Origin of the sequence: Streptomyces sp. NPDC005898 (genome assembly GCF_040629635.1) — a bacterium.
In the GTDB taxonomy this organism is placed as follows: Bacteria; Actinomycetota; Actinomycetes; order Streptomycetales; family Streptomycetaceae; genus Streptomyces.
Genome location: NZ_JBEXWC010000020.1, coordinates 55,657 through 110,804 on the forward strand (window position 1 = coordinate 55,657; position 55,148 = coordinate 110,804).

Below are 55,148 nucleotides of genomic sequence, written 5' to 3' on the forward strand. Positions count from 1 at the left end.
ACGGCCATGGGCCGCCTCGTGGGGTACGAGCAGCAGGTCTCGCGGTGCCGGCAGTCCCTCCAGCGCACGGCGGACGACTGCAGCGCCGAGATCGCCCGGCGCTACCGGGAGGGCGAGGCGCAGGTGGACGACCTGCTGGTGTGACGGGGGCGGGGGTGGGGCGGCGCCCAGTGGAAATCCCGGTGCGCCGGCGGTGCCGGGCCGCCTAGCGTGGGCGGATGAGCGATCTTGAGGGCGATGGTGCGGACGACGCGGCGGGTGGCGGCGAGGGTGACGCCGAGAGTGGCGGCCAGGGTGGCGGCGAGGGTGGCGTCGAAGTAAGGGCGGTCACCGAGGAGGAGCTGCCCCTCTGGCTGCGCGCGGCCAACGCGGGGTTCCTGCGGCCGCTGGCCACCGTCTCCGACGAGATGGTGGCGTACGCCCGCGCCCGCGGTGACCTGGACCGGTTGCGGGGCGCCTTCGACCGGGGCCGCTGCGTGGGCACGTACCGCTCGCTGCGGCAGGAGCTGACCGCGGTGGGCGGCGCCGCCGTCCCCGCCAACGCCGTCTCGGCGGTGACCGTCGCGCCCACCCACCGGCGGCGCGGCATCCTCACCCGCATGATGACCGCCGACCTCGCGGCGGCGAAGGCGCGCGGCGACGTGGTCGCCACGCTGATCGCCGCCGAGTACGGCATCTACGGCCGGTTCGGCTTCGGCCCCGCGACCTCGATGGCCGAGTGGACGGTCGACGTGACGCGCTCGGGGCTCGACCCGCGCCGGTCGGGGCCGCAAGAGGCCGGGGCCCGCATCGACCTCGTCGACGGCGACGAGGTGCGCAAGTTCGGCCCCGATCTGCACGAGCGGTTCAGGGCGGCGCAGCACGGCGCCATCACCCGCGACGAGCACTGGTGGCAGCGGAACACCGGGCAGCAGGCCATGCCCGAACAGCCCTGGCAGGAGCCGTTCTACGCCCTCTACCGCGACCCCTCGGGCCGCGTCGACGGGCTGGTCGCGTACCGCGCCACCGACGAGGAGTGGAGCGAGACCCTCCAGCCGCGCAACGTCCTGACGGTGCTCTCGCTGACCGCCGTCACGCCCGCCGCCGAGCGGGCCCTGTGGCACTACGTCTGCTCGGTCGACCGGGTCGTGACGGTGAAGTCCGGCTGGCGGGCCCCCGACGACCTGCTCCCGCAGCTGCTGCCCGACCCCCGTGCCGCCAGGGTGACCGGGCACTCGGACTGGCTCTGGGTGCGGATCCTGGACGTCGTACGGGCCCTGGAGGCGCGTACGTACGGCGGGGCGGGCTCGCTCGTCCTGGAGGTCACCGACGCGGCGGGGCTCGCGGGCGGGCGCTATCGGCTGGACGCGGCGGCCGACGGTGTCGCGGTGTGCGCGCCGACCGGCCAGGAGGCCGATCTGACGTTGGGCGTCGCGGAGTTGGGGCGGCTGTGGCTGGGGGACGAGTCGGCGGCGCGGCTGGTGGCGCTGGGGCTCGTGGCCGAGGAGCGGGCCGGGGCGGCCGCGGTGGCCGACACGCTGTTCCGCGCGGCCCGGCGGCCGTGGTGCCAGGACATCTTCTGAGGGCGGGGGCGGTCCGTGAAGGGTGAGCCCCGGCCCCCCGTAGCCGGGAGCCGGGGCTCGCTTTTCCGACGGCCGACCGGTCTCCCGGCTCCCCTCCGGATGGGTTCCCGGTCAGTCGGAACTCGCCGGGTGGCCAACCTCGACGCGGCCCGACCATGTCGCCGAAGTTGGCCACCAACTCCATCTGACTTATCTCCGCCAGGAGTCGACTCATAACCACCTTTCCGTCAACTCCCCAAAGATGGCCCGAAGTTGTACGGTTTGGTGGTGAGCACGGAACACGCGCCCGTCGACGGCGGCCGGGGACGGCGTTCCCACCGCGAGGTGGCCGACGCGCTGCGCGACCGGATCAGGTCCGGTGCGCTGCGGCCGGGCCAGCGCATGCCGACCCAGGCCGAGTTGGCCGACGAGTTCGGCGTGGAGCGCGGGGCCGTGCGCGAGGCGCTGCGCATCCTGCACCATGAGCACCTCCTGTCCGATGCGTCCAAGGGCAGCCCCGCGACGGTCGCCGAAGCGACGGAGCGCGCGCCCGCGTGCGTCGGGTCGGTGCGCCCCCAGCCCACGACGGTCGGCCTCGCGCCGCGCGTCGCGGCCGCCTTCGAGGCCCCGCGCGTGAAGATCGACGCGCTCTGCCTGACCTCCGTCTCGCTGACCATGGCGATCGGCGAACCGCTCCGGCGGATCCACGCCGGGGGGCACAAACCGGCCAAGGTCGACGTGCGGGTGCTGCTGCCGAGCCGGGACATCGTCCTGGCCTTCCCCACGCCGGTCGACGGCGGGGACGAGGGCGGCCGGGTCCACCGCCGCTGGCTCGACCAGCGCAACGCCCAGGGGCAGGTGCTGCGCCACAACCTCCTGGCGCTGCGCGCCTCGCACGGTCTCGACGTGTCGGTGCGCTTTCGCGCGCTGCCGTTCACGCCGCCCGTGAAGCTGTATCTGCTCAACGGCGCGGAGGTGCTCTTCGCGTACTACACGCTCAGCAAGCGGGACGAGGAGATCGGCCAGGAGTCCCTGGAGATGTACGACGCGCAGGGCACGCAGTCGATGCTCTTCCCGTTCCGGCGGGGCGACGGGCTGCGGGACACCACGTTCGTGGACCAGGCCCAGCTGTGGTTCGACGCCCTGTGGGACACGATCAGCCGGGACCTGGAGCTGGCGGCGTGCTGAGGCGCGGCCATCTTGCGCGGTTGGCCACCAACTCCGCCAAGATGGCGCGCAGTTGTATCGTCCGTGACGTCCGGTCGTGACTCAGGAGAATGTCGCAGTGAACGGCAACAGAAAGCTCTCGTCCCAGGACATCGCCGACACCCTGCGCGAGCGCATCCGGACGGGCACGCTCAAGGCGGGCGAAAGGCTGCCGACGCAGGCCGAGCTGGCGGGCGAGTTCGGTGTGGAGCGCGGAGCCGTGCGGCAGGCGATGAAGAAGCTCCAGAGCGAAGGCCTCCTGTCCCACGTCAGCAAGGGCAGCCCGCCCCGGGTCGCCGACGCGGGCCCGGCCCTCGGGCCCCAGGGCCCCCAGCCCTCCATGGTCGCGCTCGCCCCGCGCCTCGCGGCGGCCTTCGCGGAGCCGGACGTACGCGTCGACGTGGTGTCCTACACCGCGGAGACGCTGATGGTCGCCCTCGGGGAGCCGGTGCGCCTGATCCACGAGGGGCGCATCGCGCCGAAGTCCGTCACGGTGCGCATCCTGCTGCCGAGCAGCGACATCCAGCTGGCCTTCCCGGTGCCGATCGACCGGGACGCCGAGAACCGCGAGCGGCTCCACCGGCGCTGGCTGACCCAGCGCAACGCGCAGGGGCAGGTGCTGCGGCACAACCTGCGGGCGCTGCGGGCCTCGCACGGCATCGACGTGTCGGTGCAGTTCCGCGCGCTGCCGTTCACCACGCCGGTCAAGCTGTACCTGCTCAACGGGCGCGAGGCGCTGCTCGCGTACTACACCCTGGGCCCCCAGCAGCTGGAGCTGGGCGACAGCGACAGCGACGGCGGTGAGAACGTCGACCTCTACGACGTGCTGGGCATCAAGGCGCCCCTCTTCTCCTTCGGCAAGGACCCCGTTGCTGCGCGCGACACCCTGTTCGTGGAGGAGTCGCAGAGGTGGTTCGACGCACTCTGGGCAACCATCACCACTGACCTGACACTCTCTTAGGTGACCTCTGACTCGACGCGATCCGACGCGATATGGCCCGAGATGCTCGACGAGGGGACCGAAAGGCTCTACGAACTGATCGGTCCTGTTCGATTCGTTCTCTTCGACTTCGACGGGCCCATCTGCCGCCTCTTCGCCGGGCACTCCGCCGAGGACGTGGCGAAGGACCTGGTCCGGCGTCTCGCGGGTCTCGGCCTGCACGGCCTGCTCACCGACGACGAGCGGCGCCAGCCCGACCCGTACGTGGTGCTGCGCGCCGTCGACCGCCGCCGGCCCCGCAGCGACCTGGTCGAGGAGCTGGAGGAGCTGCTCACCCAGCAGGAGCTGAAAGCCGTGGCCTCCGCCTGGCCCACCCCGCACGTCGACCCGCTGATCCGCACCTGGACGGCGCTCGGCGCCCGGCTCGCCGTGACGACCAACAACTCCCCGCGCGCCGTGCACACCTATCTCACCTCCCGCGGCCTCCTGGAGTGCTTCGCCCCGCACATCCACGGCCGCACCCAGGACCTGCGGCTGCTCAAGCCCGACCCGCACTGCCTGCGGCGCGCCCTGAGCGCGCTGGGCGCCGACCCGAAGTCCGCCCTGATGATCGGCGACGCGCCCACGGACCTCGCGGCGGCCCGGCGGGCCGGCGTCGGATTCCTCGGCTACGCCCGCAACCCGCGCAAGGCCCGGCTGCTGCGCGACGCGGGCGGCGCCGCGCTGGTGTCCTCCCTGGAACCGGTCCTGCGCTGTCTGCGGGGCGGGCGCCGGTAGGCGCGGACGGCGGGCGGAGTGTGACAATCGGCGCGCCGGTGTCCACATCGTGGCAAGTCGCGGGAACGGTTCCGGTCTGCGGATACTCTCTGCGCTCATGCCGTCACCTCCGCCTCGCTCCCCCCACGAGGCGCCGAAACGCGGGCGCCGCGAGACGTGGATCCGACGTCTCGCCGACGCGCACAGGGACCACCCGGACCGCGAGGTCGTGGCCGGTCACCACAACGTCAACCACGTGGTGCCGCTGGGCTGGTCCCTCGCCCTGCTGCTGCGCACCATGCCCTTCCGGGCCCGGGTCAAGTGCCGGATGCCGCGCGAGACCGTCGAGGTGGTGCCCCGCATCTGGCCCAGCGAGGCAGAGCTGCTCACGGTGGTGAGCCGGCACCTGAGGGAAGTCCCGCGCTGCCTGCGCGACTTCGGGGACTGGTCGCTGCACTCCTACCGGGCCGGGCGCGCCCTGTCCGACATCCAGCCCGAGGGGCCCGTCGGGGAGGCGATGATGCGGTCCTTCGCCCAGTTCTTCGCCAGGGCCGCGGCCGTGCCCGAACGGGAGCTGCCGCCCCGGCCGGCCGGCTGGCCCGCCCCGGGGCGGAGCCAGGACTTCCTCGATTGGCTGATCGCCTTCACCGAGGAGCGCGTCCACCGCCCCCACCGCCCGCGCTTCGAGCAGCTGTTCACCGCCGTGGGGCTGCGCCCGGACGTCCTGGGCGCCTTCCGCGACGACCCGCGCCGCCCGCCCCTGACCCCGCGCCCCTTCTGCCTGCTCCACACCGACGTGCACCGCGCCAACGTGGTGGTCGGCCGCCGTCGGATGGCGGTCATCGACTGGGAGCTCGCGATGTACGGAGACCCGCTGCACGACCTCGCCACCCATCTCGTACGCATGGAGTACGAGAAGGACGAGCAGACCCGGATGACGGAGTTGTGGGCCGAGGAGATGGAGCGCGCGGGGCACCGGGACATGACCGCAGGCCTGACCGCCGACCTGCCCGTCTACCTGGACTTCGAGTACGCCCAGTCCGTCTTCCCGGACATCATGCGCGCCGCACTCGGCCTGACCGCCCCGCCGACCGGGCCGGACGACACGGACCACGCCCGCGCCGCCGCGCGGGTCTGCCGCGCGCTGCGACGCGCCGCCGAACCCCTGCGCCTGGCCGACGTACCGGACGAGCGACGGGTGGAAGGAGCCCTGCGGGAGTGGTACGAGGGCCCGCACGGCCGGGTCGTCGCCGAAGGGGAGCGGGGCGCCGGGGAAGGCGTCTGAACGGGGCCTCGCAGGGCGGCGGTCAGGCGTACCGGGGCAGGCCCGCCCGCAGGTGGGTGAACGCCTCGTCGGCCGCGGTCAGCGCGTCCGGCCGGACGGCGTCCGCCGTCTCGCCCTTGGTGATCCGGCGCCAGTTCTCCTCCGCCAGGACGCGCTGCACGGCCACGGTCTGCGCGGCGGCCAGGCGGGACTCCAGCGGGGTGCCGCCGTGCGCGGTGGCCAGCGCCCCGGCGAGCGCCGCCTCGGAGCGGGCCTGGTAGCCGTGGAGGCGGGCCACCAGGGACGGGGTCGAGTAGAGGAGCCGGTGGAAGGCGAGGACCGCGGGGACGTCGCAGAGGCCGGTGACGGGGTCGCGGCGGTCCAGGCCGGCGCGGAAGTTCCGGTGCAGCGCTTCCAGCGCGGCCCGCCCGGCCGGACGGGCGGCGACCACGCGGGCCGCCTCGTCCTCGTGGTCGGCGAAGCGGTGCAGGACCAGGTCCTCCTTGGACGCGAAGTACCGGAAGAGGGTCGGCTTGGAGACCTCCGCGGCCGCCGCCACCTCCGCGACCGACACCTTCTCGAAGCCCTTCTCCAGGAAGAGCGCGATCGCCGTGTCGGAGATGGTCCGGTGGCGCTGCCGCTTCTTGCGGGTGCGCAGGCCGTCGCCCGGTTCGGGGGCCGTCTCGTCTTCGCTCATGGGGCGAGTTTAGGGGGCTGCGTTACCTGGTTAAGAACGTTACTCGGTATCGAATTTAACTCGGTTACATTATCGTGGGCGCATGGATACGGCAGAACCCCTCGCCCTCGAACGCCGCTACCACGACGCCTGCCGTGCCGCCCTGACCGACATGGTCGAAGGCGCCGAGGACCACGTGGTCACCGGCGTCGACGTGTCCGCGTCCGGCGCCGACGCCGAAGTCCTCGGCTACCGCTTCCGCAGCCGCGCCAAGGCCCTGCGCGAGCTGCCCGAGGCACCCCTCTTCTTCGGCCGCCTCGACTTCGCCGCCACCGGCCCCCACGCCGGGGCGGCCGGCGACCACCGGGGCCAGCGCTACTACATCGGGCGGCTGCGCGTCACCGAGCACCCCAGCGCGCCGCCCCTCGTCGTGGACTGGCGCGCGCCCGTCTCCCGCGCCTTCTACCAGGCCGGCGCCCGCGACCCGCGGGGCGTCGCCGTCCGCCGCCGGTTCGGCTGGGCCCCCGGCAGCAAGGGCGACTCCGCCGACCTGACCGGCATGGAGGACGAGCACCTGACGGCGGCCGAGGCCCCGCAGAGCGGCAGCCGCATCGTCGCCGGGGAGATCGAGCGGCCCCGCGTCGGCCCCATGCGGGACATCGCCGCCACCATCCAGCCCGAGCAGGACGACCTCGTACGCGGCGACCTGGCCGCCTCCCTGTGCGTGCAGGGCGCGCCCGGCACCGGCAAGACCGCCGTCGGCCTGCACCGCGCCGCCTACCTCCTCTACACCCACCCCGAGCGGCTGCGGCGCGCCGGGCTGCTCATCCTCGGGCCCAACCGGACCTTCCTGCGGTACATCGCCGAGGTGCTGCCCTCCCTCGGCGAGACGGGCGTACGCCAGTCCACCGTCCTGGACGAGATCGGGCGGCACCCGGTGCGCGCCCGGGACGACGAGGCCGCCGCCGTCGTCAAGCACGACGCCCGCATGGCCGAGGTGCTGCGCCGCGCGCTGTACGCGCGGGTCCGGGCGCCCGCCGAGTCCCTCGCGGTGGCGGACGGGTCCTACCGCTGGCGGGTGCCGCTGGACGAGCTGGAGCACATCGTGGCGGGGGTGCGGGCCGAGGAGCCGTCGTACGCGGTGGGGCGGGAGCGGGTGCGCGAGCGGGCCGTGCGGGCCGTCCAGGAGCGGGCCGAGCGGCGGGCCGGGCCGCGCCAGGCCGCGTGGGTGCGCAAGATCGGCCGGTCGCCGGCGCTGAGCGCCTTCGTGGACCAGGTGTGGCCGAAGGCCGGGGCCGACGAGGTGCTCGCGGGGCTCCTGGGCGACCCGGACGCGCTCGCCGCCGCGTCGGACGGCGTCCTCGGGGACGAGGAGCGGCGCGCGATCCGGTGGGCCCGGCCCCCGCGCTCGTACAGGTCCGCGCGGTGGAGCGCCGCCGATCTGGTGCTGATGGACGAGATCCAGGGGCTCCTGGAGCGGCCCGAGGGGTACGGGCACATCGTCGTGGACGAGGCGCAGGACCTGTCGCCCATGGAGTGCCGGGCCATCGCGCGCCGCGCGGACTTCGGCTCGCTGACCGTGCTCGGCGATCTCGCCCAGGCCACCACGCCCTGGGCGGCCCGCGACTGGGCCGAACTCCTCGGGAACCTCGGCAGGCCGGACGCCGTCGTGACGCGGCTGACCACCGGGTTCCGCGTGCCCCGGGCGATCATCGGGCTCGCCAACCGGCTCCTGTCCCGCCTCGACGTGGACGTGCCGCCCGCCCGGTCGATGCGGGCCGACGGCGAGCTGCGCGTTCTTGCGGCGCATGACGTGCGGGCCGCCGCGGTGCGGGCCGTGCGGGACGCGCTCGGGCGGGAGGGCTCGGTCGGCGTCATCGCCGCCGACGCGCACACCGAGGCGCTGCGCGCCGCCCTGGAGGGCGCCGGCATCGGCACGGCGGACGCGGACGAGCCGGGGGCGCGCGTCACCGTGCTGCCCGCCTCGCTCGCCAAGGGCCTGGAGTACGACCATGTCGTCGCCGTCGAACCGGCCGCCATCGCCGAGGCCGAGCGGCGGGGCGCGCACCGGCTGTACGTCGTGCTGACCCGGGCCGTGTCACGGCTGGACGTCGTGCACAGCCGGCCGCTGCCGTGGGACGTGCCGGCGTAGCGGACGAGCCGGGGCCCGGGGGATCAGCGTTCCAGGACCGCCTCCATGACCGCCTTCGCGATCGGCGCGCCCAGCTTGCCGCCCGCGATCTCCGAGCGGGGGATGTTCATGTGGGAGGGGTCGACGAAGACCGCGACGGCGACCGGTGACTCGCCGTCGTCGTCCCCGGGCGTCTTCGCGTAGGAGACGAACCAGGCGTAGGGCCGCTCGTCGTTGACGTCCGCGCCGTGCTGGGCCGTGCCGGTCTTGCCGCCGACCGTGACGCCGTCGATCCGCGCCTTGTTCGCCGTGCCGTTCTCGACGGTGTTCTCCATCATCTCCTGGACCTTCTTCGCGGTGTCCTCGGAGACGGCCTGGCCCAGTTCATGCGGCTCGGCCTTCTCGACCGTCGTCAGGTCGGGGCCGCGCAACTCCTCGACCAGGTAGGGCTTCATGACCTTGCCGTCGTTGGCGAGGCCCGCGGTGACCATCGCCATCTGGAGCGGGGTGCTGGTCAGGCTGCCCTGCCCCATGCCGGTCAGCGCGGTCTGCGGCTTGTCGAGCCGCTCCGGGTAGCCGCTGGCGACCGCGCGCACGGGGATGAACTGCTCCTCGTTGAAGCCGAACCGCTCGGCGGTCTCCCGCATCCTGTCCTTGCCGACCTTCAGCGCGACGTCGAGGAAGACGTTGTTGCAGGACCACTGCATGCCCGTCTTCAACGACACCTTGTCGCAATGGGAGTCGGGCACGTCGTTGCCGATACGGGTGGAGCTGAGGGGCAGCTTGTACGGGGTTCTGGCGCCGGTCGGCTTGTCGATGTCCCTCACCACGCCGTGCTCCAGGGCGGCGGCCGCTGTAAGGATCTTGAAGGTGGAGCCCGGCGGGAAGGTCTCGCGCAGCGCGCGGTTGCTCAGCGGCTTGTCCGCGCGCCGCGCGAGCCGCGTGAAGGCGCGGCCCTCCTCCCGCGAGATGCCGGCGAACACCGAGGGGTCGTACGAGGGGGTGCTGGCCAGGGCGAGCACCTTGCCGGTGCGCGGGTCGAGCGCGACGACGGCGCCCTTGGCGTCCAGCGCCACCAGGCCTTCGTAGGCGGCCTTCTGCGCCTTGGGGTCGATGGTGGTGACGACGTCGCCGCCCTGCTGCTTCTTGCCGGTCAGCATGTCCAGGGTGCGCTTGATGAAGAGCCGGTCGTCGTCGCCGCTGAGGATGCCGTTGTGGACGCCCTCCAGGAAGGTGCCGCCCTGGGCCTGCGAGAAGTAGCCGGTCACCGGCGCGTACATCGGGCCCTGCTTGAAGGTCCGCTTGTACGCGAAGTCGGTGCCGGACGTCTTCTTCGAGCCGGTGATGGACTTCCCGCCGACGATGATGTCGCCGCGGGGGTGCGAGAAGGCCTCGATCTGCACGCGGCGGTTCTTCGCGTGGTGGGACAGCTCGTCGTTGCGCGCGTACTGCACCCAGGTCGCGCGGAGCAGCAGGGCGAGCGTGAGGATCCCGCAGAAGACGGCTATGTGCCGCAGCGGACGGTTCATGGTGGTGGCTCCCCCCGGTGCCTACGGATGAACGTTTCCGTGTCCATCCTGTCCGCTTCCGCCCGGGCGTGGGAGGTGAACCGCGGTATCTACCGGTGTGCGGCGCCGCGCAGCACCTCGATGACGCTCGCGTAGCTGTCGGAGCCGTGGCCCCGGGCGGAGGCGCGCTCCATGGTCGCCTTGAGCAGTTCGGGCAGAGAGGTGTCGAGGCCGCGCGCGTGGGCGGCGTGCACGAGGTGGCCGATGGCGGCGATCTGGACGTCGACCGTGGCGTCGTCCCCCGGGTAGCGGCCGGCGTCCACCTGGGGCGCGTACGTGGTGACGAAACCGGAGACGGCGCCGGTCAGCCAGCGCAGCGCGACCCGGGTGAAGTCCGTGGCCGTCGTGCCCTCCGAGGTGACCAGGGCGGTGCCGTGCAGCCAGCCGGTGAACGTCGCCCACATCAGGCCGAGCAGCGCCGCGTCGTACAGCGAGGCGAGGCCGGGCTCCGTGCCGAGGTGGAGGGGGTCGCCGAGGGCGGCCAGAGTGGGCCGGTGGGTCGCGAAGACCTCCGCGTCGCCGCTGTAGAGGAACATCATCTCGGGGTTCCCGACGCCGGGCGGGGTCGTCATGATGCCGCCGTCGAGGTACCCCGCGCCGTGCGAAGCGGCCCACGCCGCCATCTCCACGGCCTGCTCCGGCTCCCCCGAGGTGAGGTTGACCAGGGCCTTCCCGGCGAGCCCGCCCGCCTCGGCGACCGGGTCGAGGACGGTGCGCAGCGCGTCGTGGTCGAGTACGCAGGCCAGGACGAGGCCGCTCGCGGCGACGGCGTCCCCGGGGGTCGCCGCCGGGTGCGCGCCGCGGTCGGCCAGCGGCTTCGCCTTGTGCGGGGTGCGGTTCCAGACGGTGGTGGGGTGGCCCTGGTCCAGGAGGGCGCCGGCGAGGGCGGAGCCCATCAGGCCGAGGCCGAGGACGGTGACGGGGGTTTCGGCGGGCGCTGCCGCGGTGTGCTGTGCGTTCATGGGGATCACGCTCGCAGGGGCGGCGGGCGCGGGACAGTGACAGCGGTGACGGTGATCACCAAATTCCTGCCGGTGGTCCGGGGGGTGCCCCCGGGCCTCGTACGCTCGCGGGATGAGCGCTGGTTCCGTCGCGGTGGTCGTGGCCGAGGAGATCGGGGTCCCGTCCTGGGACCTGTACGAACTGAGCATCCCCTGCACGGTGTTCGGCAAGCCGCAGCCCGATCTGTCCGACCACTGGTACGACCTGCGGCTGTGCGGGCGAGCGGGAGGAGGCGGGGGGCGCGTTCGGCGTCGCGCTGCGCACCCCCTACGGCCTGGAGGGCCTCGTCGGGGCGGACACCGTCGTCGTCACCTCCGTGCCGGACGCGTGCCTGGAGGAGGGCAGGCCGCTCGCGCCGGGCCTGACCGAGGCCCTGCGCGCGGCGCACCGGGCGGGCGCCCGCATGGTGTCCCTGTGCACCGGCGCCTTCGCGCTCGCCGAGGCCGGCCTCCTGGACGGGCGCAGGGCCACCGCGCACTGGATGCACACCGCCCAACTGGCCGCCCGCTACCCGAAGGTGACGGTCGACGAATCCGTCCTCTACGTCGACGACGGCGACGTCCTGACCAGCGCGGGGCTGACCGCGGGCCTCGACCTGTGCCTGCACCTGGTGCGCCGTGACCTCGGCGCGCACGTCGCCAACCAGCTGGCGCGGCGCATGGTGGTGCCCGCCCACCGGCCGGGCGGCCAGGCGCAGTTCATCGACCTGTCCGTGCCCGCGACGGACGGCGCGGGCCTCGGACCGGTGCTGGAGTGGGCCCGCGCCCGCCTGGACCGGCCGCTGACCGTGGACGACCTGGCGCGCCGGGCGGCGATGAGCCCGCGCACCTTCTACCGCCGCCTCCAGGCAGCCACCGGCACGACCCCGCTCCAGTGGCTGCTCGGCCAGCGCCTCGCGCGGGCCCAGGAACTCCTGGAGACGACGGACCTGCCGGTGGAGAAGGTCGGCGAACTGAGCGGCCTCGGCACGGCGAACAACCTCCGGCACCACTTCCTCAAGCAGGTCGGGGTCTCGCCCGGTGACTACCGCCGCTCGTTCTTCAGCCGCCGCCCCGCGGCCTGACCGGGGTCGCCCGGTGCGCCGATCGCGTCCAGGGCCGCCACGACGTCGGAGGGCTCGGCCCGCACGGTGTAGTCGGTGTCGACGAACGCCCAGCGGATGACTCCGGCGCGGTCGATGACGTAGGTGGCGGGCAGGGGGAGCGTGCGGTGGTGGCCCGCGTTCACGCGGTGCAGTTCGAAGCCCAGCCGGTCGTAGAGTGCGCCCAGTTCGTCGGAGAGGTCGAAGGCGATCCCGAACTCCTTCGCGACGCGGGAGCCGATGTCGGACAGGACGGGGAAGCCGAGCTGCTCCTTCTCGGTCAGGGCGAGGCTCTCGTCCGGGATCTGCGGGGAGACGGCCACGAGGTGGGCGCCGCGGGCGGCGAAGTCGTCCCGGTGCCGCTGGAGGGCGCGCAGGGCGAGATTGCAGTAGGGGCACCAGGCGCCGCGGTAGAAGGTCAGGACGACGGGACCCTCGGCGAGGAGTGCGTCCAGGGAGACCTTGTCGCCGGTGGCGGAGTCGAGGGTGAAGCGGGGGGCGTGCTCGCCCGCGCCGAGGGCCTTCTCGGCGAGGCGGGTGGCGAGGAGCTGGGCCGCGCCGCGGTCCATGACCTCCAGGACGTCCTGGGGCAGTCTGCGGTGGCCGTTCACGTACAGGTCGCGGAGGTCGTCCTTGAGGCTCATGTGGGGCCTTTCGTGGGCGGGTTCCGCGTTCCGGTCCGCGTCGGACGCGGGGAACTTGGAACGGTCGTTTCAGGATGCTGAGAGGATGGGGTTGGCGTCAAGGGGTATCTTGGAATTGCCGGTCCAAGAATGGGTGGGACGGTGTTCGCGGTACGGCGGTACGGCGGGACAGCGGTACGGCGGTACGGCGTGATGGCAGTACGGCAGCGCGGGGAGCCCCAACTCATGTCCGACATCAAGCACTTCGACCCGGACGAGGCGCTCGACCGCGTCGTCCGGCTCTTCTGGCAGCACGGCGCCGCCACGACCTCCATCCAGGCCGTGGCGAGCGCGACGGGCCTCAACCGCTCCAGCCTGTACGCCACGTTCGGCGGCAAGCGCGAGCTGTATCTGGCCGCCCTGCGCCGCTATGTGCGGGACCACTCCCGACGCGGGTTCCGGTCCGTCGCCGAGGACGGCCGGGGGCTGCCCGCCGTGCGCGCGTTCTTCGACGCGCTGATCGAGCTGCGCTGCTCGGGCCCCTACGCGGGGTGGGGCTGCATGGTCGTCAACGCCCACGTGGGCGCGGAGCGCGCCGACCCCGAGGTGCGGGCCCTCCTGGAGGAGCACCACGAGCAGCTGCGGGACGCGATGCGGGTCGCGCTGGAAGCGGCGCGCGCGGAGGGCGAGTTGGCGCCCGCAGCCGATGTACCGGCGGCCGCCGAGCTCCTGGCGCTGCTCGCGTACGGCGTGAACCTGCGCTCCCGGGCGGGCGCGGAAGCGGCGGAACTGCGGGGGACGGTGGATACGGCGCTCGCGTCACTGGGGTGACGTGGGGCGAGGGCCCGATCTGCTGAGGGGGCGGTGCGAGGGCCTGCGTACGGGGGTGCGGGGCAAGGGCCTGGCGTACGGGGGCGGTGCGAGGGGCCGGCGTACGGGAGCGGGGCCACGGCCTGGGGTACGGGCGCGGGGCGGTCGGGTGTTCCGGCCGCCCCGCTGTCCTGGACGGGGTCTCGCCCGCGGGCCGGCCCGGTTCAGCGGCGCCCGCGTGGCGCGCCGGCCCCGACGTTCCAGCCCGAGTCCCGGACGGGACCTCCCGTGAAGCCCTGTCTCTCCCAAGCACCCTGACGCTCTGTCACCGAACCTCCTTGCCGTGCGTCGCGGAGTGGTCACCAGATTGGCCCCAGACGCGCTCTTCGCCAAGTACCCAAAAGGACGTGGTCATGCGCCGGGTCCGCGTACGGGCGCCGGAGGTGCCGCCGGGGTCGGGCGGGGGCGGACACCCGCAGACCCCGCCCGGGTCCGCGCTCACGGGGTATGGGCGCGGCGGTAGTCGCGGGGTGTGGTGCCGGTGAGCGCGCGGAAGTGGTGGCGCAGGGCGGCGGGCGAGGTGAACCCGGTCGCGGCGGCGACACCCTCGACGGGCGTGTCCGTCTCCCGCAGCAGCCGCATCGCCTCGTGCAACCGCGCACGCAGGACGTATTGGAGCGGGCTGAGCCCGGTGTGGGCGCGGAAACGGCGCGTCACGCTGGAGACGCTCGTCCCGGCGTGGGCGGCGATCTCGGGGAGCGTGAGCGGGAGGTGGAGGTGCGCCCCGATCCAGCGCAGGGTGGGGTCGAGTCCCGCGCTCTCGGCGACCTCCCGGTCGATGGCCTCCTGGACGCTGTCCGCGTCCCCGTGCAGCGGCGTGATCAGCTCCCGCGACGTCTGCCCGGCGACGTGGCGGCCGTGGTCGCGGGCCAGCAGGCGCAGACAGACGTCCAGGCCCCCGAAGACCCCGGCCGCCGTGCAGAACGGCCCGTCCTCGACGGCCGTGCCGGCGGGGTCGACGTCGATACGGGGATACCGGGCGGCCAGCTCCTCCACATGCCGCCAGCCGGTCGTGGCGCGCCGCCCGTCGAGCAGCCCGGTCGCGGCGAGCGTGAACGTGCCGGTGCCGACGGCGGCGAGGCGGCTGCCCCGCCCCGCCGCCGCACGCAGCGCGGCGACGACGTCCTCTGGAGGCCGCCCGGCCTGGCGGCCGCCCGGCCCCGGGACCAGGACGACGTCCGCGTCCGCCAGCCCTTCGAGGCCGTGCGGGGGCCGGACGGGGAGCGCTGGTCCCGGGCCGCCCGCCGCCCGGAACCCGGGGGCGGCGCAGAGCCGGACCTCGTAGGACAGGCCGGGGTGTTCGCGGCAGGCGGTGCCGAAGACCAGGCCTGGCGTGGTGAGGTGCTGCCCCGGGGCCCCGTCGAGGGCGAGGACGGCGATCACTGACATGTCCGGCATCCAACCACTCGCGCGGCCCGCCGGCCGGTCGTCTCGGGGGTCAGTGGCCCTGGCGGATCGTCTGCTCGATCCAGCTCTTGAAGGCGGGCACGTTCGAGTAGAGGCCCGGTCCGGTCCCGCAGCCCTCGCGGACGCCGCCCGGCCCGGAGGTGGCGCCGATCAGCTCCCAGCGGCCGTTCCTCGCGCGCTGGAGCTGCGGACCACCGGAGTCGCCGTTGCACGCCATGGCCTTCGGCTTCGGGCTGACGGTGCACAGCCGCGTCCGGCCCGCCCAGCCCGGGTCGCAGTCGCCGGGCGCGCCCCTGCGGGTGTCCAGCTGCTGGAGCCGGTCGGGGAACCTCGCGTCCTCCAGCGTCGGTGCCTCGACGACCGTGCCGAAGCCGAGGATGCGGGTGGGCGTGCCGACCGGCCCCGCCTTGTCGGCGATGCGGACGGGCTTCTGGGTGACGGGACGGTCCAGGCGTATCAGCGCGAGGTCGTTCTTGTTGTACGTCGTTCCGGTCATGTCCTGCACATAGCCGGGCGCGGTGACGATCTTGTCGATGTTCCGGACGGAACCCCCGGTCGTGCGGTGCCCGCTGCCGACCCGGACCTTGCCGGTCAGGGTGGCCAGCTCCGGATTGACGCAGTGCGCGGCCGTGAGGACCCAGCGGGCGTCGACCAGCGTCGCCCCGCACTGGGCGCCGTACTCCTCGACCGGCACGGTCGCCATGTAGGAGTAGTGCTGGGTGGCGTCCTCGCCGTTGACGATGGCGCTCGCGCTGCCGGTCATCGCCGTGGCGCCGAGGACCGCGGCCGCGCCGAGCGTCGCGGCGCCCCGGGCGAGCAGGCGGCGCGGCCCCCGCCGCGAGCGGGTTCCGGGGCCGGCGGGGGACAGGTCCGTACGGTGCATGAGCAGGCCTTTCGCAGAAGCAGAAGCAGAAGCAGAAGCAGAAGCAGAAGCAGAAACAGAAACAGAAGCAGAAGCAGAAGGGGAGGGAGCGGTGCGCGGACGGGGCGGCCGTGCGCCCGCGTCCCACCGCGCTGCGATCATCCGTCGCGGGTGGCGCACGCCAACAGCGGCCGCGATGTCACCCTCGGCTAAATTCCGGACATGTCACTGATCGCCGTCCTCGCCCTCGACGGGGTCCCGGGCCACCAGCTCACCGCCCCCGGGACGGCCTTCGCGACGGCGGCCAGGCACCACCACCCGGTCGCGTACGAGGTGCGGATCTGCGCGGCGCCGGGCTTTCGGGGCACGGGTGGCCCCGCGCCCTTCGGCCTCGACACGCCCTGGGGCACGGAGGGACTCGACGACGCCGACACGGTGGTGCTGCCGGGTCACGAGGGCTTCCGTGCCGCGCCGCCGCCCGGGGTCGCGGACGCGCTGCGGGCCGCGGCGGCGCGCGGGGCCCGCGTCTGCGCCGTCGGGACCGGCACGTTCACGCTCGCGGCCACCGGTCTCCTGGACGGCCGCCGGGCGGCCACCAGCCGGCGGCACACGCGGGAGCTGGCCCGGCTGTACCCCCGTGTCCACGTGGACCCCGAGGGATCGGCCGTGGCGGACGGCCCCTTCCACAGCGCGGCCGGGGTCCTCGGAGGCGTCGACCTCTGTCTGCACCTGATCACCCTGGACCACGGGCAGGCCGTGGCCATCGAGACGGAACGGCAACTGTTCCTGCGTCTGCACGCGGAACCGGAGGGCGCCGAGGGGGCCGACGGCGGGGGCGGTCCGGACGCGGGCCAGGGCGCCGCCGAGGCCGCGTACAACGCCGTCACCCCGCCGGGCAGCAGTCTCGAACCGGTCACGCGGTGGATGGAGGCGAACCTCCACCACCCGCTGACCCTCGACGTGATCGCGGAACGCGCGGGGCTCGGCGTGCGCAGCCTGACGCGCCGCTTCCGCGCCGATACGGGGCTCACTCCGCTCCAGTACCTGCTCCGTACGCGCATCCAGCGCGCCCAGCGGCTCCTGGAACGCACCGACGACCCGGTGGAACGCATCGCGGCTCGCACCGGCCTCGGCACCCCCGCCAACCTGCGCCACCACTTCCAGCGCTCCACCGGCACGAGCCCCACCACCTACCGCGCGGCGTTCCGCGCAGTGGTGTCCGGCATCACCTGGCCGGAACGGCCCCCGCGGCCGTGATGACGCCGGCGACGACGCGACTCATGCGGTCCGACCCATCGGACCCTCGGGACCCGCGCGGGGCGGTTCCGGTGCGCTGCCGTGTCATCCGCCCTTCGGCTGGTTGAAGCGGATCATGTTGCCGGCCGGGTCGCGGAAGGCGCAGTCGCGCACGCCGTACGGCTGGTCCATCGGCTCCTGGAGGACGTCACCGCCCGCCGCGCGGACGCGTTCGAAGGTGGCGTCGACGTCGTCGGTGCGGAAGATGACGCCGCGCAGATGGCCCTTCGCCATCAGCTCGGCCATGGCCTGCCGGTCGGCCGCGGTGGCGTTCGGGTCGGCGAGCGGCGGTTCGAGGACGATCTCGACGCCGGGCTGCGTGGGCGAGCCGACGGTCACCCAGCGCATGCCCTCGAACCCGACGTCGTTGCGCACCTCCAGGCCGAGTACGTCGCGGTAGAAGGCGAGCGCCTTGTCGTGGTCGTCGACGGCGATGAAGCACTGTGCGAGGTTGATTTCCATGCCCCTCACGCTAGGGAGCGGCGGGAGTTTTCGCTTCTCCGTTCCTGACCGGTCGGGTGTAGATCTTGGCGAGGCAGGCGGGCACGGCGGCGCCCGTCCCGTGGTCGCGGGCGCGGTAGGCGCTCGGGCTCTCCCCGACGATCTCCGTGAACCGCGAGCTGAACGACCCGAGCGACGTACAGCCGACGGCCATGCAGACCTCCGTCACCGACAGGTCCCCGCGCCGCAGCAGCGCCTTGGCGCGCTCGATCCGGCGGGTCATGAGATAGCTGTACGGCGTCTCGCCGTAGGCGGCCCGGAAACTGCGCGAGAAATGCCCCGCGGACATGAGGGCCTGCGCCGCGAGCGCCGGCACGTCGAGGGGCTGCGCGTAGTCACGGTCCATACGGTCCCGCGCCTGCCGCAGCCGCACCAGATCGGGGAGGGAGGTCACGGGGGGCACGTTACCGGGGTCCGCTCAGACCGTGAGCGGGACGGCGTGGACCTCGTCGGCCTTGTGGCCCGCCCGTTCGTGGACGCGTTGGACCGCTTCGGCAGAGGGGGCGTCGGAGAGGCAGTAGACCGTGCCGGTCTCCGGATCCGCCCAGGCCTTCTGGAAGTGGACGCCTTCTTCCTTCTCGATGGCGAGGTCGGCCTGGTGCGCCTGCTTCAGCTGGTCGGCCGTGATGCCCTTCATCCCGTGGTGGACGTCCATGAACTGCGACATGGCGTCGCACCTCCTTCCGGCGTACGCGCGTCACGTACGAACTCGGGCGTTCGGAACTGCTCCGCTTACTCCATCGTCCGCCTGCCGAGCTGTCCTGTCCCATCGGCCGTGGGACGAGGCGAGGGCCGCTCACCGCCCACTGCCACTCGAAGTGTGTGCCGCGCACTCCTCTCGCTGGAGTGCCACGACATCGGCGACCACGCAACTGACGTTGTCGGGGCCCCCGGAGCCGTTGGCGAGGGCGACGAGTTCGCGGACCGCCTGCTCGGGCTCGCTGATCCCGCACAGCACTCGGCGGATGTCCTCGATCGGCGCGACGGTGGAAAGGCCGTCGGAACAGAGCAGGTAGCGGTCACCCTGCCGGGCGTCGTGCAGGCGCATATCAGGGGTGCCATCGGCTCCGTGACCCAACGCGCGTATCAGCAGGGACCGCTCGGGGTGGGAGGCGGCTTCCTCCCGGCTGAGGCGTCCTTCATCGACCATCGACTGGACCATGGTGTGGTCGTGTGTGATCTGGAACAGCTCTCCGTCGCGCAGGAGGTAGACGCGGGAGTCGCCGATGTGGACGAGGGCCAACTGCGAGCCGGTCCAGAGCATCGCGGTGAGTGTGGTGCCGGCGTCCTCGGACGGCGAGGGGTGTCCGGCGACGCCGTTGACGGCCTGCTTGGCCTGTTCGACGGCGTCTTCCAGGCGGTTGAGCAGATCGCCTGCTGGAATGCCGTCGGCTTCGAGGCGCTTGAGCGTGTCGACGGCCGCGGCGCTCGCGGGCGCTCCACCGCTGCCGAAGCCGTCGGCGACGGCGAGCAGGCGGGATCCCGCGTAGGCGGTGTCCTGGTTGTTCTCGCGGACCAGGCCCGGGTCGGAGAGAGCGGCGTAGCGGAGTCCAAGGGGCTCGGTGGTCGGAGTCATGGCGGGGTCCTTCCGGGACAGATGGTCGACGAGGAAGGAAGCGAGGTCTCGCCGGGCGGCGGTGTCGGCCTCGACCTGGACCCAGAACGCGCGGACCTCCCGGGCTGCCGGGCCTGCCTCCAGCGTGCAGACGTGCTGGATGCGGGCCAGGGGCATGCCCAGGCGCCGGAGCCAGGCGACAAGCCGGGCCTGGTCCAGTTGTTCCGGGGCGTAGAGGCGGTAACCGGTCACCGGGTCGACGCGAGCGGGGACCAGCAGACCGAGTTCGTCGTAGAGACGCAGCGCCTTCGGTGACAGGCGGGACGCCTTCGCGAACGCCCCGATGGTCAGCAGCCCCATGCCCGCTCTCCTCCTCATGCCGGGCACGTCGCCCGGCCCCACCGATGTTGTGGCCTCCCCCAAGGTGAAGGTCAACCAGTGTCCCGCCCGACCGGTGGCTGCCGACCGTGGGGCCGTCGACGGTGGATCGAGAAGACCCTCAGTCAGGCCGAACCGGCGGCTCCGAAGGGCAGAAACCTCGGAGAGGTGCGCGCTCAGGGGCGAGAGAGGCCGGGGCGACCCCGGCCCCGGCGGAACTCGCCTGTGGACAGCGCAGGCACAGGACCGCCGCGAGTGTCCTGTCCCAGATAACTGTTGGCATGGTGCGGTCCTGACCTGCTGTGCTGACGGCTGAACGGCTCACCCGTCGGCGGCCGCCGCCATGGCATGCACGGAAGTCCACTGATCGACTCGGAGGCCTCATGAACCCGCAGATGGAACTCGTCGCGATAACGCTGGATTGCCCTGACCCGCTGGCTCTGGCGGCGTTCTACCAGCAGGCCACCGGCTGGGAGCCGCACCCGAAGTCGGACGCCGGGTTCGCCGGTCTCAACCGTGAGGACGGACTCTTCATCGGCTTCCAGCGGGTCGAGGACTACCGGGCTCCGAGTTGGCCCGACCAGATCGTCCCGCAGCAACTTCACCTCTGCTTCAAGGTCACGGAGAGCCTGGACGACGCCGAGACCCGCCTGCTGCAACTGGGCGCGGCCAAGCCGCCCCACCAGCCGCACGGAGACAAGGCCCGAGTCCTGACCGACCCCGCTGGGCATCCCTTCTGCATCGTCGTGAGCTGATGGCGGGGTGCCACATGGCTGACGAATGTTTCGGGCATCCACGGCTTGCCGCGATCTACGACCCGCTCGACCCCGCTCGCCGCGATCTCGACGCGTACGTCCGGATGACGGAGGAGTTCGGGGCACGCCAGGTGCTGGACATCGGCTGTGGGACGGGAGTGTTCGCGCTGCTGCTGGCTGGACGCGGGATCGAGGTCGTTGGGGTCGATCCCGCCCAAGCGTCCCTCGACGTGGCCCGGGCCAAGCGGGGCGGCGAACTGGTGCGTTGGATCTGTGGTGACGCGTCGACACTCCCGCCGCTGCGCGTCGACCTGGCGACCATGACCGCGAACGCCGCCCAGCAGATCCTTGATCCGCAGGCATGGCACGAGACCCTGCGCGGCGCGTACGAAGCACTGCGGCCTGGCGGCCGTCTGGTGTTCGAGACCCGGAATCCAGCCGGACGCGCCTGGGAAGAGTGGAATCGCGAAGCCTCGTATCGCGTGACAGAGATCCCTGATGTCGGCGCCGTCGAAAGCTGGGTCCAGGTGGTCGAGGTGAATGAACCGCTGGTGACGTTCCGCTGGACCTACGTGTTCGCTGCCGACGGGCAGGTACTGACCTCGGACTCCACCTTGCGCTTCCGCGAGCGGGAGGAGGTCGAGACGGAGCTGATCGCGCAGGGCCATGAGGTGGAGGGCGTGCGCGACGCGCCCGACAGACCGGGCAAGGAGTTCGTCTTCGTCGCGCGCCGTCCGTAGGCCGACACCGCGGAAGCCTCACCGCGCAGATCGACCGGGACTCTCTCACTTCAGCGAGCGGATCCAGCGCCAACCCGCACAGGCGCTTTGAACCGGCCAGCAGAGACCGGACCCCCCGGGCCGAGCCGGACGAGTGGTGTGGCGCACTTTTGCAAGCAGGTGCTTGCAAAAGTTAGCGGGGGTGGCGCACCATCGAGGCATGGCATCACTCAACGTCGGCAATCTCGGCGAGTATCTGCGCGAGCAGCGGCGCACGGCGCAGCTGTCGCTCAGGCAGCTCGCCGACGCCGCCGGGGTGTCCAATCCGTATCTGAGCCAGATCGAGCGCGGCCTGCGCAAGCCGAGCGCCGAGGTGTTGCAGCAGGTCGCCAAGGCCCTGCGGATCTCCGCCGAGACGCTGTATGTACGCGCCGGGATCCTCGACGAGAAGGAGCGGGACGAGCTGGAGACGCGCGCCGTCATCCTCGCCGACCCCTCCCTCAACGAACGCCAGAAGCAAGTACTGCTGCAGATCTACGAGTCGTTCCGCAAGGAGAACGGCTTCGAGAACGCGGCGTACGCGGATGAGGACCCCGGCGCCGAGGACGCCGCCGCCGACGGCAGTGATGCCGGCCCCAAGCCCACACCCCCCAGCTGAACCAGCCGACGCGACTCCGGGAGGACCATCGTCATGGCCATCACCGATGACCTGCGCAAGACCCTCACCAACACCACCCCCGCATACTTCGTCGCCGGGTCCGCGGACCTCGCCTTCCAGCAGGCGAAGAAGGTGCCGGGCATCGTCGAGCAGCTGATCGCCGAGGCGCCCTCCCGCTTCGAGGCGGTGCGCAACACCGACCCCAAGGCCGTGCAGGACAAGGCCGCCGCCCGCGCCAAGGAGGCGCAGGAGACCCTCCAGGCCAAGGTCACCGAAGTGCTCGGCTCCCTGGACACCGACCTGAAGAAGCTCGGCGAGACCGCCCAGGACCTCGCCCTGCGCGGCGTCGGCGTGGCCGCGGAGCTCGCGGTCAAGGCCCGCGAGAAGTACGACGAGGTCGCCGAGCACGGCGAGCAGACCGTCCGGACCTGGCGCGGCGAGGCCGCCGAGGAGATCCTCGATCTGGCCGAGACGGTCGAGCCGGACGCGCAGCCGGAGGCGACGGACCAGGTCACGGTGCCGGCCGACGCGCCGTCCGCGTCGCCGTCCGCGTCGCCGTCCGAGGTGAGCGCCTCGGAGCCGGCGAGCGCGCCGGCCGTGGCCGCCGTGCCGGAGAAGAAGCCCGCCGCCAAGAAGGCGCCGGCCCGCAAGACGACGGCGGCGAAGAAGATCACGCCGCCCGCGAAGTAGTCAGTCCCTGCCGAGCAGCAGGCCGAGCAGTAGTAGGCCGAGCAGTAGTACCGGCCGAGGAGCAGTACCGGACGGGGCGTGCACTCATCGGGTGTCCGCCCCGTTGACGGGGTAGCGGGTACGGTGGCCGCGTGATGACGAGCCGAGACTGGTGGTGGACGTTGTGCTGATGCAGGGGTTCGCGAACTTCATGTGGCTGCTGTCGCTGGCCCTGATCGTGTTCAGCGGATTCGCGCTCATCGACGCCGCCGTCCGGCGCGAGGACGCCTATCGGGCCGCGGACAAGAAGACCAAGCCGTTCTGGCTGATCATCCTCGGGCTCGCCTTCGTGGTGAACCTGATCTTCGACATCCTGTCGTTCCTGCCGATCATCGGCCTCGTCGCCACCATCGTCTACATGGTGGACGTGCGTCCCGCGATCCGGCAGATCACCGGCGGCGGCCGCCGCGGCGGCTCCAGCAGCGACGGGCCGTACGGGCCATACAACGGCGGCCGGTAGTCCCTCCGCCCCGGCGCAGGGCCTAGCGCAGGCCTAGCGCGTGCCGCCGGGGGCGCGGTCGAGGAGCAGGACCGCCACGTCGTCCGTCAGGTCGCCGCCGTTGAGGTCCCGGGCCTCGTTCACGGCGGCCTCCAGCAGTGCGTCGCCCTGGAGGCCCGAGGCGAGCTGGCGGCGGATCATCTTCACCATGCCCTCCTGGCCCAGGCGTTCCTTGCCCTGGCCGATCCGGCCCTCGATCAGGCCGTCCGTGTAGAGCATCAGGCTCCACTTCCCGCCCAGTTCCACCTGTCGGCGCGGCCAACGGGCGCGCGGCAGCAGGCCGAGGGCGGGGCCCCCGTCCTCGTACGGCAGGAGTTCCGCGAGGCGGCCCTCGCGGGCGATCAGCGGCGCGGGGTGGCCGGCGAGGCAGAGTCCGGCGCGGCGGCCGTCGGGGGCGATGTCGACGGTGCAGAGCGTCGCGAAGATCTCGTCGTCGGCGCGCTCGTGCTCCAGGACCTTCTGGAGGGTGGAGAGCAGCTCGTCGCCGCAGAGCCCCGCGAAGGTCAGCGCGCGCCAGGCGATCCGCAGCTCCACGCCGAGCGCGGCCTCGTCGGGGCCGTGGCCGCAGACGTCGCCGATCATGACGTGGACGGAGCCGTCGGGGGTGCGGACGGTGTCGTAGAAGTCGCCGCCGAGCAGCGCGCGGGAGCGGCCGGGGCGGTAGCGGGCGGCGAACCGCAGCGGTGAGCCGTCCAGGAGCGGTGTCGGCAGCAGGCCGCGCTCCAGGCGGGCGTTCTCCTGGGCGCGCAGCCGGGACTCGGTCAGCTGGCGCTGGGCGACGTCGGCGCGCTTGCGCTCCACCGCGTACCGGATCGCGCGGCCCAGCAGCCGCCCGTCCAGCTCGTCGCGGTAGAGGTAGTCCTGGGCGCCGACGCGTACGGCCTCGGCGCCCAGCTCGGAGTCGTCGTTGGCCGTGAGCGCGAGGACGGCGTGGCGGGGTGCGAGGCGCAGCACGTGCTTCAGGGCGGCCAGCTCGTCCTCACCCGCCTCGCCCGCCTCGGGGGTGCCGGTTCCGGTTCCGGGGCCTGTGCCGGGGCCGGGGACGGTCAGGGCGAGGTCCAGCAGGATGCAGTGCACGTCGTCGGTGAGCAGCCGCTCGGCCTCGGTGAGGTTGCGGGCGGTGCGGATGCGGATGGGCTTGCCCGCGGAGTCGAGGAGCCGGGGGACGCTGAGCGACCCCGGGTCGTCCTCGATCACGAGCAGGCTGAGGCTGCCGCCGTCCGCGGAGGTGTTGCGGACGGGCGCCGTGCGGTGCGGGGCGCCCGCCGAGTCGTACGGGGGCATCGGCGCGTCCCGCGCGGGCGTCGGCGCAGGGCGTGGGAGCGTCGCCGCGTCGTGCGGGGGCGCCGGATGGGCCTGACCGCCTTCCGCGGCCGGGATCGCTCTCTGCCGCGGTATGGGTGCGGACATCGCTGGTTCCTTCCCTCCCCCCGAGGGCATGGCGCCACGCAGGTCGACGCGGCACCGACGAGGGACCTTAGCGGTAGCCGCGCCTCCATTGGAATGCCGCGCGGCGAACAGCCACCGTCATATGCCGCATCCTGGAACGCAATTGGGCATGGCGCGTCCGCCCCGGGATGACGAACGTCACGCCGCCGGGGCCGGGCGGGGGGCCGCCGGGTGCGGTGCGTCACACGGGCCGACCCGGCCCGGGAAGCGGGGGCGCGCTCACCCCTCCGGGCGGACGACTCCGAGGATCTGCATGGAGCCGGCGCCCGCGATGGTCACGTCGCGGCCCGGGCGGGGGGCGTGCACGATGGTGCCGGCGCCCAGGTATATGCCGACGTGGCTCGCGTCCGCGTGGTAGATGATCAGGTCGCCGGGGCGCATGTTCTTGATGTCGACGTGCGGCAGCTGCTTCCACTGCTCCTGCGAGGTGCGGGGGATGCCGCGCCCGGCCGCCGCCCAGGCCTTCGACGTCAGCCCCGAGCAGTCGTACGAGTCAGGGCCCTCGGCGCCCCATACATACGGCTTGCCGATCTGCGCGGTGGCGAACTCGACGGCCTTCGCGCCCCGCGCCGTGGCCTTGCCCCTGATGTCCTTCAGGGCGCCCGAACCCACCCACGCCGACTGCTTCTTGCGGGCGGCGGCCTCCTCCAGCTCCCGCAGCCGCTCCCGCTCCTTCTTCTCCAGCCTCGACTCGAGCTTCTCGGCGTCCGCGATCTTCTTCTTGATCTTCTTCTTCGACGCGGCCTTCGCCTTGCGGTTGGCTTCCAGTTTCTTCCAGCGGGCGGTGGCGTCCTTGGCGTAGATCCGCAGGTCTTCCTGGGTCCTGGCCAGCTCCGTGAGCATGCCCTTGGTGGCCTTCTCGCCCTGGCGCAGACGGCCGGCCCCGTCCAGGAACTGCCTCGGGTCGTCGCTGAGCATCAACCGGGCCTCGCCCGGCATGCCGCCGCCGCGGTACTGCGCGCGGGCCGCGGCGCCCGCGCGGGCCTTCAGCTTCCGCAGCCTCTCCTGGCCCTCCGTGATGTCCTTGGCCAGCTTCACGATGCGCTCGGACTGCTCGTCGGCCTTCTCCTCCGCCGCGTTGTACGCGTCCGTGGCCACGCCCGCGTCGTGATAGAGCTTCTCGATGTCCTTGCGGACCTGTTCGAGCGCGCTGTCCGATCTGGGTGTCGGCCTCGCGGGGCTGGACGGGGGAGAGGGGCTGGCATACGCCGCTCCCGGTGCGGTCACCACCACAGCCGCGCACATCAGCGCCACGGTCGCCGCCGTCGAGTATCGCCTGCCGGTCACGCCCTGCCACCCCCATAGCTGATTTACCGTCAGTAACGTCTGGTCGCCTTCGGGATGGTGCCATGCCGACGCGCGATGCGACAGAGCCCGACAGCAAACTCCACTCCCCCACCTGCCCCATGTGACGAACCGTGAGTGACCTTCGTTCCCCGCAGGTCAGGGCCTCAGGGACAGTTCCGGGACCGACCTCCGGGTGGCGTCGGGGTGGCCCCCGAGTGACCTAGGGGTTCAGGTCCGGTGTCCCCCCGGACGGCCGCAGGTGGCCCGCCCAGGTCGGCCTCGCCCGTATCCGACCCTGGCGGGCCTCGCCCATATCCGGCCCCGGCGGGCCCCGTCCGGCCTCAGCGGACGCCGCCGGTCGGCGCCAGCGCCTCCCAACGCACCGTCACTTCCCCCTGCCGCCACCGCGAACCGCCGTCCACGACCGGCCAGTCGGCGCCCAGCTCGCGCACCGCCCTGATCCACCGCTGCCGCGCCCCGTAGGAGGCGTACGGCGCCGCGGCCGCCCAGGCCCGGTCGAAGTCCCGCAGGAACGCGTGCACCGGCTCACCCGGCACGTTCCGGTGGATCAGCGCCTTAGGCAGCCGCTCGGCGAGGTCGGAGGGGCGCTCCAGGGAGGCGAGGCGCGCCGCGAAGGTCACCGTGCGGGGTCCCTCCGGGCCGAGCGCGACCCAGACGTGCCGCCGGCCGATCTCGTCGCAGGTGCCCTCGACGAGCAGCCCGCCGGGGGAGAGCCGGGCGCGGAGCCGCTCCCAGACGGCGGCGACCTGCTCCTCGTCGTACTGCCGCAGGACGTTCGCGGCGCGGATCAGCGTGGGGGCGCCCGAGCCCGCCAGCGGCACCTCGAAGCCGCCGTGCCGGAAGGTCAGCCCCGCGCGTTCGTACGGCTTGGCCGCGGCGACCCGCGCGGGGTCGATCTCGACGCCGACCACGCGCGTGCGGGGGGCCACGGTACGCAGCCGGAGCAGCAGTTCGACGGCGGTCCAGGGGGCGGCCCCGTAGCCGAGGTCCACGGCCACGGGGTCGGGGGAGCGGCGCAGGGCGGCGCCGTGGGTGGCGGCGATCCAGCGGTCTATGCGGCGCAGCCGGTTCGGATTCGTGGTCCCGCGCGTCACCGTTCCCACGGGGCGGGAGGGGGTGCGTGGGGCCATGGGCAAAGGGTATGCGGGGACGACGCCGCCACGACCACACCGCCCCCGCGCCCGCCGACCCCGGACCCCGGACCCCGCGCCCTCCGCCGCTGCCGACCCCGCGCCCGCCGACCGCGCGCTGCCCGCCCGCGCGCTCGCCGCTACCCGCGCGCGCCCGCCGCCGATCCCCAATTCCGCGCCCGCCGTGGCGGCACCCCCCGTCGACCCTCGACCGCCGCCCCCGCGCCACCACCGACCACCGCCCCCGCGCCCTCCGCCCCTGCCGACCCCGCGCCCGCCGTGGCCGCACCCCCGTCGACCCTTGACCACCGCCCCCGCGCCCGCCGCCGACCACAGGCCCGCCGTGCCCGCGCCCACTGCCGCCCCCCCGCCCGCCGTGCCCGCGCACGCCGCCCCTGCCACCCTCGCGCCCGCCGACCCCGGACCTCGCCCACCGGCCCCCCGGGAACAGAAGGCCCCCGGGAACAGAACCCGGGTAACACTTTGGCAAAAACGGGCCAAGGGCCGACGCAGCGGAAATGGAGCAGCGGCCTCCGGTGTTCACCCTCCGGAGGTTCGTACGCCCTCCGCGTCGTCATGCCCGTACGCAAGGAGGACCGCCACGTGAGCCACTACGTGTCCAGGCTCGGGCGTCGCTCCCCGGCGGCCCCCTCACGGCTGCGCATGCCCGGCGCCCCGCGGCGGCCGCGTCGCGTGGCCATGCTGAGCGTGCACACCTCGCCGCTGCACCAGCCCGGCACGGGCGACGCGGGCGGCATGAACGTCTACATCGTCGAGCTGGCCAAGCGCCTCGCCGCGATCAACATCGAGGTCGAGATCTTCACCCGGGCCACCACCGGCGCCCTTCCCCCCGCCGTGCAACTGGCCCCCGGCGTCCTCGTGCGCCACGTCGACGCGGGCCCCTACGAAGGCCTCGCCAAGGAAGAGCTGCCGGCCCAGCTCTGCGCCTTCACCCACGGCGTGATGCAGGCCTGGGCGGGCCACCGCCCCGGCTACTACGACCTGGTCCACTCCCACTACTGGCTCTCCGGGCACGTCGGCTGGCTCGCCGCCGAACGCTGGGGCGTGCCCCTCGTCCACGCCATGCACACCATGGCCAAGGTCAAGAACGCCGCGCTCGCCGAGGGCGACACCCCGGAGCCGGCCGCCCGCGTCATCGGCGAGACGCAGATAGTCCGCGCCGCCGACCGCCTCATCGCCAACACCTCCGAAGAGGCCGACGAACTCGTACGCCACTACGAAGCCGACGCCGGCAAGGTCGCCGTCGTCCACCCCGGCGTCAACCTCGACCGCTTCCGCCCCGCCGACGGACGCGCGGCGGCGCGCCACCGGCTCGGGCTCCCGCAGGACGCCCTCGTCCCCGTCTTCGCGGGCCGCATCCAGCCGCTGAAGGCCCCCGACGTGCTGCTCCGCGCCGTCGCCGTCCTCCTGGACGAGCGTCCCGAGCTGCGCTCGAACATCGTCGTGCCCATCGTCGGCGGCCCGAGCGGCAGCGGCCTCGCCAAGCCGGAGGGCCTCCAGAAGCTCGCCGCGCGGCTGGGCATCGCGGACGTGGTGCGCTTCCAGCCGCCGGTGGGCCAGGACCAGCTCGCGGACTGGTTCCGCGCGGCGTCCGTCCTCGTCATGCCCTCCTACAGCGAGTCCTTCGGGCTCGTCGCCATCGAGGCGCAGGCGGCGGGCACGCCGGTCCTCGCGGCGGCGGTGGGCGGTCTGCCCGTCGCCGTACGCGACGAGGTGACGGGATTCCTGGTCTCCGGCCACGAACCGGCCCACTACGCGCGCGTGCTGCGCGATTTCGCCGACCACCCCCACCTGGTGGACCGGATGGGGGCGGCGGCCGCGCGGCACGCGCAGTCCTTCGGCTGGGACACGGCGGCATCCGCCACGGCGGACGTGTACACGGCCGCCATGCACGACTTCCGACGTCACGTACGCTCGCACCATGGCTGAGCCCGAGCAGGCGGACACCGCGACGAGCACGGACACCGCGACTGACGCGACCACTGCGGACACCGCGACGATCATCGAGCGGACACTGGACGACGCCGAACTGGAGTGGGAGAGCCCCGAGCCGGGCTCCTACGTGGTGAAGCTCCCCGGCACCCGCAAACTCTCCACGACGCTGTCGATGATCGTGGGCAACCACTCCCTCTCCCTGAACGCCTTCGTGATCCGGCACCCGGACGAGAACCACGAGGCCGTGCACCGCTGGCTGCTGGAGCGCAACCTCCGCCTCTACGGCGTGAGTTACGCGATCGACTCCCTCGGCGACATCTACCTCGCCGGCAAGCTCCCGCTCGCCGCGGTCACGCCCGCCGAGCTGGACCGCCTGCTCGGGGCGGTCCTCTCGGCCTCGGACGACTCCTTCAACACGCTGCTGGAGCTGGGGTTCGCCTCGGCGATCCGCAAGGAGTACGAGTGGCGCGTCTCGCGGGGCGAGTCCACGCGGAACCTCGAGGCGTTCAGCCACCTGACCCGGCCGAAGGGCTGACGCCGGCTCCCCCCGGAGCCACGGTCTCCGAAACGGCGACCCCTGGGGCCACGGCCCCCGGAACCGGCCCCTCGGCGCCCCCCGCCCCGGCGACCGCGGGCTCGGCCACCACCGCGTCCGCCGCCCCAAAGCCCGCGTCCGCCCCGGAAAGCCCCCGCATCAGCGCCCAGTACCCGACCGCCGCCCCCGTCCCCAGCACCGCGCACGCCGCCCAGAGCCACGGCGCGCCGAACCGGTCGATCATGAAGCCGGACATCAGCGGGGCGACGAGCCCGGCCACCGCCCACGACATCGTGTACATGCCCTGGTAGCGGCCCCGCCCATGCGTGGGGGAGAGCGCGACGACGAGGCCCGTCTGCGTCGGCGCGTTGACGATCTCGGCGAGCGTCCACACGCACACCGTCAGCGCGAAGACCCCGACGGACCCGGCGAAGGCGGTGAGCCCGAAGCCGTATCCGGCGACGACGGAGGAGATCACCAACAGCCGCCGCGGGTCGCGGTGTTCGATGAAACGGGTGACGGGGATCTGCAGGGCGACGATCAGCACACCGTTCACGGCGATGGCGAGCCCGTAGTCGGCGGGCGTGAACCCGGCCGCGCCCATCGCGACTGGCAGCCCCACGGAGCCCTGCTGGAAGATCAGCGCGACGAGGAACGAGAGCCCCACCACGCCCATGAACCGCCCGTCCCGCAGCACGGTCCCGAGCCCGACCACCGGCTCGGCCGCCTTCTCCAGGGCCGTGCGCACGGGCCGCGACTCCGGCAGCCTCAGGAAGACGACGACCGCGCAGACCATCGTCATCGCCGCTTCGATCAGGAAGCCGGCGCGGTAGCTGTACGAGGCGATGAACCCGGCCCCGGCGGAGGAGACCGCGAAGCCGAGATTGATGGCCCAGTAGTTCAGGGAGAAGGCCCGCACGCGGTCCTCGGGGCGCACGATGTCCGCCATCATCGCCTGCACGGCGGGCCGGGACGCGTTCGACGCCATGCCCACGAGGAAGGCGACGCCCGCGATGGCCACCGGGTGCTCCATGAAACCGAGCACCGCCACGGACAGCGCCGTCGAGGCCTGTGCGATCAGCAGCGTGGGCCGCCGCCCGAGCCGGTCGGTCATCACCCCCGCGCCCAGCGAGGACACGACACCGCCGAGCCCGTGCAGCGCGGCGACGAGACCGGCGTACGAGGCGGAGTAGCCCCGGTCCAAGGTCAGGTACAGCGCCATGAACGTCGCGACGAAGGCGCCGAGCCGGTTGATCAGCGTGCTGGTCCACAGCCACCAGAAGGCGCCCGGGAGCCCCGACACGCTCTCGGTGACGGCGCGTCTCATGGCGGTGAAGGTCGTCGCCGGCGTCATGCGGTCCCCCGTGGTGTAAGTGTCTCAAGCGGCCAGCACACGTTACGAGCCCGCCGCCCCGCCCCGCCACTCAATTGACATGAACCGTCAATCGTCACCTCCGCGGCCACCTCGCCGCCGGCCCACCGTCACCCCCGCGCCCGCGCGCGCGAGGCCCGCCGGGGTTCGATTACGCTCAGAGGCATGGCCGACGCACCGTACAAGCTGATCCTCCTCCGCCACGGCGAGAGCGAATGGAACGCGAAGAACCTGTTCACCGGCTGGGTGGACGTCAACCTCAACGAGAAGGGCGAGAAGGAGGCGGTCCGCGGCGGTGAGCTGCTCAAGGACGCCGGCCTGCTGCCCGACGTGGTCCACACGTCGCTCCAGAAGCGCGCCATCCGCACGGCGCAGCTCGCCCTCGAAGCGGCCGACCGCCACTGGATCCCCGTCCACCGCAGCTGGCGCCTGAACGAGCGCCACTACGGCGCCCTCCAGGGCAAGGACAAGGCCCAGACGCTCGCCGAGTTCGGCGAGGAGCAGTTCATGCTGTGGCGCCGCTCGTACGACACCCCGCCGCCGGAGCTGGCCCGCGACGCCGAGTACTCCCAGTTCGAGGACCCGCGCTACGCGACGCTGCCCCCCGAGCTGCGCCCCCGGACGGAGTGCCTGAAGGACGTCGTCGTCCGCATGCTCCCGTACTGGTTCGACGGCATCGTCCCCGACCTCCTGACCGGCAGGACGGTCCTGGTCGCGGCGCACGGCAACAGCCTGCGCGCCCTGGTCAAGCACCTGGACGGCATCTCGGACGCCGACATCGCGGGCCTGAACATCCCCACCGGCATCCCGCTCTCCTACGAACTGGACGCCGCCTTCAAGCCCCTGAACCCGGGCGGCACCTACCTCGACCCGGAGGCCGCGAAGGCGGCGATCGAGGCGGTCAAGAACCAGGGCAAGAAGAAGTAACCCCGAACGACGCCGGGCAGGCCCGGACGCGTGTGGCCCCCTGCCTGCGGATTCGTCCGCGGGCAGGGGGCTTTGCGCAGGCCCCCGGACCCTGCACGGCCCGAGAGCGAGAGGTGTCAGAAGTGATCCGAAAGTTGCAGGCGGTCGCGCTGGACTGCGCTGATCCGGTACGGCTCGCCACGTTCTACGCGGAGTTGCTCGGCGGCCGGGTGGTCATGGACGCCGACGACCCCGACTGGGTCGAGGTGCGGGGGTTCGAGGGAATTCCGCTGGCCTGCCAGCGGGTGGACGGCTACCGGCCGCCCGAATGGCCGGGCCAGGACCGGCCCCAACAGCTCCACCTGGACTTCGACGTGGACGACCTCGAAGGCGAGGAGAGGCGGGCGCTCGCCCTCGGCGCGACCGTGCTGGAGCGCACGGACCAGCTCCACCCGGGCACCAACTGGCGCGTCTACGCCGACCCGGCCGGCCACCCCTTCTGCCTCTGCCTCCACTGATGCCTCCCCTGGCCGCCCACGTCCCTGTGGACGGGGGCGGCCAGGGGTGCCGGCGCGGGGCCGGGGCGTCGTCAGCGCGTGAAGTTCAGGTACCTCCACGCCCCGTACGTCGTCGAGTTGACGTTGTCCCCCGAGGAGCCGTTCACGTACGCCGACCGGATCCGCGCCCGGATGCCGGAGCGGCCCGGGGCCTCCAGGCGGACCGTGGACCTGCCGTCGGGGCCGAGCGCGAAGTACTCCGAGCCCGTGGCGTGCCACTTGCGGTCCGAGCCGTACACCTGGACCTCGAAGCGCTGCTTGCGGCCCTTGTGGTACGTCATCGAGGTGGCGAGCACCGGGTCGGTGTCCTGGTGGAAGTAGTGGTACTTCGTGGAGCCGATCTCGCCCGTCTTGTAGTGCCCGGAGACGGCGGTGGACACCTTCACCCGGGCGTACGCCGTCGACGTGCCCTTCGCGGCGGCCGAGCGGGAGTCCCCGGCGAAGACGGCCGTCACCTTCGTGTCGCGCTTCATGTCGACCGTGGCCCTCAGGTCGCCGTGGGAGTTCACGGCGCCCCTCTTCACCAGCTTGTTCGGCTTGTCGGCGCCGTAGGGGTCGGCCCAGATCTCGACGGTGCGGTTCTTGTACGTCGGGCCGAGGTGCGCCGTGAAGGACACGTCCGCTCCGTAGCCGTACACCTTGCCGTTCTTGTCGAGCGTGAGGGCCGTCCTGGAGCGCGAGACCTCCACGGAGTCCGACGCGGTGACCGCCGCGTGCGTGGCGTCACCCGCGTACGTGACCCGGTACGTCACCTTGCCGCCGGCCGGCGGGGTGTCGGTGAAGGAGAAGGAGCCGTCCGCCTTGGTCCTGACCTCGGCGAGCGCCTTGCCGTCGGGGGACTCCAGGTCCTCGCGGGTGACGGCGAGGGGGATGCCGGCGGGCAGGTCCGCCCCGGCGAGCGTGCCCTTGACGGTGAGCCGCTCGGCCCGCGGCGCCTTCGGCGGCGCCTCGACCTTGAGCGTGGGCCGGGACTTGGCGGGATCGGTGAGGACCCGCAGCGAGAAGACGCCCTCGCTGTTGGAGGTGACCGCGAAGAGCCTGCTGCCGTCCGGCGCCCAGGCCAGGCCGCCCTCGGCGAGCGTGTCGCCGCCGCTGCTCTGGCCGGTGTTCGGGAACTCGTACTCCCGCACCTTGGACCACTCGCCCTGCCGGTAGATGTGCACGTCGGGCCCGTACCAGGAGGAGGTGCCCGCCGCCACGGTGCCGTCGGGGGCGATGTCGACGGCCGCGCCGTAGTCCCCGGAGTCATAACGGCCCAGCGGGGACAGGTCCTTGGTGGAGTACACCGGGTGGTAGTACGGAGAGCCGCTCGCCGTGACGACCTGCGTGCCGTCGGGCGAGACCGCGATGTCGTCGAAGAAGCCGCCCTCCACCGACTTGGTGACCCGCAGCTGCGGCTCGGGGCCCGAGACGTCGTACACCGTGAGGGCGTCCGCGCTCGTCTCCTTCTCGCCCGCGACGAGCAGCCCCGAGTCGGGGTCGGAGCCCAGCTCGGGGGCGGCGTAGAAGCTGGCCTCCCCGTCCTGGCCGAGGGCGACGACCGGCTCGTCCCCGGAGAGGTCGAGCGAGCCGATCCCGCCCGCGCCCGAAGGCCCGTAGCCGAACCACAGCTTGCCGCCGGCCCGCGCCAGCGTGCGCGGCTTCTCGGCGCCGTCGAGGGCGTAGCTCGCGCTCTGCGTGTACGAGGTCGTCTCCACGGAGACGATCCGGTTCAGGCCCGCGACGGCCGCGAGGACCTGCCGGGAGTCGGGCGAGAGGACGAGGCCGTCGACGTCCGGCAGCCCGTCCAGGGTCGCCTTGACGGTGCCCGCGTAGTCGGTGACGACGAGCTTGCCGCCCTTGGGGTCGGACACGTAGACGCGCTGGTGCGCGGCGTCGACCAGGACGTCGCCGACCGAGCGCACGGCGAGGAGCTCGGCGGAGTCCGCCGCCGCCGGGCCGGTGGTCGCGGCGACCAGCGCCGCGGAGCTGAAGAGGACCGCGAGCGCCGTCGCGGTCGAGAGGGTGCGCGTACGCACGGTGATGTGACCCCCCACATGAATGGCCCGAGCCGTCCGCCCTGGGCCGGAACCCCCGTCCACCGCGCAGGCTATGACATGTCTGTGACAGGCGGGGAGGGAGTTTCGGGAGGTGGCCCTCCCCGGCGGCCGGAAAGGACGTACGCGCGCGTGCGCCGTTGATGCGCCCTGCCCGGCGGGGGTGGAATGGCGGTGCAATGGCAGCAGGCGAGGCGACACGCCCCGTACGCCTTCGAGGAGGAGACCCATGGCCGAGTCCCCCAAGCCCGTGGTCATCGAGATGAACTGCAGCTGCGGCTCCGGCTGCTCGTGCGGCTGCCAGTCCGGCGGCTCATGCCAGTGCGGCGGCGGCTGCGGCTGACCCCCCCGGCGGGACCACACGTCCCGCCGCACGAACACACGTGCCCCGCACGACGACCTGTCTCGTGCGGGGCACGTGCACGCGCGGCGCCGGCCGGACCTCCGACCGTGCGGGGCACGTGCACGCGCGGCGCCGGCCGGACCTCCGACCGTGCGGGGCACGTGCACGCGCGGCGCCGGCCGGACCTCCGACCCTGCGGGGCACGCGCACGCGCGGCGCCCGAGCGGGCCTCAGGCCCCCTCCACCGCCGCCGGGCCCGTCGCCTGGATCTCGTCCGCGTGCTCGCCCGTGACCAGGTAGACGACCCGCTTCGCGACCGACACCGCGTGGTCCGCGAAGCGCTCGTAGTAGCGGCCGAGCAGCGTCACGTCGACGGCCGTCTCGATGCCGTGCTTCCAGCGGTCGTCCATCAGGTGCTGGAAGAGCGTGCGGTGCAGCTGGTCCATCTCGTCGTCGTCCTGCTCCAGCTGGAGCGCGAGATCGACGTCCTTGGTGATGATGACCTCCGCCGCCTTCGCCATCAGGCGCTGCGCGAGCTGGCCCATCTCCAGGATCGTGGCGTGCAGGTCGTGCGGCACCGCCGAGTCGGGGAAGCGCAGCCTGGCCAGCTTCGCGACGTGCTGGGCGAGGTCGCCCGAACGCTCCAGGTCGGCGCTCATCCGCAGCGACGTCACCACGATGCGCAGGTCGGTGGCGACCGGCTGCTGGCGCGCGAGCAGGGCTATCGCGCGCGCCTCCAGCTCGTGCTGGAGGTCGTCGACCTTCTGGTCGGCGGCGATCACACTCTCGGCCAGCTTCAGATCGGCGTCGAGCATGGCCGTCGTGGCGCGCCCGATCGCGGACCCGACCAGCCGGGCCATCTCGACCAGGCTCTCGCCGATCGAGTCAAGTTCCTCGTGGTACGCGTCGCGCATGTGGCTGTCCCTCTCTCGTACGTCCCAGGGGGCTGGCCCCTACGCTCCCACGGTGCGGCCCCGACGCGTCCGTTTCCGGCACCTCGCGTGAACCGCCCCCGTCATCAAGGTGAACTGTGGGCGACACGAGGCTCCGCCCGTGCTCGGCCGCACACCGGACCCTTCGGCAGAAATGAACCGGCGCCGTCTCCTCGGTGAACTCTGGGCGACGAGTGTTCGAGGCCGCACCCGAATGGCTGTGGCCGACACTCATCCGGCGCATAACCTGGGGACATGGACGTGAACGCGGCGGTCGCCGCAGCTGCAGCGATCGCCGGGGTGTGCACCGGCGTCATCGCCATGCTGGCGTTCCGCTGGAGCGAGCGCGACCAGAAACGCCCCACCCGGACCTCCCTGCACACCGACCCCGTACTGCCGCCCGGCGTGGACACGGTCCTGTCCGTGCTGCGCTCCAGCGCCGTCGTCCTCGACGAGGCCGACAGCGTGGTCAAGGCCAGCTCGGCGGCGTACGCCCTCGGGCTCGTGCGCGGCGGCAAGCTCGCCGTCGAGCCGATGCTCCAGATGGCCCGCGACACCCGCCGCGACGGCGAGATACGCCAGGTCGAACTGGACCTGCCCCGGCGCGGCACCGGCCGCGGCGAGGCCCTCGCGGTCTCCGCCCGCGTGGCGCCGCTCGGCTCCCGGCTCGTGCTGCTGCTCGTCGAGGACCTCACGGAGGCGCGCCGCATCGAGGCGGTGCGCCGCGACTTCGTGGCGAACGTGAGTCATGAGCTGAAGACCCCCGTGGGCGCCCTCAGCCTGCTCTCCGAGGCCGTCATGGACGCCTCCGAGGACCCCGAGGCGGTGGAGCGCTTCGCGGGGCGCATGCAGATCGAGGCGACCCGGCTCACCAACCTCGTGCAGGAGCTGATCGACCTCTCCCGGGTCCAGAACGACGACCCGCTGGAGGACGCCGAGCCGGTGCGGGTGGACGAACTGGTCGCGGAGGCCATCGACCGCAGCCGGCACCAGGCCTCCCACAAGCAGATCACCCTGGCCGCCGGGGGGACCGCCGACCTGCAGATCTGGGGCAACCGCGGCCAGCTGGCCGCGGCGCTCGGCAATCTCGTGGAGAACGCCGTGAACTACAGCCCCGCCCGCACCCGCGTCGGAATAGCCGCCCGGCGGGTCACCGCGCCGGGCGGCGACCACATCGAGGTGGCGGTCACCGACCAGGGGATCGGCATCTCCGACAAGGACAAGGAGCGCATCTTCGAGCGCTTCTACCGCGTCGACCCGGCCCGCTCCCGGGCCACCGGCGGCACCGGCCTCGGCCTCGCCATCGTCAAGCACGTGGCCGCCTCGCACGGCGGGGAGGTCACCGTGTGGAGCTCGGAGGGCCAGGGCTCCACCTTCACCCTGCGGCTGCCGGAGGCGGCCGCCCAGCGTGACCGCGGACCGGGTCACGGCGGCGGGCCCGGGAGCGGGCACGCCGTATCCGACGAGAACGCCGCGACCACCACGTACGAAACCATCCCTGCCCCGGAGGTCCTTCCGTGACCCGAGTGCTCGTCGTCGAGGACGAGGAATCCTTCAGCGACGCCCTGTCCTACATGCTCCGCAAAGAGGGCTTCGAGGTCGCCATCGCGGCCACCGGCCCGGACGGACTCGACGAATTCGAGCGCAACGGCGCCGACCTCGTCCTGCTCGACCTGATGCTGCCCGGCCTGCCCGGCACCGAGGTCTGCCGCCAGCTGCGCAGCCGCTCCAACGTCCCGGTGATCATGGTCACCGCCAAGGACAGCGAGATCGACAAGGTGGTCGGCCTGGAGATAGGGGCCGACGACTACGTCACCAAGCCCTTCTCCTCGCGAGAACTGGTCGCCCGCATCCGCGCGGTCCTGCGCCGCAGGGGCGAGCCGGAGGAGGTCGCCCCGCAGGCCCTGGAGGCGGGCCCCGTCCGCATGGACGTGGACCGCCACGTCGTCACCGTCTCCGGCTCCAAGATCGACCTGCCGCTGAAGGAGTTCGACCTCCTGGAGATGCTCCTGCGCAACGCGGGCCGCGTGCTGACCCGCATGCAGCTCATCGACCGCGTCTGGGGCGCGGACTACGTCGGCGACACCAAGACGCTGGACGTCCACGTCAAGCGGCTGCGCGCCAAGATCGAGCCGGACCCGGGGGCCCCGCGCTACCTGGTGACGGTGCGCGGCCTCGGCTACAAGTTCGAGCCGTAGACCGCGCGCGGCCGCACCCGCGCCGCCGCACATGCCGAAGGGCGGGCCCCCGTGGGGACCCGCCCTTCGGCGTAGCCGCGTACGTACGTACGTCGCTCAGTGCTCGGTGTCGCCGCCGGCGTCGGCGCCGTGCGAGGCGTCGTCCGACGGGTCCTCGGCCCCGCCGGAGGCGTGGTCCGCGGGCTCGCCGCTCGCGACGCCGGCCGGCTTGCCCGACGGGTCGGCGGGAGCGCCGGAGGCGGACTGCGAGGGCTTGCCGGACTTGGCGGGCCCGCCGCGCTCGGCACCCGGGGCCTGCGGCACCTCGGTCGGGCCCCACTTGGCGAAGTAGCTCTCGGCGGGCACGACGAACGCCCTGATCTTCACGTCGCCGGTGTCGCTGAAGGCGAAGGTGACCTGCTGGGCGTTGCCGTCCTTGACGGCGTCGCGGCCGCCGGGCAGGACGGCGGAGGCGTTGTCCTTGCCGCCGATGACGAGCGAGCCGCCGGCCGGGACGGTCAGCGGGCCGTTCGGCTTGGAGGCCTTGTCCTCCTTGCCGCGCGTGAGCTTGACCTTGTCGGCGGCGCCCTTGACCGAGATGGAGTTCAGGGTCTGGTCGGTCGTGCCTCCGTTGAAGATCGTCGCGGAGACGACGGCCGGGCCCTTGGCCTTCGGGTCCGGCTGCGTGATGACCATGGCGTTCTGGATCTTGATGTCACCGACGGAGGTCGCGGCGTTGTCCGGCTTGACCTCCAACGTCTGAGCGTTGTTGCCCGCGCCGCACGCGGCGAGCGAGGCGAGCGAGAACGCGATGGCGGTGGCGGCGAGGGCGCCGCGTCGAAGGCTGCGGCTCACGGCGGCGGCAACTCCTTGAACGTGGACGGTACGGGAGGGTCGGACGACCCTGAAGCCGTCCTAAGGGTGTGTCAGCGCGCTTAGGTTACCGAGCCGTTCCCGCGCCGCCGCACCCGACCCGCCCCTCGGCCCCGCCAGCCTCTTCCCGCCCTTCCCCGGGCCCGCTTCCCACCGGCCCACTCGGGCCGTTCGGCGGGGCCCTGGTCCGGCATTCACATAAGCGCCGGCAAGCGGCCGCCCGGGCGGAGACGCGGATTTTCCGGTAAGGAATGCGCGGGGCGCCGGAAATTGATCACCGGCCGCCGTGATCAATTCCGGAATCCCGGCGGACCGGGTGTGGCGCAGCTCTCCGCTCACCGAACGGAGTAGCGAAAGTTCACCGCTTGGAACCGCGCAAACCGGGACGTTCGGCCGCTCGGGGCGCCCGCGAGGGGGACGTAACGCCCCTGTTTCTCCCTCCCCGAAGAGCCGCTCCGACCTGCGAATACCCCGTTCCGGCGGCCCCGCGCAGCACGTTCCTGTTGCTGTTGTCAAGCCCCGAGATATGCCCTGACCTGCGAAAACGCCATTCAGAAGCGCCTGTTCTCGTGTTAGGATGGATAGCCACGGAAGGGGTACCTGTCACATGACGTTCAAGGTTGGCGACACCGTGGTCTATCCCCATCACGGGGCCGCGCTGATCGAGGCTATCGAAACTCGCCAGATCAAAGGCGTGGACAAGACCTACTTGGTGCTCAAGGTCGCCCAGGGCGACTTGACGGTGCGTGTGCCAGCGGACAATGCGGAGTTCGTCGGCGTGCGTGATGTGGTCGGTCAGGACGGGCTGGACCGGGTCTTCGAGGTGCTGCGCGCGCCGTACGCCGAAGAGCCCACGAACTGGTCGCGTCGTTACAAGGCGAATCTCGAGAAGCTCGCGTCCGGCGATGTCATCAAGGTCGCGGAAGTCGTGCGCGACCTGTGGCGTCGTGAGCGGGAGCGCGGACTGTCCGCCGGTGAGAAGCGCATGCTCGCCAAGGCACGGCAGATCCTGGTGAGCGAGCTCGCCCTCGCGGAGAACACGAACGAGGACAAGGCCGAGGCCCTGCTCGACGAGGTCCTCGCGTCCTGACGCCGGACGTGTCCCCGGTACGCGTCCCCGGACTCGTCCCTGGTGCAATGATCTCGGCGCAATAATGCCGCGGTGCCCGCTGACCCTTACAGGAGTCGCCGGGCGCTGCGGCATGTTCGTACCCGGAACGCATCCGGACATCCGCACAGGGCTCGGACAGCCGGCTCGACCAGATGTCACGGAAGGGTCCGGTCACCTTGTCCGCCCCCGCACGGTGAGGCCATACCCACGTCGGCCGAGCACACAAACCTGAACGGAACCGATGTCTAGCGAATCCCGCACCGCGGTGGTCATCCCCGCGGCCGGCCGGGGCGTGCGCCTCGGCCCTGGCGCCCCCAAAGCGCTCCGCGCGCTGAACGGCACCCCGATGCTCATCCACGCGGTCCGCGCCATGGCGGCTTCCCGCGCCGTCTCCCTGGTCGTCGTCGTGGCCCCGCCGGACGGCGCCGCCGAGGTCAAGACCCTTCTCGACGACCACGCGCTGCCCGAGCGGACCGACTTCCTCGTCGTCCCCGGCGGCGAGAGCCGTCAGGAGTCCGTACGGGCCGGCCTGGACGCGCTGCCGCCCGGCGTCGACATCGTGCTCGTGCACGACGCGGCCCGCCCGCTCGTGCCGGTCGAGACCGTCGACGGCGTCATCGCGGCCGTCCGCGAGGGGGCGCCCGCCGTGGTGCCCGCGCTGCCGCTCGCCGACACCGTCAAGCAGGTCGAGCCGGCGACGGTGCCGGGCGCCGCCGAGTCCGTCGTCGCCACGCCCGAGCGCGCCCGGCTGCGCGCCGTGCAGACCCCGCAGGGCTTCGACCGCGCCACGCTCGTACGCGCCCACGAGAGCGTCACCGGCCCCGTCACCGACGACGCCGGCATGGTCGAGCAGCTGGGCCGGCCCGTCGTCGTGGTGCCCGGGCACGAGGAGGCCTTCAAGGTGACGCGCCCCCTCGACCTCCTCCTCGCCGAGGCCGTCCTCGCCCGCCGGAGGGCCAACGATGGCTTCTGAGACGCCCGCCCCGGCCCCCGTGCTGCCCCTCGTCGGCATCGGCACCGACATCCACGCCTTCGAAGAGGGCCGCGAACTGTGGTGCGCCGGCCTGAAGTGGGAGGACGAGGGCCCGGGGCTCGCCGGACACTCCGACGCCGACGTCGTCGCCCACGCCGCGTGCAACGCGCTGTTCTCCGCGGCCGGCCTCGGCGACCTCGGCGCGCACTTCGGCACCGGCCGCCCCGAGTGGTCCGGCGCCTCCGGGCTCACCCTCCTCGCCGAGGCCGCCCGCATCGTGCGGGACGCCGGCTTCACCGTCGGCAATGTGGCCGTCCAGGTCATCGGCCCCCGCCCCAAGATCGGCAAGCGCCGCGACGAGGCGCAGAAGGTGCTCTCCGACGCGGCGGGCGCGCCCGTCTCGGTCTCCGGGGCCACCACCGACGGCCTCGGCTTCCCCGGGCGCGGCGAGGGGCTTGCCGCGATCGCCACCGCGTTGGTCGTACGCACGACGCCTTGAGGGCGATAACGGGTAGGCGTAGCTCTCGTACCGGCAAGGTTCGTAGAGCCCGCTGACCACGAAGGAGCGAAGCCATGTCCGCCGCCCTGTCCGACCAGCTCAAAGCCCTCCTCGACGCCCCGTCCTTCATCATCGTCGCCACCATCCAGCCCGACGGCAGCCCGCAGCTGTCGCCGGTCTGGGTGAAGCGGGACGGCGACGACGTCCTGTTCTCCACCACGCTCGGCCGCCGCAAGGAGCGGAACCTGCGCCGCGACCCGCGGGTGACGGTGCTGCTCCAGCCGTTCGACGCGCCTTACACGTACGCGGAGATCCGCGGCACCGCGCAGCTGACGACCGACGGCGGCCAGGAGCTGATCGACGAGCTGTCGCTGAAGTACACGGGCAAGGAGTACGCCGAGTTCAACCCCGCCGCCAAGGACGACGCCCCCCGGGTCGTGGTGCGCGTGTCGCCGCGCAAGGTCGTCGGGCGGGTCTGAGACCGCCGCGCGTCACGGTTCCGTGGCACCGGGGGCGGAGGGGGCGTGGGGCACTGCCCCGCGCCCACTACTCTGGAGTGGTGACGATTCGCCTGTACGACACCAGCGCCCGGCAGATCCGTGACTTCAGCCCCCTGCACGAAGGCTGTGTCTCGATCTACCTCTGTGGTGCCACGGTCCAGGCGGCCCCGCACATCGGGCACATCAGGTCGGGCCTGAACTTCGACATCATGCGCCGCTGGTTCGCCTACCGCGGCTACGACGTGACGTTCGTGCGGAACGTGACCGACATCGACGACAAGATCATCAAGAAGTCGGCCGAGCAGGACCGCCCCTGGTGGTCGATCGGGTACGAGAACGAGCGGGCCTTCAACAGCGGCTACGACGCGCTGGGCTGCCTGCCGCCCACCTACGAACCGCGCGCCACCGGCCACATCACCGAGATGGTCGAGATGATGCGCGGCCTCATCGAGCGCGGCCACGCCTACGAGGCCGACGGCAACGTCTACTTCGACGTGAAGTCCTTCCCCGGCTACCTGGAGCTGTCCAACCAGGAGCTGGACAACCTGCTCCAGCCCTCGGGCGAGGGCGAGACCGGCAAGCGCGACTCCCGTGACTTCGCCATGTGGAAGTCCGCCAAGGAGGGCGAGCCCAGCTGGGAGACGCCCTGGGGGCGCGGCCGTCCCGGCTGGCACCTGGAGTGCTCGGCGATGGCCCACAAGTACCTCGGCCGGGAGTTCGACATCCACGGCGGCGGGATCGACCTGATCTTCCCCCACCACGACAACGAGATCGCCCAGGCCAAGGCCTTCGGCGACGCGTTCGCGCGCTACTGGGTGCACAACGGCTGGGTCACCATGAGCGGCGAGAAAATGTCCAAGTCGCTGGGCAACTCGGTCCTCGTCAGCGAGATGGTCAAGCAGTGGCGCCCCATCGTCCTGCGCTACTACCTGGGCACCCCGCACTACCGCTCGATGATCGAGTACAGCCCGGAGGCGCTGCGCGAGGCCGAGTCCGCGTTCGCCCGCATCGAGGGCTTCGTGCAGCGCGTGGTGGAGAAGGCCGGCGGGGCCGTCGAGCCCGCCGCCCAGGTGCCGCCCGCGTTCGCCGACGCCATGGACGACGACATGGGCGTCCCGCAGGCGCTGGCCATCGTGCACACCACGGTCCGCCAGGGCAACAGCGCCCTGGCCGCCGACGACAAGGAAGCCGCCGTCGCCCGGCTGGCCGAGGTGCGGGCCATGCTCGGCGTCCTCGGCCTCGACCCGCTCGACCCGCACTGGGCCGGCGCGGAGAGCGACCGCGGCGAGGACCTCCACGGCGTCGTGGACACCCTCGTGCGCATGGTCCTCGACCAGCGCGAGGCCGCCCGGGGCCGCAAGGACTGGGGCACCGCCGACGCCATCCGCGACCAGCTGAACCAGTCGGGCCTCGTCATCGAGGACGGCCCGAGCGGCCCCCGCTGGACGCTCGGCCCGCGCTAGCACCCCGCTGATGGTGCCGCCCGGCCAAGTGGGCGGCACACTGCATAGACGTACACCTTTCGCGCGTACGGACGTACGCGCCACCGCAACACGACAGACAGGTAGGTCATGGCCGCTAACAACCGCCGCATGTCCGGCAAGAAGGGCGCGCAGGTCGGCAGCGGCGGCAATCGGCGCCGCGGCCTTGAGGGCAAGGGTCCGACGCCGCCCGCCGAGGCGCGCAAGGGGCATGTGAAGAACCGCATCGCCACGGCCAAGGCCAAGAAGGCCACGGGCCGCCGCCCCGCGCCCAAGGGGCGCGGCGGCAGGTCGTCCTCCGAGATGGTCGTCGGCCGCAACCCGGTCTTCGAGGCGCTGCGCGACGGCGTCCCCGCCACGATGCTCTACGTCCAGCAGTTCATCGACAACGACGAGCGGGTGCGCGAGGCGCTCCAGCTCGCGGCCGAGCGCGGCGGCATCCACCTGATGGAGGCCCCGCGGCCCGAGCTGGACCGCATGACGAACGGCCTCAACCACCAGGGCCTCGTCCTCCAGGTCCCGCCGTACGAGTACGCGCACCCCGAGGACCTCGTCGCCGCCGCCCACGACGCCGGCGAGGACCCGCTGATCGTCGCCCTCGACGGCGTGACGGACCCGCGCAACCTCGGCGCGATCGTGCGCTCCGTGACCGCGTTCGGCGGCCACGGCGTCGTCGTGCCCGAGCGGCGGGCCGCCGGCATGACGGCCGGCGCCTGGAAGACGTCGGCCGGTACGGCCGCGCGCACGCCGGTCGCCCGCTGCACGAACCTGACGCGCGCCCTGGAGGCGTACAAGAAGGCGGGCATCGCCGTCGTCGGTCTCGCCGCGGACGGCGAGCACGAGGTCGGGGACCTGGCGGCGCTCAGCGGCCCGGTCGTCGTCGTGGTCGGCAGCGAGGGCAAGGGCCTGTCCCGCCTCGTCGGCGAGACCTGCGACTTCCGGGTGCGCATCCCGATGCCGGGCGGCGCCGAGTCGCTGAACGCCGGTGTCGCCGCGGGCGTGGTGCTGTACGAGGCCGCGCGGCGCCGCGCGTAGGTGTTGCGGGGCGTACAGATGTCCGGACCGTGTGATCCCTTGACGGGGGTCTCTTGACGCGGTCCGGACATTTCCGCGTGGTCAAGGCAGTGTCCTAACCACACGTCACTCGGTTAGATGAGTGTGGACACCAGAACACCCCGCACTCCCACAGGGGGAAGCTCGTCAGGCTTCGACGAAGCTCCCGCGCTGAGCATGGTGAAGGTGCCGAGCGACCCGGCGCAGGTCATCGTCGCGCACGCGAGCTTCCGCGTGCAGCTCCCCGCCGCTGGGCGCATTCAATCCCCGCGCATCTCCCGGCACTTGGGCCTGCCCGAGACGACGGTGCGCCTGCCCGCCGTGGGCGAGGCCGCCAGGCGCCGCGCGCCCGTCGTCTGGAGCGGGAAGTCCGCCCCGGACGACACCGGCGCGATCAGACTGCTGCAGGCCGTGCGCGGCAGCAGCGTGCGCCGCTCCGCCGAGGAGCCGGGGCCCTACGACGGCGGCGCCACCCAGGTCATCCCGCGCTTCGGCGTGGACGAGGGCCCCGAGACGACCCCGACGCCCGCCGTCGTGGGCCCGCGCGCCGCGGCCCCGCAGACCCAGCTGCTGCCGCAGATGCGCCTGCCCAGCAGCGACTACGACGAGCGGCTCGCCCAGGAGCGCGAGCGCTTCGACGACGACGCGTACGACCACGAGGACGACGAGGGCGGTGCCGAGGAGCGCAGGCGCCGCCGGGGCAACGACCCGGTCCGGCACGCCTACTACCCCGGCCGCCGGATGAACCTCGGCGTGGTCCTGCTCCCGCTGCGCGTCTTCCTCGGCTTCATCTCGATCTACGCCGGCATGGGCAAGCTGTGCGACCCCGTCTATTTCGACGGCGGCGAGCGCGGCTCCATGGTCAAGTGGCTCCACTCGCTGCACCCCTGGGCGCTCGCCGAACCGCTGCGCGACTTCGCCCTCCAGCACCCGGTGGGCGCCGGGCTCACCATCGCCTTCCTCCAGGTGCTCGCCGGTGTCCTGACGGTGCTCGGGCTCTGGCAGCGGGTCGCCGCCAGTGTCGGTGTGCTGCTCTCCGCCGCGCTCATCGTCACCGTCAGCTGGAAGACCGTCCCCGCCTACGACGCGCCGGACATCATCTACCTCGCCGCCTGGTCGCCGCTGATCATCGCGGGCGCCCCCGTCTACTCCGTCGACGGACGCCTCGCGGGAGAGGCCTGGCGCACGCTCGGGCCGCGCGCCGACATCTGGGACCTGCGGCGGCGGGTGCTGCGGCGCGGCGCCCTGATCGGCGGCGTCGCGATCGGTCTGACGCTGCTGCTCGGCTCGCTGCTGGGCGGCGCGGTGCGGGACGCGGACCGGATCGTGGTGCCCGGGCCCGGCGAGTCCCCGCGCAACGAACTGCCGGGCTCCCCGCTCCCCGGGGACCCCGCGAAGAAGCGGCAGGAGCGCAAGCCGCACACCCCCTCCGCCTCGCCGGACTCCCCGACGCAGGGCAGCTCCGCGCAGCCCTCGCAGGGCGCCACGGCGCCGGGGGCCGCGCCGGAGACGGGCACGGTGGGCTCCACGCAGCCGAGCCAGGTCCAGGGCAGCAGCACGGCGGGCCAGGCACCGCCGCAGCAGTCGGCGCCCCAGCAGCAGCGGCAACAGCAGCAGCAACCGCCGGCCGCGACGGCGGGTCCGGCGACCAGCGGGGGCAGCACCGGTGGCGGCGGCACGGGCGGTGCCGGTGGTTCGGCGTCCGGCGGGTCCGGCGGCGAGCGGCCGGGCGGCCTCCTGGGCGGTGTCCTCGGCCGCTGACCCCGGCTCTCGTCCGTACGTACATCGAAGGGGCCCCGCACACATGCTGTGCGGGGCCCCTTCGACGTACGGACGGAAAGCGGCGGGGCGGGGGCCTCAACGGGCCTGGGCGGCCAGTTCCTTGGCGGCCTCGGTGAGGTCCTTCGCCGTGTCGATCGCGCGCCAGTAGGCGCCCTGCGGCAGCGGGAAGCCCGCCAGGCGCTTCTCGCGGGCCAGCCGGGGGAACGTGGTGCGCTCGTGGTCGCCGAGGTCCGGCAGGAGCGCGGTGAAGGACGAGGAGAAGACGTAGACGCCCGCGTTGATGAGGTACGGGGACGGCGGGGCCTCGACGAAGTCCGTGATGTGGCCGAAGGTGTCCGTCTCGACGGCGCCCCACGGGATGCGGGGGCGGGCCAGGGCGAGGGTCGCGGTGGCGTCCCGCTCGGCGTGGAAGGCCGCCATGTCGCGCAGCGAGAAGCGGGTCCAGATGTCGCCGTTCGTCGCGTACCAGGGGCGGTCGGCGTGGGGGAGGTGGCGGGCGGCGTACTTGAGGCCGCCGCCGCGGCCGAGGGGTTCCTTCTCGACGACCGTGGTGACGTTCAGCGGGAGGTCGGCGGAGTCGAGCCACTCCTGGAGGACCTCGGCGAGGTGGCCGCAGGAGACGACGGCGTCCGTGACGCCCTCCGCGGCCAGCCAGGCAAGCTGATGGCCGATGATCGGGGTCCCCGTGCCGGGGATCTCGACCATCGGCTTGGGCCGGTCGTCGGTGTACGGCCTCAGGCGGGAGCCCTGGCCGCCGGCCAGGACTACGGCCTGCGTGGGGTTCAGCGTGGTCATGGCGGAAACCCTACGGCGTGCTCACGCCGAAGACCCCACGCCGCGGTGCGGGCCGCTCGGCTCAGCGGTTCTGGTGGGCCGCCACACCCGCCGCGTAGGACGTGTCGCACACGGGCCTGGCGTACGACTGGGCGCGCGTCGGGCCGTACTTGCGCACGGCGGCGCGGCCGAGGGCGCGGGCGATGGCCGCGCAGTGGCGGGCCAGCGACGGATGGCGGTCCACCTCCTGCTGGAGGTGGGTGAGGGTGGTGCCGGGGTTCTTCTCCTGGAGTTCCAGGAGCAGCCGGTCGCGCAGGATGTCCTGCGGGGCGCGGGACTTGGCCGGCACGGAGAGGTTGTCGGCGGATGCGGTCAGCATCGAATCCGAGGTGCTCCCCGACCAGTTGACGCTGGTGACCGCGAGGGTCCCGGAAAGCACCAGCATCACGGGCAGGACGAGAGCGAGCGTGCGGCCGATGCGGCGGGCGGGGCCCCGGTGGGCTCGGCGCGGCTTCTGGGTGTAGTTGGCGGAGTGCGTCACGCGAGGCAGCGTAGCGCTCGGTGATGATTTGGCGACATTTTGTCACTCGGTCGAGCGACGACGAAGGAGGTTTCTCTGGCGCGGTGTTGACGCGGGCGGGGCGCGGCGGGGGCGAAATGCCGGGTGTGCCGGGGTATTTGTCGACAACGCCGTCGTCGTGGGCGGGCCCGGCGGGCCCGGCGGAGACGCCGAGGGGCCCCGCGCTCGCTCGGCGCGGGGCCCCTCGGGGTGTGCGTCAGTCGGAGAGGCGCTCGCCCCTCGGGTGTGCTCGGGGTGTGCGTCAGTCGGAGAGGCGCTCGCCCGTCGAGGTGGAGAAGACGTGGGTCTCGCCCGGCCGCGGCACGACGTGCAGCTGGGTGCCCTTCTCCGGGACGCGGCGGCCGTTCACGCGGACCACGAGGTCCTTGTGCTCGCCGTTGACCTCGGCGGAGCCGTAGACGTAGCCGTCGGCGCCGAGCTCCTCGACCACGTTGACGGAGACGGCGAGGCCGGCCGGGGCGTCCTCGGACGCCTTGGAGAGGGACTTCGCGGTGGTGCCGTCCTGCTCGACGATGTCGAAGTGCTCCGGGCGGACGCCGACGGTGACCGTGCGGTCGCCGCGGTCGGCGGCGGCGCTCAGGGCCTCGCGGCTGACCGGCACCACGGAGTTGCCGAACTTCACGCCGCCGTCGGTGATCGGGACCTCCACGAGGTTCATGGCGGGGGAGCCGATGAAGCCCGCGACGAAGAGGTTCGCCGGACGGTCGTACATGTTGCGGGGCGAGTCGATCTGCTGGAGGAGCCCGTCCTTGAGGACGGCCACGCGGTCGCCCATGGTCATGGCCTCGACCTGGTCGTGCGTGACGTACACGGTGGTGATGCCGAGGCGGCGCTGGAGGCTCGCGATCTGCGTGCGCGTCGACACGCGGAGCTTGGCGTCGAGGTTGGACAGCGGCTCGTCCATGAGGAAGACCTGCGGCTCGCGCACGATGGCGCGGCCCATGGCGACACGCTGGCGCTGACCGCCGGAGAGCGCCTTCGGCTTGCGGCCGAGGTACTCCGTGAGGTCCAGGATCTTCGCGGCGTCCTCGACCTTCTGGCGGATCTCGGCCTTGTTGACGCCGGCGATCTTCAGGGCGAAGCCCATGTTGTCGGCGACGGTCATGTGCGGGTACAGCGCGTAGTTCTGGAACACCATGGCGATGTCCCGGTCCTTCGGCGGCAGATGCGTGACGTCGCGGTCCCCGATGCGGATCGCGCCCGCGTTCACGTCCTCGAGCCCCGCGAGCATGCGGAGCGAGGTGGACTTGCCGCAGCCGGACGGGCCGACGAGTACGAGGAACTCGCCGTCCTCGATCTCGATGTCGAGGCCGTCGACGGCGGGCTTCTCGGAACCCGGGTACACGCGGGTCGCCTTGTCGAACGTAACAGTGGCCATGGTGAGGGCCCCCTTCACCGGCAGGAACGTGCCGGACGATCCGAGTAGAGGGAGTGGTGTAGTCCACCGGGGTGAACTGCTCGTGACCGTACCCCGGAGGTCCGCGGTCTGTCAGTAGTCGAGGCGTGCCGGGCTTCGCCGATATTTTCGACGGGGGCGGGGGAGTCGTTGGTTACACTGCACGGACGCGATGCGCGCGGCGCCGCGTGTGCCTCCTTAGCTCAGATGGCCAGAGCAACGCACTTGTAATGCGTAGGTCGTCGGTTCGAATCCGACAGGGGGCTCCACGGGAACCCCGGGTCAGAACGGTCTGACCTGGGGTTTTGGCGTTTAGTGGCGGCCCGTTAGTTTGTTTGCCCAGTGGGCCAAGGGGGAGGTCTCCGGGGTGTGGGTGGTGCGTTCGCGGTGGTCGGCGGTGTTGTAGGTGGCGTACATGGCGTGGACGCCCAGCCAGCGGAAGGGTTCCGGTTCCCATTTGCGGACCTTGTGGTCGACCCAGGGGAGGGTCGTGAGGTCGGTGGGGCCCGCCTGGCCGGAGTCCTGTTGGACCAGGTCGCGCAGGGTGCGGGCGGCCAGGTTGGCGGTGGCCACGCCCGAGCCGACGTAGCCGCCCGCCCAGCCGAGGCCCGTCGCGCGGTCCAGGGTGACGGTGGCGCACCAGTCGCGGGGGACGCCGAGGACGCCCGACCAGGCGTGGGTGATCCGGACCCCGGCCAGTTGGGGGAAGAAGCGGGTCAGGACGGTGTGGAGGGCCTCGATCGTGGCGGCCTGGGTGCGGCCGTCGTTGTCCGTCTTCGAGCCGTAGCGGTAGGGGATGCCCCGGCCGCCGAGTGCGATGCGGTCGTCGGCGGTGCGCTGGGCGTACATGTACGCGTGCGCCATGTCGCCGAGCGTCTCGCGGCCCTCCCAGCCGATGGACTCCCACTGGGCGGGCGTCAGGGGTTCCGTCGCGATCATCGAGGAGTTCATGGGGAGCCAGGTGCGGCGTTGGCCCTTGAGGGAGGCCGTGAAGCCCTCCGTGCAGCGCAGGACGTAGGGGGCGCGCACCGTGCCGTACGGGGTGAGCGCGTGCTTCGGCTTGATCTCGGTGACCGGCGTCGACTCGTGGATCGTGACGCCGAGCGCCTCGACGGCGCGGGCCAGGCCCTTGACCAGCTTCACCGGGTGCAGGCGCGCGCCGTGCGGGGTCCAGGTGGAGCCGACGGCGCCCGTGACGCGGACGCGTTCGGCGGTCTCGCGGGCGCCGTGCAGGGTGCGGTCCTTCTCGCCGTAGGACACCTCCCGCTCGTGGAACGCCTTGAGGCGGGCCAACTGGGCCGGCGTGTGCGCGACTTCCAGGACGCCGCCGTGGTGGATGTCGGCCTCGATGGACTCCTCCGCGGCGACGCGGATCACCTCGTCGACCGTCGCGTTCATGGCCTGCTGGAGGCGGACGGCGGCCTCGCGGCCGTGCAACTGGGCGTACCGGTCGCGGCCCGCGATGCCGTTGTAGAGCCAGCCGCCGTTGCGCCCCGAGGCGCCGTAGCCGCAGAACTTCTGCTCCAGGACGGTGATGCGCAGGAAGGGGGCGGCCTTCTTCAGGTAGTACGCCGTCCACAGGCCGGTGTAGCCGCCGCCGACGACGCAGACGTCCGCCGTGGTGTCGCCGGTGAGGGGTTCGCGTGCCGGGGGCAGGCCGTCGTCCGCGTACCAGAACGATATGCCGCCGTTGACGGTGCCGGGGGTGCCCGTGTGGGCCGTGCTGCTGCTCATGGGCGGACGGTACTGCGCAGGTGGGGGCGGTGGGCAGGGGTGGAGCGGTCTTCGGGGCGGAGGTCCCGGTGGCCGGACCGTCCGGCGGGTGGGACACCGCACGCGTTCCGCTACTTTGTGCGAAACCCATCGCACGCTTGATCGCATACTTGGAGGGCTCGACTCATGGCCGTAGACAAGGCCGGGCGCAAGACCGGGCGCAAGGCCGCACGCGTCGCCACCGCCGTGGTGGCCGCGGCGCTGATCGGGGTGGCGGCGTCCGCCTGCGGCCCCGACGGCGACGGCGACGGCGGTGCCGCGAAGTCCTCCTCCGCCGCGCCCGAGTCGAAGCGGCCCGCGTCCGAGGCCCCCGCGTCCGAGGCCCCCGCGTCCGACGCCCCGGAGGCCAAGGCCCCGCCGGCGTCCAGCGCGCGGCTCGCCGAGACGCCCGCCTCCGTGCGGGGCGGCGTCATCACCGTCGGCGACCCGAAGGCCGGGCACACGGTCAAGATCTACGAGGACTCGCGCTGCCCCTTCTGCAAGAAGTTCGAGGAGGGCGGGGCGCAGGCCCTGGTCGGGCCGGTGGCCGACGGCAAGGTCAAGGTCGAGTACGTGATCGCCTCCTTCCTGGACGGCAACCTCGGCGGCAGCGGCTCCGTGAACGCGGCGAACGCGCTGCGGGCGTCGGTGGAGGCGGGCGAATTCCCGAGGTTCCACGCGGCCGTCTTCGCCAACCAGCCCGCGGAGGAGTCGGACGACGCCTACACGCCGGCCTTCCTGCTGAACATCGCCGGCAAGGTCGACGGGCTGCGGGGCGCCGCCTTCGACAAGGCGGTGACCAAGGGGACGTACAAGAAGTGGGTCGGTGAGGCGATGCGGACGTTCACGGCCGACGGCATCCAGGGCACGCCGACCGTCCTCGTCGACGGGAAGAAGCCGGCCGGCGACTCCCTCTACGACCGGGCGGCCTTCGCCAAGGAGCTGAGGACGGCCGGAATCTCCTGACCAGGGCCCCGGGTCCGACCCGTGGACGGCACTGACGTCGGCGCGGGGGCGCTGGCTAGCCTGCCCCCATGATTCGTACCGCCACCCCCGCCGACGTCCCCGTCATCCACGCCCTGGTGCGCGACCTCGCCGCGTACGAGAAGGCGCCCGAGGAGGCGAGGGCCACCGAGGAGCAGCTGCGCGAGGCGCTCTTCGGGGAGCGGCCGGCCGCGTTCGCGCACATCGCGCAGGACGACGCGACCGGCGAGGCGGTGGGCTTCGCGCTGTGGTTCCTCAACTTCTCGACGTGGCGCGGCGTGCACGGCATCTACCTGGAGGACCTGTACGTACGCCCCGAGGCACGCGGCGCCGGACACGGCAGGGCGCTGCTGACCGAACTCGCCCGCATCTGCGTGGAGCGCGGCTACGAGCGGATGGAGTGGTCCGTCCTGGACTGGAACGAACCCTCCATCCACTTCTACGAGGCGCTCGGCGCGCGGCCCCAGGACGAGTGGACCGTGTACCGGCTGACCGACGACGCGCTCACCGCCCTCGGCGCCGCCTAGACACCCCCTAGGTACCCCAGCCGCCTAGACACCCCTTAGGTACCCCAGAGGCACCCCCTGAGGACCCCCTAGAACTCGTCCACGGTGTGCGGCAGGAGGGCGGTGCGCAGCGCCGCGTCCAGGGCCGTGGCCGTGCCCGGCGTGTGTTCCTGGACGAGGCCCGCGCTGGCCAGGGCGGCGATGCTCGTCCCGCCCAGGTAGGCGGCCGCCAGGTCGCGCACGTCGAGGGAGAGGTCGGCGGGGGCGTCCGTCGGTTCGTACGCGCAGCCCTCGGGGGTCGCCGTCAGGCGGTGGCGGCCCGCGTTGGCGGGGAGGCGGTCGTCGCGCACGTCGAGGACCGCGTCCACCGGGGCGGCCCAGGAGCGGGCGGTCAGCGCCGCGCGTACGTCGATGAGCCGCACCCACAGCGCGGGGAACTGGCCGGTGACGCGTACCTGGTCCCGGTCGGCGGCGAAGAGCAGCAGCGGGTCGTCCAGGGGGCGGCCCCAGGCGCGGACCTCGCCCGTCAGGTCGATGGCGGCGAGGTAGCGCCACAGGGCGGCGGCGACGGCCGGGGTGTCGGCCTCCAGGTCGTCCAGGCGGACGAGGCCCGGGGCGTCGTCGCGGGTCCTGGTGCGGTAGACCGCGTACCCGGCGACCGGGGTGCCGAGCGTGACGACGCGGGGCGGCGACAGCTCGTCGTCCTCCTCGTCCTTCTCCACCATCCACTCCTCGCGCCACCACGCCGGGGTGCGGGCGAGGCGGCCCGCGCGGCCGGCGCGGGTGCGGTCGTAGTACGGGCCGAGCAGCTCCGGGGCGTCGGACGGGTCGACCAGGCGCAACGGGCGCTCGTCCGGGGCGATGCGCAGGGCCAGGGGGCGGCGGGAGTCGATCTCCAGGGTGTTCCCGTGGGTGGCGGGGCCGAAGCCGAACCTGCCGTAGATCGCGTCCTCCGACGCCCACAGGGCGGCGATCGGGGCGCCGTCCGCCGCCGCTCTGGCGAACAGCTCGGCGATCATCCCGGAGAGCACGCCCCGGCGCCGGTGCGTCGGCGCCACGGAGACGAACGTCAGCCCGGGGCAGGGCACTTCGCCGCCGGGCACCGACACGGTGAAGGGCAACGCCGCGAGGAACCCGACGAGTTGGTCGCCGTCGTAGGCGCCGACGCGGATGCAGTCGAGCAGCAGGTCGTGGTGGTGCTTGCGCTTCTCGTCCTCGGGGCTCTCGTGGAAGACGAGGTACGCGAGGGACAGGGCGCCGTCGATCCCCGCCTCGGGGACGTCGCGGAACCGGAGGGAGCGGGCGGGTGCGGGGGTGGTCGCGGGCGGGACGGATTCCATATCCATATAACGGACGTTAGTTCCCGAACGCCGTGCGGGCAGGTGAATTTCGGGCCGTAGTGGAAGGCGGGGTTCCGAAAGCCGCTCCCGATGCGGAGGGGCGGGGACGGCTCAGTGGCTCAGTGGCTCAGGGGCAAAGGGACTCAAGGGGTCAGGGGATCAGTACGACCTTGCCCATCGTGCCGCGCGTCTCCAGCGCGCGGTGCGCGGCCGCCGCCTGTGCGAGGGGGTAGCGCTGGACGGCCGGGGTGAAGTGGCCCGTGGCCGCCTCGGCGAGGGCGGCCTCCTCCAGTGTGCGCAGGGGGTTGTCGCCGCCGGCCTGCCGCAGCATCGCCGGTCCGAGGACGTCGACCCGCGTGATGCCGCGTCCGGCCGCTTCCTGCTCGCTCGGCGTCGGCGTCGGCGCCGGTGCCTCGTCGTCGTGGATGCCCTGGCCGGACCAGCCGAAGACGACGTGCAGGCCGCCGGGCCCGAGCAGGTCGACCGCGGCCCGGCCCGCCTCGCCGCCCACGCCGTCGAAGACGACGGTGGCGGCGCGGCCGCCGAGGCTGTCCGTCAGGTGGGCGCGGACCGTGTCGGGCCAGGCCGGGTCGGTGTAGTCGACGGCCAGGTCCGCGCCGTTCGCGCGGACGCGGGCCACCTTGCGCGGGCCGCCCGACAGGCCGATGACGGTGGCGCCCCGGTGCTTGGCGTACTGGGTGAGGAGGGTGCCGATGCCGCCGGCCGCGGCGGGGATGACGGCCACCGTCTCGGGGGTGAGCTCCACGAACCGCAGGATGCCCATCGTCGTACGACCCGTGCCGATGAGGGCGACGGCTTCGGCGAAGTCCAGGTCGTCGGGGAGTTCGTGCAGGCGGGAGGCCTCCGTGACGGTCTGCTCGGCGTAGCCGCCCGGGGCGAGCCCGATGTGGGCGACGACGCGTCTGCCGAGCCAGGCCGGGTCGACGCCCTCGCCGACCTTGTCGACGGTGCCCGCCACCTCGCGGCCCGGGATCGTGGGCAGGGCGGGCAGCTCGGGCAGCGGGCCACGTACGCCCTCGCGGATCGCGGTGTCCAGCAGGTGCACGCCGGCCGCGGCGACGCCGACGCGGACCTGGCCCGCGGCCGGTTCGGGGGCCGCCGTCTCCTCGTACACGAGGTTCTCGGCGGGGCCGAAGGCGTGGAGGCGGATGGCGTGCATGGTGGGCTCCTCACGGGGGGCGGGGCCGCCCCGGTGGGAGGGCGGCGGCTTCGGGGCCCAGCTTTCAACCTGAAGCGGACTTGAGGTCAACCCCCATGGGTGGTGGGCGTCGGTGGCGGCGTTGTCAGTGGGGGCGGGCACGATGGGCGCATGGGTCAGAGGAAGAGCGTGGGCGCGGTCGTGGCGGCCCGGCGGGCCGAGGTGCGGCTGCCGCCGCTGCGGTCCTTCGGGGGCGGGGAGCTGGAGCCCGACGGGGACTACGACGGGGTGGAGTTCGGCGGGCTCGACCTCGGGGGGCAGGACGGGGGCGGCGCGTTCTTCATGGACTGCGCGCTGGTGGGCTGCGGGTTCGGGGAGACCCGGCTGACGCGGGCGCGGTTCGTCGACTGCGTCCTGACGGAGCCGAGGGGCGTGGGCACGGATCTCGCGGAGGCGTCGCTGAGGGACGTCGAGGTGGTCGACGCGCGGCTGGGCGGGGTGCAGTTGCACGGCGCCGTGCTGGAGCGGGTGATGGTGCGGGGCGGGAAGATCGACTGCCTGAATCTGCGGAAGGCGCGGCTGCGGGACGTGATCTTCGAGGGGTGCGTGCTTGTGGAGTCGGACTTCGCGCTGGCGTCCTTGGAGCGGGTGGAGTTCCGGGACTGCG

Annotated in this window: 53 protein-coding genes, 1 tRNA gene and 1 pseudogene (2 of these 55 only partly in view); 32 read left to right on the forward strand and 23 right to left on the reverse strand. The window is 72.8% G+C overall.

What is annotated here, in order from left to right:
- The 6 genes from ABZ385_RS24405 to ABZ385_RS24430 all read left to right on the forward strand — a co-directional run.
- Positions 1–144: the 3' portion of an ABC transporter substrate-binding protein gene (locus tag ABZ385_RS24405; RefSeq protein ID WP_358584832.1), read on the forward strand. Its footprint begins 459 nt before the window's first position; 144 of the gene's 603 nt are visible here — the last part of the coding sequence; the start codon falls outside the window, past its left edge; it ends in the stop codon at positions 142–144.
- A 74-nt stretch (positions 145–218) separates the two neighbouring features.
- On the forward strand, positions 219–1,562 hold the full coding sequence (locus ABZ385_RS24410; protein ID WP_358913151.1) for a GNAT family N-acetyltransferase: 1,344 nt from the start codon (positions 219–221) through the stop codon (positions 1,560–1,562).
- 261 nt (positions 1,563–1,823) lie between these two features.
- Positions 1,824–2,729: a GntR family transcriptional regulator gene (locus ABZ385_RS24415; protein WP_358913153.1), complete on the forward strand. Its 906-nt coding sequence runs from the start codon at positions 1,824–1,826 to the stop codon at positions 2,727–2,729.
- Between the two features lie 97 nt (positions 2,730–2,826).
- Positions 2,827–3,708, forward strand: coding sequence for a winged helix-turn-helix domain-containing protein (locus ABZ385_RS24420; protein WP_358584835.1), 882 nt, complete (start codon positions 2,827–2,829; stop codon positions 3,706–3,708).
- A 42-nt stretch (positions 3,709–3,750) separates the two neighbouring features.
- Positions 3,751–4,464, forward strand: coding sequence for an HAD family hydrolase (locus tag ABZ385_RS24425; protein ID WP_358913198.1), 714 nt, complete (start codon positions 3,751–3,753; stop codon positions 4,462–4,464).
- 97 nt (positions 4,465–4,561) lie between these two features.
- Positions 4,562–5,728 carry a phosphotransferase gene (locus ABZ385_RS24430; RefSeq protein WP_358913154.1) on the forward strand — a complete coding sequence of 389 codons (1,167 nt, stop codon included), beginning with the start codon at positions 4,562–4,564 and terminating at the stop codon, positions 5,726–5,728.
- A gap of 22 nt (positions 5,729–5,750) precedes the next feature.
- On the opposite strand, the gene ABZ385_RS24435 is transcribed toward ABZ385_RS24430, so the two are convergent.
- Positions 5,751–6,404, reverse strand: coding sequence for a TetR/AcrR family transcriptional regulator (locus tag ABZ385_RS24435; RefSeq protein ID WP_358701609.1), 654 nt, complete (start codon positions 6,402–6,404; stop codon positions 5,751–5,753).
- Between the two features lie 82 nt (positions 6,405–6,486).
- Here ABZ385_RS24435 and ABZ385_RS24440 point away from each other — a divergent pair, with 82 nt between their 5' ends.
- A complete protein-coding gene (locus ABZ385_RS24440) occupies positions 6,487–8,535 on the forward strand; it encodes an AAA family ATPase (RefSeq protein ID WP_358913156.1) in 2,049 nt (682 codons plus the stop codon).
- Positions 8,536–8,558: 23 nt separating this feature from the next.
- Here the strand turns inward: ABZ385_RS24440 and ABZ385_RS24445 are convergent, their stop codons facing one another.
- Positions 8,559–10,043 carry a penicillin-binding protein 2 gene (locus ABZ385_RS24445; protein ID WP_358913158.1) on the reverse strand — a complete coding sequence of 495 codons (1,485 nt, stop codon included), beginning with the start codon at positions 10,041–10,043 and terminating at the stop codon, positions 8,559–8,561.
- 89 nt (positions 10,044–10,132) lie between these two features.
- The gene (locus ABZ385_RS24450; protein WP_358913159.1) at positions 10,133–11,044 is read right to left on the reverse strand and encodes an NAD(P)-binding domain-containing protein; all 912 of its coding nucleotides are present in this window, start codon (positions 11,042–11,044) and stop codon (positions 10,133–10,135) included.
- Positions 11,045–11,156: 112 nt separating this feature from the next.
- Between ABZ385_RS24450 and ABZ385_RS24455 the strand changes: the two are divergent.
- Positions 11,157–12,147: pseudogene (locus ABZ385_RS24455) on the forward strand (helix-turn-helix domain-containing protein).
- Here ABZ385_RS24455 and ABZ385_RS24460 read toward each other — a convergent pair.
- Entirely contained in the window at positions 12,108–12,809 is a 702-nt protein-coding gene (locus ABZ385_RS24460) for a peroxiredoxin-like family protein (protein WP_358913161.1), read from the reverse strand. The pseudogene ABZ385_RS24455 and the gene ABZ385_RS24460 overlap by 40 nt on opposite strands.
- A gap of 225 nt (positions 12,810–13,034) precedes the next feature.
- Between ABZ385_RS24460 and ABZ385_RS24465 the strand changes: the two genes are divergently transcribed.
- Positions 13,035–13,619: a TetR/AcrR family transcriptional regulator gene (locus tag ABZ385_RS24465; RefSeq protein WP_358584850.1), complete on the forward strand. Its 585-nt coding sequence runs from the start codon at positions 13,035–13,037 to the stop codon at positions 13,617–13,619.
- Between the two features lie 477 nt (positions 13,620–14,096).
- Here ABZ385_RS24465 and ABZ385_RS24470 read toward each other — a convergent pair whose 3' ends face one another.
- Entirely contained in the window at positions 14,097–15,047 is a 951-nt protein-coding gene (locus ABZ385_RS24470; RefSeq protein WP_358913163.1) for a helix-turn-helix domain-containing protein, read from the reverse strand.
- Positions 15,048–15,096: 49 nt separating this feature from the next.
- Positions 15,097–15,948 (reverse strand): serine protease, encoded by an 852-nt coding sequence (locus ABZ385_RS24475; RefSeq protein ID WP_358913164.1) that lies wholly within the window; start codon positions 15,946–15,948, stop codon positions 15,097–15,099.
- A 201-nt stretch (positions 15,949–16,149) separates the two neighbouring features.
- Here ABZ385_RS24475 and ABZ385_RS24480 point away from each other — a divergent pair, with 201 nt between their 5' ends.
- Positions 16,150–17,184, forward strand: a complete 1,035-nt coding sequence (locus ABZ385_RS24480; protein ID WP_358913166.1) for a helix-turn-helix domain-containing protein — start codon at positions 16,150–16,152, stop codon at positions 17,182–17,184.
- An 84-nt stretch (positions 17,185–17,268) separates the two neighbouring features.
- Here ABZ385_RS24480 and ABZ385_RS24485 read toward each other — a convergent pair whose 3' ends face one another.
- The 4 genes from ABZ385_RS24485 to ABZ385_RS24500 form a co-directional block, all read right to left on the reverse strand.
- Positions 17,269–17,685 (reverse strand): VOC family protein, encoded by a 417-nt coding sequence (locus ABZ385_RS24485; protein WP_358586164.1) that lies wholly within the window; start codon positions 17,683–17,685, stop codon positions 17,269–17,271.
- Positions 17,686–17,695: 10 nt separating this feature from the next.
- Positions 17,696–18,118, reverse strand: a complete 423-nt coding sequence (locus ABZ385_RS24490; protein WP_358586166.1) for a helix-turn-helix transcriptional regulator — start codon at positions 18,116–18,118, stop codon at positions 17,696–17,698.
- 24 nt (positions 18,119–18,142) lie between these two features.
- Positions 18,143–18,391, reverse strand: coding sequence for an SCO4226 family nickel-binding protein (locus ABZ385_RS24495; protein ID WP_358586168.1), 249 nt, complete (start codon positions 18,389–18,391; stop codon positions 18,143–18,145).
- 129 nt (positions 18,392–18,520) lie between these two features.
- Complete coding sequence (locus ABZ385_RS24500) at positions 18,521–19,639, reverse strand: MerR family transcriptional regulator (RefSeq protein WP_358586170.1); 1,119 nt, start codon at positions 19,637–19,639, stop codon at positions 18,521–18,523.
- Between the two features lie 401 nt (positions 19,640–20,040).
- Here ABZ385_RS24500 and ABZ385_RS24505 point away from each other — a divergent pair, with 401 nt between their 5' ends.
- The 5 genes from ABZ385_RS24505 (at position 20,041) to ABZ385_RS24525 (ending at position 22,978) form a co-directional block, all read left to right on the forward strand.
- The gene (locus ABZ385_RS24505; RefSeq protein WP_358586172.1) at positions 20,041–20,412 is read left to right on the forward strand and encodes a VOC family protein; all 372 of its coding nucleotides are present in this window, start codon (positions 20,041–20,043) and stop codon (positions 20,410–20,412) included.
- A gap of 14 nt (positions 20,413–20,426) precedes the next feature.
- Complete coding sequence (locus tag ABZ385_RS24510) at positions 20,427–21,152, forward strand: class I SAM-dependent methyltransferase (RefSeq protein ID WP_358586174.1); 726 nt, start codon at positions 20,427–20,429, stop codon at positions 21,150–21,152.
- Between the two features lie 199 nt (positions 21,153–21,351).
- On the forward strand, positions 21,352–21,789 hold the full coding sequence (locus tag ABZ385_RS24515) for a helix-turn-helix domain-containing protein (RefSeq protein ID WP_358586175.1): 438 nt from the start codon (positions 21,352–21,354) through the stop codon (positions 21,787–21,789).
- 33 nt (positions 21,790–21,822) lie between these two features.
- A complete protein-coding gene (locus ABZ385_RS24520; protein WP_358586177.1) occupies positions 21,823–22,479 on the forward strand; it encodes a hypothetical protein in 657 nt (218 codons plus the stop codon).
- 169 nt (positions 22,480–22,648) lie between these two features.
- Positions 22,649–22,978, forward strand: a complete 330-nt coding sequence (locus tag ABZ385_RS24525; protein ID WP_358586179.1) for a DUF2516 family protein — start codon at positions 22,649–22,651, stop codon at positions 22,976–22,978.
- Positions 22,979–23,011: 33 nt separating this feature from the next.
- On the opposite strand, the gene ABZ385_RS24530 is transcribed toward ABZ385_RS24525, so the two are convergent.
- The 3 genes from ABZ385_RS24530 to ABZ385_RS24540 form a co-directional block, all read right to left on the reverse strand.
- Positions 23,012–24,427: a SpoIIE family protein phosphatase gene (locus ABZ385_RS24530; RefSeq protein ID WP_358913168.1), complete on the reverse strand. Its 1,416-nt coding sequence runs from the start codon at positions 24,425–24,427 to the stop codon at positions 23,012–23,014.
- Positions 24,428–24,685: 258 nt separating this feature from the next.
- On the reverse strand, positions 24,686–25,711 hold the full coding sequence (locus ABZ385_RS24535) for a C40 family peptidase (RefSeq protein WP_358586199.1): 1,026 nt from the start codon (positions 25,709–25,711) through the stop codon (positions 24,686–24,688).
- Positions 25,712–26,094: 383 nt separating this feature from the next.
- Entirely contained in the window at positions 26,095–26,904 is an 810-nt protein-coding gene (locus ABZ385_RS24540; RefSeq protein WP_358586183.1) for a class I SAM-dependent methyltransferase, read from the reverse strand.
- A gap of 603 nt (positions 26,905–27,507) precedes the next feature.
- Between ABZ385_RS24540 and mshA the strand changes: the two genes are divergently transcribed.
- Together mshA and ABZ385_RS24550 are read left to right on the forward strand one after the other, a co-directional pair.
- On the forward strand, positions 27,508–28,854 hold the full coding sequence (gene mshA / locus ABZ385_RS24545) for a D-inositol-3-phosphate glycosyltransferase (RefSeq protein ID WP_358586185.1): 1,347 nt from the start codon (positions 27,508–27,510) through the stop codon (positions 28,852–28,854).
- On the forward strand, positions 28,847–29,395 hold the full coding sequence (locus ABZ385_RS24550) for a YbjN domain-containing protein (protein WP_358586187.1): 549 nt from the start codon (positions 28,847–28,849) through the stop codon (positions 29,393–29,395). The genes mshA and ABZ385_RS24550 overlap by 8 nt, the downstream gene beginning before the upstream one ends.
- Here the strand turns inward: ABZ385_RS24550 and ABZ385_RS24555 are convergent.
- A complete protein-coding gene (locus tag ABZ385_RS24555) occupies positions 29,367–30,722 on the reverse strand; it encodes an MFS transporter (protein WP_358586189.1) in 1,356 nt (451 codons plus the stop codon). The genes ABZ385_RS24550 and ABZ385_RS24555 overlap by 29 nt on opposite strands.
- A 210-nt stretch (positions 30,723–30,932) precedes the next feature.
- Here ABZ385_RS24555 and ABZ385_RS24560 point away from each other — a divergent pair, with 210 nt between their 5' ends.
- Both ABZ385_RS24560 and ABZ385_RS24565 read left to right on the forward strand, forming a co-directional pair.
- Positions 30,933–31,694 (forward strand): phosphoglyceromutase, encoded by a 762-nt coding sequence (locus ABZ385_RS24560; RefSeq protein WP_358586191.1) that lies wholly within the window; start codon positions 30,933–30,935, stop codon positions 31,692–31,694.
- Between the two features lie 122 nt (positions 31,695–31,816).
- Positions 31,817–32,191 carry a VOC family protein gene (locus ABZ385_RS24565; RefSeq protein WP_358586192.1) on the forward strand — a complete coding sequence of 125 codons (375 nt, stop codon included), beginning with the start codon at positions 31,817–31,819 and terminating at the stop codon, positions 32,189–32,191.
- A 71-nt stretch (positions 32,192–32,262) separates the two neighbouring features.
- Here the strand turns inward: ABZ385_RS24565 and ABZ385_RS24570 are convergent, their stop codons facing one another.
- Positions 32,263–34,248, reverse strand: a complete 1,986-nt coding sequence (locus tag ABZ385_RS24570; protein ID WP_358913170.1) for a WD40 repeat domain-containing protein — start codon at positions 34,246–34,248, stop codon at positions 32,263–32,265.
- Positions 34,249–34,839: 591 nt separating this feature from the next.
- Positions 34,840–35,523: a phosphate signaling complex protein PhoU gene (gene phoU / locus ABZ385_RS24575; RefSeq protein ID WP_358586195.1), complete on the reverse strand. Its 684-nt coding sequence runs from the start codon at positions 35,521–35,523 to the stop codon at positions 34,840–34,842.
- 273 nt (positions 35,524–35,796) lie between these two features.
- Here phoU and ABZ385_RS24580 point away from each other — a divergent pair, with 273 nt between their 5' ends.
- Together ABZ385_RS24580 and ABZ385_RS24585 are read left to right on the forward strand one after the other, a co-directional pair.
- Complete coding sequence (locus ABZ385_RS24580; protein ID WP_358586197.1) at positions 35,797–37,062, forward strand: ATP-binding protein; 1,266 nt, start codon at positions 35,797–35,799, stop codon at positions 37,060–37,062.
- Complete coding sequence (locus ABZ385_RS24585; RefSeq protein ID WP_127911779.1) at positions 37,059–37,739, forward strand: response regulator transcription factor; 681 nt, start codon at positions 37,059–37,061, stop codon at positions 37,737–37,739. The genes ABZ385_RS24580 and ABZ385_RS24585 overlap by 4 nt, the downstream gene beginning before the upstream one ends.
- Positions 37,740–37,835: 96 nt before the next feature.
- Here the strand turns inward: ABZ385_RS24585 and ABZ385_RS24590 are convergent, their stop codons facing one another.
- Positions 37,836–38,573, reverse strand: a complete 738-nt coding sequence (locus ABZ385_RS24590; RefSeq protein WP_358913171.1) for a copper chaperone PCu(A)C — start codon at positions 38,571–38,573, stop codon at positions 37,836–37,838.
- Between the two features lie 625 nt (positions 38,574–39,198).
- Here ABZ385_RS24590 and ABZ385_RS24595 point away from each other — a divergent pair.
- The 7 genes from ABZ385_RS24595 (at position 39,199) to ABZ385_RS24625 (ending at position 45,969) form a co-directional block, all read left to right on the forward strand.
- Positions 39,199–39,681: a CarD family transcriptional regulator gene (locus tag ABZ385_RS24595; protein WP_003953493.1), complete on the forward strand. Its 483-nt coding sequence runs from the start codon at positions 39,199–39,201 to the stop codon at positions 39,679–39,681.
- 262 nt (positions 39,682–39,943) lie between these two features.
- Positions 39,944–40,675, forward strand: a complete 732-nt coding sequence (gene ispD, locus ABZ385_RS24600; RefSeq protein WP_358913173.1) for a 2-C-methyl-D-erythritol 4-phosphate cytidylyltransferase — start codon at positions 39,944–39,946, stop codon at positions 40,673–40,675.
- Positions 40,665–41,174, forward strand: coding sequence for a 2-C-methyl-D-erythritol 2,4-cyclodiphosphate synthase (ispF, locus tag ABZ385_RS24605; RefSeq protein WP_358582744.1), 510 nt, complete (start codon positions 40,665–40,667; stop codon positions 41,172–41,174). The genes ispD and ispF overlap by 11 nt, the downstream gene beginning before the upstream one ends.
- A 74-nt stretch (positions 41,175–41,248) precedes the next feature.
- Positions 41,249–41,653, forward strand: coding sequence for a PPOX class F420-dependent oxidoreductase (locus ABZ385_RS24610; protein WP_358913174.1), 405 nt, complete (start codon positions 41,249–41,251; stop codon positions 41,651–41,653).
- Between the two features lie 80 nt (positions 41,654–41,733).
- Complete coding sequence (cysS, locus tag ABZ385_RS24615) at positions 41,734–43,137, forward strand: cysteine--tRNA ligase (protein ID WP_358582738.1); 1,404 nt, start codon at positions 41,734–41,736, stop codon at positions 43,135–43,137.
- Positions 43,138–43,245: 108 nt separating this feature from the next.
- The gene (gene rlmB / locus ABZ385_RS24620; RefSeq protein ID WP_358582735.1) at positions 43,246–44,190 is read left to right on the forward strand and encodes a 23S rRNA (guanosine(2251)-2'-O)-methyltransferase RlmB; all 945 of its coding nucleotides are present in this window, start codon (positions 43,246–43,248) and stop codon (positions 44,188–44,190) included.
- Positions 44,191–44,307: 117 nt separating this feature from the next.
- Positions 44,308–45,969, forward strand: coding sequence for a DoxX family protein (locus tag ABZ385_RS24625; protein ID WP_358913176.1), 1,662 nt, complete (start codon positions 44,308–44,310; stop codon positions 45,967–45,969).
- Positions 45,970–46,065: 96 nt separating this feature from the next.
- On the opposite strand, the gene ABZ385_RS24630 is transcribed toward ABZ385_RS24625, so the two are convergent.
- The 3 genes from ABZ385_RS24630 to ugpC form a co-directional block, all read right to left on the reverse strand.
- The gene (locus ABZ385_RS24630; RefSeq protein ID WP_358582729.1) at positions 46,066–46,785 is read right to left on the reverse strand and encodes a nucleotidyltransferase family protein; all 720 of its coding nucleotides are present in this window, start codon (positions 46,783–46,785) and stop codon (positions 46,066–46,068) included.
- Positions 46,786–46,846: 61 nt separating this feature from the next.
- Entirely contained in the window at positions 46,847–47,305 is a 459-nt protein-coding gene (locus ABZ385_RS24635) for a hypothetical protein (protein WP_358582726.1), read from the reverse strand.
- Positions 47,306–47,585: 280 nt separating this feature from the next.
- Positions 47,586–48,722 carry a sn-glycerol-3-phosphate ABC transporter ATP-binding protein UgpC gene (gene ugpC / locus ABZ385_RS24640; protein ID WP_358582723.1) on the reverse strand — a complete coding sequence of 379 codons (1,137 nt, stop codon included), beginning with the start codon at positions 48,720–48,722 and terminating at the stop codon, positions 47,586–47,588.
- A gap of 210 nt (positions 48,723–48,932) precedes the next feature.
- Between ugpC and ABZ385_RS24645 the strand changes: the two genes are divergently transcribed.
- A tRNA-Thr gene (locus ABZ385_RS24645) sits at positions 48,933–49,009 on the forward strand.
- Positions 49,010–49,052: 43 nt separating this feature from the next.
- On the opposite strand, the gene ABZ385_RS24650 is transcribed toward ABZ385_RS24645, so the two are convergent.
- Positions 49,053–50,474 (reverse strand): FAD-dependent oxidoreductase, encoded by a 1,422-nt coding sequence (locus ABZ385_RS24650; protein WP_358913178.1) that lies wholly within the window; start codon positions 50,472–50,474, stop codon positions 49,053–49,055.
- Between the two features lie 165 nt (positions 50,475–50,639).
- On the opposite strand from ABZ385_RS24650, the gene ABZ385_RS24655 reads away from it, so the two are divergent.
- Together ABZ385_RS24655 and ABZ385_RS24660 are read left to right on the forward strand one after the other, a co-directional pair.
- The gene (locus ABZ385_RS24655) at positions 50,640–51,458 is read left to right on the forward strand and encodes a thioredoxin domain-containing protein (protein ID WP_358913179.1); all 819 of its coding nucleotides are present in this window, start codon (positions 50,640–50,642) and stop codon (positions 51,456–51,458) included.
- A gap of 68 nt (positions 51,459–51,526) precedes the next feature.
- Positions 51,527–52,003 (forward strand): GNAT family N-acetyltransferase, encoded by a 477-nt coding sequence (locus ABZ385_RS24660; RefSeq protein WP_358700166.1) that lies wholly within the window; start codon positions 51,527–51,529, stop codon positions 52,001–52,003.
- Between the two features lie 68 nt (positions 52,004–52,071).
- Here ABZ385_RS24660 and ABZ385_RS24665 read toward each other — a convergent pair whose 3' ends face one another.
- Positions 52,072–53,322: a GNAT family N-acetyltransferase gene (locus tag ABZ385_RS24665; RefSeq protein ID WP_358582762.1), complete on the reverse strand. Its 1,251-nt coding sequence runs from the start codon at positions 53,320–53,322 to the stop codon at positions 52,072–52,074.
- Between the two features lie 151 nt (positions 53,323–53,473).
- Positions 53,474–54,502: a zinc-binding dehydrogenase gene (locus ABZ385_RS24670; RefSeq protein WP_358582668.1), complete on the reverse strand. Its 1,029-nt coding sequence runs from the start codon at positions 54,500–54,502 to the stop codon at positions 53,474–53,476.
- A gap of 150 nt (positions 54,503–54,652) precedes the next feature.
- On the opposite strand from ABZ385_RS24670, the gene ABZ385_RS24675 reads away from it, so the two are divergent.
- Positions 54,653–55,148: the 5' portion of a pentapeptide repeat-containing protein gene (locus ABZ385_RS24675; RefSeq protein ID WP_358913180.1), read on the forward strand. Its footprint extends 188 nt past the window's final position; the window shows 496 of its 684 coding nt (coding positions 1–496); its start codon is at positions 54,653–54,655; its stop codon lies off the right edge, out of view.

Bases quoted from the DNA above. Each gene is read 5' to 3' on its own strand.
- ABZ385_RS24410 (WP_358913151.1), top strand. From the start codon at position 219: ATGAGCGATCTTGAGGGCGATGGTGCGGACGACGCGGCGGGTGGCGGC.
- ABZ385_RS24425 (WP_358913198.1), top strand. From the start codon at position 3,751: ATGCTCGACGAGGGGACCGAAAGGCTCTACGAACTGATCGGTCCTGTT.
- ABZ385_RS24430 (WP_358913154.1), top strand. From the start codon at position 4,562: ATGCCGTCACCTCCGCCTCGCTCCCCCCACGAGGCGCCGAAACGCGGG.
- ABZ385_RS24435 (WP_358701609.1), bottom strand. From the start codon at position 6,404: ATGAGCGAAGACGAGACGGCCCCCGAACCGGGCGACGGCCTGCGCACC.
- ABZ385_RS24440 (WP_358913156.1), top strand. From the start codon at position 6,487: ATGGATACGGCAGAACCCCTCGCCCTCGAACGCCGCTACCACGACGCC.
- ABZ385_RS24445 (WP_358913158.1), bottom strand. From the start codon at position 10,043: ATGAACCGTCCGCTGCGGCACATAGCCGTCTTCTGCGGGATCCTCACG.
- ABZ385_RS24450 (WP_358913159.1), bottom strand. From the start codon at position 11,044: ATGAACGCACAGCACACCGCGGCAGCGCCCGCCGAAACCCCCGTCACC.
- ABZ385_RS24460 (WP_358913161.1), bottom strand. From the start codon at position 12,809: ATGAGCCTCAAGGACGACCTCCGCGACCTGTACGTGAACGGCCACCGC.
- ABZ385_RS24465 (WP_358584850.1), top strand. From the start codon at position 13,035: ATGTCCGACATCAAGCACTTCGACCCGGACGAGGCGCTCGACCGCGTC.
- ABZ385_RS24470 (WP_358913163.1), bottom strand. From the start codon at position 15,047: ATGTCAGTGATCGCCGTCCTCGCCCTCGACGGGGCCCCGGGGCAGCAC.
- ABZ385_RS24475 (WP_358913164.1), bottom strand. From the start codon at position 15,948: ATGCACCGTACGGACCTGTCCCCCGCCGGCCCCGGAACCCGCTCGCGG.
- ABZ385_RS24480 (WP_358913166.1), top strand. From the start codon at position 16,150: ATGTCACTGATCGCCGTCCTCGCCCTCGACGGGGTCCCGGGCCACCAG.
- ABZ385_RS24485 (WP_358586164.1), bottom strand. From the start codon at position 17,685: ATGGAAATCAACCTCGCACAGTGCTTCATCGCCGTCGACGACCACGAC.
- ABZ385_RS24495 (WP_358586168.1), bottom strand. From the start codon at position 18,391: ATGTCGCAGTTCATGGACGTCCACCACGGGATGAAGGGCATCACGGCC.
- ABZ385_RS24500 (WP_358586170.1), bottom strand. From the start codon at position 19,639: ATGGGGCTGCTGACCATCGGGGCGTTCGCGAAGGCGTCCCGCCTGTCA.
- ABZ385_RS24505 (WP_358586172.1), top strand. From the start codon at position 20,041: ATGAACCCGCAGATGGAACTCGTCGCGATAACGCTGGATTGCCCTGAC.
- ABZ385_RS24510 (WP_358586174.1), top strand. From the start codon at position 20,427: ATGGCTGACGAATGTTTCGGGCATCCACGGCTTGCCGCGATCTACGAC.
- ABZ385_RS24515 (WP_358586175.1), top strand. From the start codon at position 21,352: ATGGCATCACTCAACGTCGGCAATCTCGGCGAGTATCTGCGCGAGCAG.
- ABZ385_RS24520 (WP_358586177.1), top strand. From the start codon at position 21,823: ATGGCCATCACCGATGACCTGCGCAAGACCCTCACCAACACCACCCCC.
- ABZ385_RS24525 (WP_358586179.1), top strand. From the start codon at position 22,649: ATGCAGGGGTTCGCGAACTTCATGTGGCTGCTGTCGCTGGCCCTGATC.
- ABZ385_RS24530 (WP_358913168.1), bottom strand. From the start codon at position 24,427: ATGTCCGCACCCATACCGCGGCAGAGAGCGATCCCGGCCGCGGAAGGC.
- ABZ385_RS24535 (WP_358586199.1), bottom strand. From the start codon at position 25,711: ATGTGCGCGGCTGTGGTGGTGACCGCACCGGGAGCGGCGTATGCCAGC.
- ABZ385_RS24540 (WP_358586183.1), bottom strand. From the start codon at position 26,904: ATGGCCCCACGCACCCCCTCCCGCCCCGTGGGAACGGTGACGCGCGGG.
- ABZ385_RS24550 (WP_358586187.1), top strand. From the start codon at position 28,847: ATGGCTGAGCCCGAGCAGGCGGACACCGCGACGAGCACGGACACCGCG.
- ABZ385_RS24555 (WP_358586189.1), bottom strand. From the start codon at position 30,722: ATGAGACGCGCCGTCACCGAGAGCGTGTCGGGGCTCCCGGGCGCCTTC.
- ABZ385_RS24560 (WP_358586191.1), top strand. From the start codon at position 30,933: ATGGCCGACGCACCGTACAAGCTGATCCTCCTCCGCCACGGCGAGAGC.
- phoU (WP_358586195.1), bottom strand. From the start codon at position 35,523: ATGCGCGACGCGTACCACGAGGAACTTGACTCGATCGGCGAGAGCCTG.
- ABZ385_RS24580 (WP_358586197.1), top strand. From the start codon at position 35,797: ATGGACGTGAACGCGGCGGTCGCCGCAGCTGCAGCGATCGCCGGGGTG.
- ABZ385_RS24595 (WP_003953493.1), top strand. From the start codon at position 39,199: ATGACGTTCAAGGTTGGCGACACCGTGGTCTATCCCCATCACGGGGCC.
- ispD (WP_358913173.1), top strand. From the start codon at position 39,944: ATGTCTAGCGAATCCCGCACCGCGGTGGTCATCCCCGCGGCCGGCCGG.
- ispF (WP_358582744.1), top strand. From the start codon at position 40,665: ATGGCTTCTGAGACGCCCGCCCCGGCCCCCGTGCTGCCCCTCGTCGGC.
- ABZ385_RS24610 (WP_358913174.1), top strand. From the start codon at position 41,249: ATGTCCGCCGCCCTGTCCGACCAGCTCAAAGCCCTCCTCGACGCCCCG.
- rlmB (WP_358582735.1), top strand. From the start codon at position 43,246: ATGGCCGCTAACAACCGCCGCATGTCCGGCAAGAAGGGCGCGCAGGTC.
- ABZ385_RS24625 (WP_358913176.1), top strand. From the start codon at position 44,308: ATGAGTGTGGACACCAGAACACCCCGCACTCCCACAGGGGGAAGCTCG.
- ABZ385_RS24630 (WP_358582729.1), bottom strand. From the start codon at position 46,785: ATGACCACGCTGAACCCCACGCAGGCCGTAGTCCTGGCCGGCGGCCAG.
- ugpC (WP_358582723.1), bottom strand. From the start codon at position 48,722: ATGGCCACTGTTACGTTCGACAAGGCGACCCGCGTGTACCCGGGTTCC.
- ABZ385_RS24650 (WP_358913178.1), bottom strand. From the start codon at position 50,474: ATGAGCAGCAGCACGGCCCACACGGGCACCCCCGGCACCGTCAACGGC.
- ABZ385_RS24655 (WP_358913179.1), top strand. From the start codon at position 50,640: ATGGCCGTAGACAAGGCCGGGCGCAAGACCGGGCGCAAGGCCGCACGC.
- ABZ385_RS24660 (WP_358700166.1), top strand. From the start codon at position 51,527: ATGATTCGTACCGCCACCCCCGCCGACGTCCCCGTCATCCACGCCCTG.
- ABZ385_RS24665 (WP_358582762.1), bottom strand. From the start codon at position 53,322: ATGGAATCCGTCCCGCCCGCGACCACCCCCGCACCCGCCCGCTCCCTC.
- ABZ385_RS24670 (WP_358582668.1), bottom strand. From the start codon at position 54,502: ATGCACGCCATCCGCCTCCACGCCTTCGGCCCCGCCGAGAACCTCGTG.